Source organism: Flavobacterium sp. J372 (assembly GCF_024699965.1).
Lineage (GTDB): Bacteria > Bacteroidota > Bacteroidia > Flavobacteriales > Flavobacteriaceae > Flavobacterium.
Window position 1 is genome coordinate 1,968,453 of record NZ_JAJOMZ010000004.1, and the last position, 57,671, is coordinate 2,026,123.

The window sequence follows — 57,671 nt, forward strand, 5'->3', positions numbered from 1 at the left end:
AAGACGGAGCGCCTGTAATTGCTAAGGTTACGGTGCAGGAAACGCATATTGAAACTTCTGCCGTTACTATTGATGCGGTTGCTGTTTCGGTTGAACCGCAGGGCATTGCGCCATTGCCAACCACAGAACTTGAAGTCGACACTCCTGAAGAAGTTGTACCGCCTGCCCCGCCTAAGCCTGAGCCTGAAGGCACAGTTAAGGTCTCTGCATTGTCTTTATCGAGCATAAAGAAAATGCGCGAGCTTGCCGAAACCCAAAAGGCAAACCAAAAGCATGCTGATGAACTTCCAACAGAGCCGTTTACGGAAACCGACATGCTGCTGAACTGGAACAAATTCGCACAACGCCTAAGTGATAACGGGCAGAAGATTATGGCGACCTACATGCAGATGAATGACCCAATTCTTGAAGGTACAACCATTAAGCTGCAGTTGCCGAATGAAGGCTCAAAAGTTGATTTTGATAATAATAAGCTGGAATTGCTGGGTTACCTGCGCGGCAAACTTCACAACCATGACATAGTTATTGAAACGTATGTGAATGAATCTACCGAGCGTAAATATGCTTTTACCCCCGAAGAAAAGTATGAGAAGCTCAAAGCCATAAACCCTGCCATGGAAACGCTCCGCAGGATGTTTGACCTGGATATATAATCAATTGCAAAAGTTTTTATAAAGCTTCTTCTTCTGTAAGAAATTCTCTCTACATTTAATTTATAAAAACTAGTAAATGCTTGTAGATAAGAGAGTCCCGATTCGGTATATATTTAAAATGGTGAAGTATGAAATGCTCATTGTCATCATCCTTGCCACAGTTATTTATTTCATAGCAGGCGTTGTAGACCCCTACATTCCTGAAATGCCGCTTACCATTGCAACGTTTTTGGGTACAGGGATATCGGTACTCTTGTCGTTCAAAATGAGCCAGAGCTATGACCGCTGGTGGGAAGCCCGCAAGATTTGGGGCGCCATCGTAAATGATTCACGAAGCTTTGTATTGCAGTTGCAGGCTTTCCTCAAAAAAGAAGAGTTGAAGCCGAATATCCGTACTATGGCTTACCGGCAGGTTGCATGGTGCTATTCGCTTGGGCAATCGCTCAGAGGTTTGCCGCCATTGCAAGATTGCGAACAATTTATTTCTGATGATGATATAAGGCGCATACACGACTTTAAAAACAAACCACTGGCATTGCTCCAGCTTAATGTGCTCGACCTGAAAAAATTGCGGATGGAGAATGAGCTAAGCGATTTTGAAAGCATCCAGCTCAATAGCACATCTGTCAGGTTTTCTGACAGTATGGGTGCGGCTGAGCGCATCAATAACACAGTATTCCCGACCATATACCGTATGTTCCTGCATTTTATCATATACCTGTTTGTAGCTATACTTGGCATCGCTATGAAAGATGTAGGGCTGGTGTATGAGATACCGCTTTTGCTGCTGATATCATTCGTATTCTTCACACTTGAAAAAGCAGCTTACTACCTGCAGGGACCCTTTCCGTAACAGGCCGAGCGATGTTTCGGTAACGGCTATAGCGCGTACCATTGAAATCAATATCAGGCAATTACTTGAAGAAGAAGACCTGCCTGATCCGGTTACAAAGGACGAGTTTTATATTATGTAATACGACACTGCCAAAAACAAAAATCCAGAAGCGAAAGCTTCGGGATTTTTTGTTAGATTCTTTGTAAAGATGATTCTTAATCTATCATTTTAGTGCTTTTGCCACCGTCTGACGATCTGAAAATTAATTCCCGATGGTCGTCAACGCTTTTGATGGCTACTGAAAATTTTGCATCTGTAAAATCTAAATCCGATTCATTAGCAAAAAAATCCGTCTTGTCTATTTTAATTTCAAGTGGTAAATATTTGAATTGCCTGTAGGTTTCAAATGTATATCTGGTATCATCCAATGTTGCAAATCCAAATGTATATCTTCGGCAACTGTAATGTTTGTTATTATTATTGAATTTGTAAACTTTATCAGCTTCATAATCTTGGGAAATTACAATGAACATAATTATACCTATCAGGCCAACCAGAAAATTAATAGACATTGTAATAGCACCAATAATACCTAATACCTTTAATACAACGTTGGCCTTTTTCACGAGGATTACAACGCTCATACATACATACAGATAAGCCAATGAGAATATTATATAATCAGCATAGTCTCCATAAATTGATATTCCAAAATAAAATAACGATATATATACAACGATAAACACCGTTATAAGGGCCACGCTTTTAGACGTAAACATCTTTGCGAAATACGGTGCGCATAAAAGTGAGACTATAGGAAAGCCTAAAAATGTCAGTAAAAACAAGTAGTAACTAAATTCCACTTCAAGCAGTATATTTATCAGTAAATGTATTATGCGGTATTAATCCGGATGGCACTGTTTTGCAATCCGTGTCTTATCTTAAGAATCTAAATGCAGATTACAAAATCACACTATCGTTCTAAGATACTACTCCAACAAATCAGGCCTTCTCGTCTTGGTATGCTCCAGCGCCATATCCTCGCGCCATTTATCAATGTTGGCGCTATGGCCGCTTAGCAGTACATCTGGCACTTTCCAGCCTTTGTATTCGGCGGGGCGGGTATATACCGGCGGGGCCAGCAGGTTATCCTGGAAACTGTCGGTAAGGGCAGAGGTCTCGTTGCTCAAAACTCCCGGTATCAGGCGTATGATGGAATCTGACAGTACCGCCGCAGCAAGCTCACCACCTGAAAGCACATAATCACCAATTGAAATCTCTTTAGTGATGAAATGATCGCGCACACGCTGGTCAACACCCTTGTAATGCCCGCAAAGTATGATGATATTCTGCAACAGCGACATGCGGTTGGCCATTCCCTGTGAAAGTGTCTCGCCGTCAGGAGTCATGTAGATCACCTCGTCATATTCGCGCTCGCTTTTCAGTTTTGATATACAGGCATCTATCGGCTCAATGCTCATCACCATGCCCGCACCGCCGCCAAACTGGTAGTCGTCAACGTTCTTATGCTTATTAGTGCTGTAATCGCGCAGGTTATGCAGGTGCACCTCAACCAGGCCTTTATCTATGGCGCGCTTCAGTATCGAAGCCTCAAAAGGGCTCCGAAGCAATTCGGGTAGTACAGTGATGATGTCGATGCGCATTCTGCGAGTTGTAAAGTTGAAAGTTATAAAGTTGAAAGTTGAGCTACACTCGAAAAGTCGAAAATCGAAAAATCGAGCAGTCGAACTATCGGAGCTGCGCTCCCGTTTCCTTCTCCAGATTGCTCCTTATCTTACCCATTATCTTGTCTATCTGCTCGTCAGTAAGCGTCTTTGTTGCGTCCTGCAGCGTAAAGCTCAGCGCGTATGATTTCTTGCCTTCAGGCAGGTTTGCGCCTTCGTACACGTCAAACAGGCTCACTTCCTTGAGTAATGACTTCTCCGATTGTTTCGCAATGGTGTACAGCTGCTCGAATGATACGCCTGTATCCACTAGTAATGCCAGGTCACGGCGCACTTCAGGGAACTTAGAAATCTCGGTATATTTTATTTTGCCTGATGTCAGCTTAATAATGGCATCCCAGTTGAAATCGGCAAAGAAAACTTCCTGCTTGATGTCGAAATGTTTGGCCACGGATTTTTTCACAACGCCCATTTCTACCACAGTTTCGTTACCTACGGTAAACGTCATACCTTCGCCAAAAACATCATTGGCAATGGGCTGTGTCTGTAGTTTATTTAGTCCCAAACGCGTAAGCACCACATTGATGTAACCCTTAAACATAAAGAAGTTCGCGGGGTTTTGTGCATATGCCCAGCTTTCCGGCAGGCGGTTGCCCGTCAGGGTCAGCGTGAGGTGTTTCTTTTCGATGTGGCCTTCTCCAGATTTATGGTAGGTTTTCCCGAACTCAAATAATTTAAGGTCAGAACGCTTGCGGTTGATGTTGAACGACACTGCCTCAAGTGCGCTGAACAGCATCGACTGCCTCATCGCGGCCAAATCAGAGCTTAGCGGATTCAGCATCATTACGTTATCTTCTTCCTTTAAATTATTAGTAAGCGATATGTAGTTTGGAGTCGTAAGCGAGTTCGCCATCATTTCGTTGAAGCCCAACGATGTAAGGCTTGCCGCAACAATATTTTGTAATTTATAATCTTCTGTACGTGAAGAATTTGATATTGATGCATTTAACTTTTGCGTGAAGTTAATATTGTTGTAACCGTATACACGCAGTATCTCCTCGATAACGTCAATTTCGCGGGTTACATCCACACGGTACGCCGGGATAATAAGGCCAAGGCCTGCATCGCTCATAGTGCCTATCTTGATGTCGAGCGCCGCCAATATTTTCTTGATGGTTTCTTTCGGAAGTTCCTGCCCGATGATACGCGCAGCATTATTGAAGTTAAGGAACACCGGGATGTCTTCCGCCTTTTTAGGGTGCAGGTCTATGATGTCACTCGTTATCTCCCCGCCTGCGGTTTCCTGGATAAGGAGGGCTGCACGTTTCAGGGCATATTCTGTAATACTTGGGTCAATGCCACGCTCAAATCGGAATGATGCGTCGGTACTCAGGCCGTGCCTTTTCGCTGTTTTGCGTATCGACACCGGATTGAAATAGGCACTTTCAAGAAATATCGATGACGTTGTATCCGTCACACCCGAATTTTTCCCACCGAAAACACCCGCAATACACATCGGGCCGCTTTCGTCACAAATCATCAGGTCATCTTCGTGCAGGGTGCGCTCCACATCATCAAGCGTAGTGAACTTTGTACCCGCCGGAAGCGTTTGTACTATCACTTTGTTGCCCTTTATCTTGGCAGCGTCAAAAGCATGAAGCGGCTGGCCCAGTTCGTGCAGTACGTAGTTTGTAACGTCAACAATATTATTTTTAGGGGTGAGCCCTATAGCCTTAAGCCTGTTTTGGAGCCATGCCGGTGACGCTTTTACCGATACGCCTGATATGGTAACTCCGCAGTATCGCGGCGCCAGCTTTGCATCAGCCACTTTTACGTCAATTTTCAGCGTACGCTTATCCACACGGAAGTTGCTCACCGATGGCGTTATCAGTTCTGTATTCACATTCTTCTGGGTAAGCCCCGCACGCAGGTCGCGCGCCACGCCCCAATGGCTCATTGCATCGGCACGGTTGGGGGTAAGGCCAATCTCAAAAACCTCGTCAGTCTCAATGCTGAAGAGCTTTGAAGCAGGGGTGCCCGGCTTTACATCGTCCTTCAGTATCATGATGCCGTCATGGCTGTCGCCGATGCCAAGCTCATCTTCCGCGCAAATCATGCCGTGGCTGTCTTCGCCGCGAATCTTGCCTTTTTTATCTGGAAGGCATTACCTTCTTTGTCATACAGTGTTGTCCCGATAGTCGCCACCGGAACCTTCTGGCCCACAGCAACGTTTGGCGCGCCGCACACAATCTGCACCGGCGGGTTACCGTCACCCAGGTCAACCGTTGTGATACGAAGCCTGTCGGCATTTGGGTGCTGCACGCAGGTAAGCACATGGCCGGCCACAACGCCTTCAAGCCCGCCCTTGAGCGATTCAAACTTGTCAACGCCCTCAACCTCAAGCCCCAGGTCGGTAAGCAGGGCAGCAGTTTCTTCAGATTTCCAGTCGAGTTTAATGAATTGTTTCAGCCAGTTGTATGATATACGCATTTCTCAGTAAAATTTTAAAAGCACGCAAAGATAATGATTGTCGGATAAATGTTTTTTCTAAATGATCTTAGTTACCGAAAATCTTACTGCAATTTTGTCATGTTTTGTTTTACAACATAATTTAAAAGATAAATATGGCAGGAAGAAAAACCCCACTGTTAAAGATGTGTTAATTACTGCACCCCACTAATGCACAGCGTACACCATATTTTCATACATTTGGTTTCCGACAAACTTTACCAATGAAAAAGATTTTTCTTACAATTATATTTTTTACTGCTATACTTAATGCACAGCTGAAAAGTCCGTCGCAATTTTTACCGGGCTATGGAAAACAGGTAAGCTATTATCATGAGCTTGAAAGCTACTTTTCGCACTTGACGCAAAACTCCCAATATATTAAACATCAGCCTTATGGACAGACGAATCAGGGGCGAAACCTTAATGCTTATGTTATATCAACGCCACAAAACCTTGCTAATCTTGATGTTATACGCAACGGGCACCTTGCTTCGATAGGTATGGGTGGCAGCGGTTCAGCGACAGATAAAGCTATTGTTTGGCTCAGTTTCAACGTACATGGCAATGAACCTGCGGCAGCCGAAAGTGCCATGACCGTAGCTTATGAGCTTTTGAACCCCGAAAATACTGAAACAAAAAAGTGGCTGGAGAATACTATCGTGATACTCGACCCATGCCTAAACCCTGATGGATACTCACGTTACGGCAATTGGCTGCGCGATGTTACCGGTAAAGAAACACACCCCGGACTCACCGACCGGGAACATATGGAACCCTGGCCGGGCGGGCGCCAAAACCACTACGCCTATGACCTGAACCGTGACTGGGCATGGCAAACGCAGATTGAGACGCAGCAGCGTATACGCCTGTATAACAGCTGGATGCCGATGGTTCATGTTGATGTACACGAAATGGGTTACAACGAGCCGTATTTTTTCCCACCGGCGGCTGAGCCTTTCCACGATTTTATCACGCCGGCACAGCGGGATTTCCACAATAAAATAGGCGAGGCCACATCAAAGAAGTTTGACACTAAAGGCTGGAATTACTATACACGAGAGCGTTTTGACCTTTTCTACCCAAGCTATGGCGATACCTACCCGAGTTTCAACGGGGCGGTTGGTATGACTTACGAGCAGGGCGGAATTGGCGCCGGGCGAGCTGTAACCATGAAAAATGGCAGTATCCTGACGCTTCGGGACCGCATCACGCACCACGCAACGGCAGTTTTGGCGGCGGTGGAGACGGCTTCTTGGCAAAAAGACAAGCTGGTGAAAAACTTCCGAAACTATTTTAAAGACAGCCGCGAAAACCCGAAAGGAAAGTACAGAACCTACATCGTTAAAAATAGCGCTAAGTCAGCACAACTGGCTGATCTGCTGAATACAAACAAAATTGAATTTTCTTATGCCGATGAGACAAAAAAACTAAACGGCTACCACTATCAAAGTGATGCTGTGAAAGATTTTACGCTAGAGCCAAATGACCTTATTATCAGGGCAAACCAGCCAAAAGCGATACTTGCGCAAGTACTGTTTGAGCCTGCTCAACACCTAACTGACAGCCTTTCTTATGACATTACAGCGTGGGCATTACCTCATGCCTACGGTACTGAAAGCTACGCACTTGCAAAAGATTTAAGCGCTAAAACGAAAAAAGAAATTTCGCAAAAAGGTAAGCTTGAATTTGAAAGAGCCTATGCTTTCTACATACCTTGGGGTGGGCGTGATGCCTTGAAATTGCTCGCACAACTGCATAAAAATGGAGTGAAAGTACGTTCTGCACGAAAGGCTGCTGCATTCAGGGGTATTAAGGTTAAGCCGGGTGACCTCATTGTGATGAAAGGTGATAACGCTTCGATGGCAAATTTTGAAGCGTCTATGGAAGTATTGCTGATGGATAAGCCTGATTATGAGGTTATCGAAAGTGGTTACTCGATAAACGGAGGTGACCTCGGCGGGGAATTTTATCCATTGCTAACTGCTCCTAAAGTACTGTTGCTTTCGGGCAGTGATGTAAGTGCGACAGATTTCGGACAGGTATGGTTTTTCATGGATGAAGTAGCCGAATACCCGGTAAGCATTGTAGATGTTGCTAATTTCGGAAGGATAAAATTTAATGAATATAATACACTGGTGCTTGCCAATGGCTGGTATAGCCTGAGTGATAGCCAGAAAAAAACCATTGACAGCTTTATTGAAAATGGTGGCAGAGTTATAGCGATAGGCTCGGCATTGGATATTTTTGACAGCAGGGAAGGGTATAGCCTGGCTAAATTTGCCAGTGATGACGATAAGGCTGCCGAAGCTAAAGAAGCTGAGGATGAGGCGATGAAAGCGCGCTTTCTGGATTACCAGAATGCTGAACGCAGGGCTATAAGCGGCGCTGTGCCGGGCGCAATTGTTGAGAACGTGCTTGACGCTTCACATCCTTTAAGTTATGGCTTAGGCAACCGCTATTTCAGCCTTAAGACCAGTGAGCAGCATTATCAATTAATTAAAGGAGCCTGGAATGTGGCATATGTGCCGAAAGGTTATAAAAATTTCGGCTTTATTGGCCGCAGCCTTAGGAAAAAGCTTGAAAACACTGTGACTTTTGCTGTTGAGCAAAAGGGTAGGGGACAAGTAATTTATATGGTTGATAATCCGCTTTTCAGGGGTTTCTGGGAAAATGGAAACATATTGTTTGGTAATGCGCTGTTTCTAGTCGATTGATATGAAGAAGGTTGTATTATATATTTCCTGTTACCTTCCGGTTTTAAGCTGGTTATTGCTCTTTGCTCCATTCCGTTATAGCGAAATTTATGAAGAAGCTTTCGGCAGGCCGGATTCTTCGGTTGTGGTAAGCGAAAATGGCTTCGGCTTTCTTTTTAATCCGTACACGGTACATCCAAGTATTGAAAAGCTTATGCAAGTTATCACAATTGTTATTATTTCTGGGCTGGTGTTGCAATTGGTAGCTTGGTTTTTCGGGAAAACCGCCATAATACGGTCTCTTGCCATAGCTGTTATGGTTGCATTACTTATCGGGATAAAAACTGAGATATTGCAGGTATTCAGGTGGTTTAGCCTTGTTCCTTTTGCTAAAACAGGCTGGGGATATTTTGCCCTTATTGTATGTCAAATTATAACGTTTTTGTTTGTTAGCAGTCACAATCGCTTTCGCTACAATAAGTATTAATTACGTCTTCAAGCATTTCTTTTGTAAGGGGCTTTGTCTTAAAATCTGAAAGCAAGCCATGAGTCCTGGCACGTACAATATCATCAGGATTGTCAGATGTTGTAAGCATTACAACAATCATGGCATTCTGCAGGCTATTGTCAAGCAGTTTATAATGCTCTATGAACTCCCAGCCATCCATACCCGGCATGTTGATATCAAGAAAAATAAGTTCCGGCTGAAGAAGTTTGTTTCCTGCTTTTATGTGGTCAATTGCTGCCTGTCCTGATTCCATGGCAATAACTTCTTTGGCAGCATTATTCTTTCGAATTACCCGCTCATGGAAAAAATTGTCAATCTTATTATCATCAATAAGCATTATACAGTTAAGCTGCTTCATTGTGTAGTGAAATTTAATATTGTAAATATAAATGCTGTTCCTTTCCCCGGTTCAGACTCCACCCATATCTTGCCACCGTGCATTTCAGCAATTTTTTTGCAGTTTGCAAGGCCAATTCCGTGGCCTTCATAATCTTCCTCACGGTTAAGCCGCTGGAAAATATTAAAAATCCTGTCAAAATATTTAGGATCTATGCCAATGCCGTTATCAGAAACCGTGAATTGGTAAAAGCCTTTTAATTTTTTACAGCTGATTTCTATTTCAGGGGAAATATCTGGTTTACGGAATTTAATAGCATTGCTTATCAGGTTCTGGAACAGCTGGCTGAGTTCGGTTTCATAAGTATAGGCTTCCGGCATTTTGCCGTGAACTGTGATGATTGCATCAGCCTCCTGAATCATGTTTTGAAGGTCTTCTTTTACATTTTCAATAAGCCGCCCTACATTGGTAAGCGTCATTTTTTTATTGCGCCCGAGCCTGCCAAAATCAAGCAGGGATTTCACAATCCTGCTCATACGTTTAACCGTGCTTTTCACCGATGCGAGATGCATCTGCACTTCAGGATTGATTTCAGGGTAATCTTCCTCAATCATGTCAATGTAGTTAAGCACTGTTCTCAACGGTTCCTGCATGTCGTGTGACGATATGTAATTGAAATGTTCAAGTTCCTGGTTTTTAGACTGAAGCTCAAGCAGCTGGTCTTTAATTATTTTTTCATTTTGTTTCCTGTGGCTTACATCTATTAGTGTAACGAGTGTTGCAGGCTCATCTTGTATTGTAAGCGGGCATACGATAACTTCAACAGGAAATTCTGTACCGTTTTTGTTATGTGAATATAACTCTTCATCTCTCCCGAAAGTCATTATTTCTTTACTTTCCTGCACAAGTTTCTGCCGTGTGTGGTAAATCTCGTGAAACCTTTGAGGTATTAAAATGGAAAGCTGTTCACCCACCAATATTTCACGGCTGTAGCCAAACATTCTTTCAGCCTGTTTATTTACAAGCATTATTTTACCTTTTCCGTTTGTTTTGATAATGCTGTAAGGCGCAGAGTCAAGTATTATCTCTATATTTTCCTGGGCAGCCCTGTTTTTTGCTTCGTATTTATTTAAGGTAGCGGTGGTAAGCCATACAGATACGAGACTTATAATACAAAACACTACAATAAGCAGGGCAGTGCCAAATTCTACTTCAAAAAAATGATGTTTATGCGCTAAAAGCCTGATGTAGCCCGCTACCAATGTGGCGAAAAGTATCAGGAAAAAAGTTTTCTTGCCATAAGATGGCCAATCTGGTCTCCTGTAAAAATACCGGTAATCCCTATGGTTGGGTTAATAAAAGATGCACCAACCGAAAGCAATAAAAAGCCTATAGCGGAATAAATTGCCATGGCAGGGAAATATGTAAGGTTATAAAAACCCGGAACCTGGTAAATATGTCCTAAGAACACAATAAATGCAAAGAGTGTAATAATATGCAGAAGGCTTTGCGTAAATACTTTACGCTTACGATTATGGGCATTGTAAAATGCAGTCCCCAAAACTATGAAACATGCAGCTGTTTGAGGTGACATCTCAAGGATAAGGTTATTAATTAGAGGAATATTGATTTGATATTCAAGTAATATATCCTGTAATACAGATAATGCACCGCAAGTAATGATTGCTAATGATAAGATCTTTATAACACGAGTGGTTAATGGCGACTGCACACGCCTGAATAGCATAAGTAAAGTGACAGCACTTAAAATAAAACAGACTGCGGCATCTACAGCCATTGGCAAGTGGCCAAAATCTTCAGGTAAGAGAACTTGAGTTTTTAGCAGATGGCTGTGTATTATTACCCAGATGCACCAGGTAAAAATTATTAAACCTGAAAATAATATGAATTTTCCGTATTTGTTTTCGATAGGCATGGTAAAGGTCTAAACATTTACTAAAATATGAAAAATTTAATGACTATTTGTGATAATGAAAGTAAATATTGAATTATTATTATATTTTTTCACATATTAATTTGATTATTGAATAATAATGTATTTTCTGCATAAGTGTCAGTTTGTCATAATATGATGTCATATTTTTATATGGCATAAAGATTGTCTTATACATGCCGAAGATTAAGAACAAAACTTACAAACATAAATTTTAAAAAATGAGTAAAATAATCGGAATTGACTTAGGTACCACCAACTCATGTGTAGCCGTTATGGAAGGTAATGAGCCAGTTGTAATACCTAATGCTGAAGGAAAAAGAACAACCCCGTCAGTAATTGCTTTTGTTGAAGGCGGGGAAATAAAAGTTGGTGACCCGGCCAAAAGGCAGGCAGTGACCAACCCGACTAAAACTATTGCATCGATAAAGCGTTTTATGGGTAACAAGTACTCTGAAAGCAGCAAAGAAGCAAGCAATGTACCTTACAGTGTTGTAAAAGGTGATAATGACACGCCGCGTGTAGATATCAACGGAAGGCTTTACACACCGCAGGAATTGTCTGCCATGACACTTCAGAAAATGAAGAAAACAGCTGAAGACTATCTGGGCACAACTGTAAGCGAAGCCGTTATTACTGTGCCCGCTTATTTTAACGATGCTCAGCGCCAGGCTACAAAAGAAGCCGGTGAGATTGCAGGCCTAAAAGTAAGGAGGATAATCAACGAGCCTACTGCGGCTGCATTGGCTTATGGCCTTGACAAAGCCGGTAAAGACCAGAAAATTGCAGTGTATGACCTTGGTGGCGGTACATTTGATATCTCTATCCTTGAATTGGGTGATGGCGTTTTTGAAGTACTTTCTACAAATGGTGATACCCACCTTGGGGGTGACGACTTTGACCAGGTGATCATTGACTGGCTTGCGAATGAGTTTAACAGTGAAGAAGGTGTTGACCTTAGGAAAGACCCTATGGCGCTGCAACGCTTGAAAGAAGCTGCTGAAAAAGCTAAAATTGAGCTTTCATCGTCAACACAAACTGAAGTTAACCTTCCATATGTAACAGCTACAGCTTCAGGCCCTAAGCACTTGGTAAAAACACTTACAAGGGCTAAGTTTGAGCAATTGGCTGATGAACTTGTAAAACGTTCTATGCTGCCATGCGAAAAAGCGCTTAAAGATGCGGGCCTTTCAAAATCAGACATCGATGAGGTTATCCTTGTAGGTGGTTCTACACGTATCCCAAGGATTCAGGAAGAGGTTGAGAAATTCTTCGGCAAAAAACCTTCAAAAGGTGTTAATCCTGATGAAGTTGTGGCGATAGGCGCTGCTATACAAGGTGGTGTACTTACAGGCGACGTTAAAGATGTACTGCTGCTTGACGTAACTCCGCTATCACTAGGTATTGAAACTATGGGTGGTGTTATGACAAAGCTTATCGAGGCTAACACAACTATCCCAACAAAAAAATCACAAGTGTTCTCTACAGCTGCAGATAACCAGCCGTCAGTTGAGATACACGTGCTTCAGGGAGAAAGGCCAATGGCTACCGACAACAAAACAATAGGACGTTTCCACCTTGACGGAATTCCGCCTGCACAGAGGGGTGTGCCACAAATTGAGGTAACGTTTGATATTGATGCCAACGGTATCATCAAAGTATCAGCTACAGATAAAGGTACAGGCAAATCACACGACATTCGTATCGAAGCTTCTTCAGGGCTTACCCAGGAAGAAATCGAAAGGATGCGTAAAGAAGCTGAGGCCAATGCTGATGCTGACAAAGCTGCAAAAGAAAGAGTGGAAAAGCTTAATGAGGCTGACTCTATGATTTTCCAAACCGAAAAGCAATTGAATGAGTTTGGCGATAAGCTAAGCGATGCCAACAAGCAGCCGATACAAACCGCGCTTGATGAGCTTAAGAAAGCTTATGAAACTAAAGATGTAGCGACTATACAGCCGGCGCTTGACAAGATAAACGAAGCTTGGAAAGCAGCATCTGAAGAAATATACAAAGCCCAGGCTGAAGGCCAGCAAGGCGGTGCACAACAGGCACAACCTGAAGGTAATGCTGAGCCACAAGGCGACAACGTACAAGATGTTGACTTTGAAGAAGTGAAGTAATCTTTAGATAAAGATGATAGATAAAAAACGCCCGGTGATTGCCGGGCGTTTTTTTTATTACTTTTCTTTAGGATAAGTCAGCTAAAATCTCCTTTTGGAGATTAAGGGGCTATCTTCAGCCCCAATACCTCAATATACCCTTTATTCTGGAAATTATTTTGATAGCGGGAGTTTTCAATAAACTGGTTTAAAGCATTCTGAACTTTTACCCTGTCCGGCATATTCTTGCGGATGTTCTCAAACGAACTACGGTCGCTTTCGGCATATTTAGTAATCAGCGGCCAGTCGGTAGGCTGGGCAAAATTCATGATGCCCTTGGTATTGTCCATCTTTTTATATGGCCAATAAGCCCAATGAATATTATTTTTCTCTAACAAAATCCTGAAATCACGCACCCATTCGTCTGTGTTTTCACCAGTCTCACCAATATATATAGGTACATTGTGCTTGTCGCGGAAATTTATATAATCCTGTACCGCACCCTGATTGATATCAAACCAGTATTTATGGAATTCATATACTATATTGTCATCAAGAATTTCTTCAAACACGCCAAAATCCCCTGCCCATATTGAACCGTTCAGGTATAGTGTATGCTTTTTGTCTACCGACCGTATATCCTTTACCATGCGTTTGTAAAGCAAGTGCAGCCTGTGGTTGTAATCAGGTATTTGTTCTTTAAAATAGTGCGCTAACGGCTCATTAATGATGTCGTAACCCAGAATAATAGGATCATCTTTGTATTTACCAGCAATCTTCATCCAGATGGCGCTCATTTCATCTTGTGCTGATTGGCTGAAGTAGAGCCAGGGGTAGCCATAGCTGTCGTCAATATTATCGCCTGTCTGCCCGCCGGGTGCACAATGCATATCGAGCAACACATACAGGTTTTCCTGCCGGCACCATTCAATAACACGGTCAAAATACTCAAAGCCGGCATTGCGCTTACCCATATACAAATCATTGGTAAAAAGCTTGTAATGAAAAGGCAGGCGAAGATGGTTACAGCCTATGCGCTTCAGGTACTTTATGTCATCATGAGTAATATAAGAGTCAAGGTATTTATGCCAGAATAAGGCCAGGCTGTCCGGACCGACCATCTCGTGGAGCAACTCATCAATCTTACGCGGTGAACTTACCTTACCCATCTTAAACATATAACCTTCAGGTACTAGCCAGTTGCCAAGGTTTGTACCTTTTAGCATTATAGGCTTTCCTTGGGGATTAAGAATGTTTTGTCCTTGTGTTTTAGAAATAGTGCCCGAGTATGAGGATTTTGTGGTGCTGCATGATGAGAATGCTATTAAAATTCCAAAGAACACATAGATGTAAAAGTTTTTCATAACCTGTATTAGTTGTATGACTCAATATTTTTATTTCGCAAAATTGTTCGTATCACACTAAACAACACATCAGTATTCCAATCTTCAAAATAATTATGTATACTGTTTATATCGCTCGGATTCTCTTTTGAATATATAGCGAAATATGTTGCATAACTATTCGTTCTCACACATTCCCAAGGGATGAATATTTCCTTTTGCCATACCGTACGATCAATTTTTATTATGATTCCGACATATGTAAAAACTACATTTCCAATGGAGAATTCAATCCCTGCAGAAAAAAGATTCAGGTAGCTGGAAACCATTTCTGAAAAATGATATTCCCATAGGTTTTCAAGGATATCAAGATAATTTTGATGTAGGCTTTTTACGTTTCTTCCGAAATACGATTTAAAATTTATTTTAAGGATTTCACCTTTAAAATTTTTAATCTCTATTATGTACTCACGCCCAAACGTAATGTGGTATTGCATCCAACTGATACCAAAACGATACTCGCTTATCTCTTCTTTAAAAAAAGTAGTGAAGGTTTCATTAATCCTATTCTTATTCTCAAAGGAAATCTCTTCACGGTTAATGATTAGCTTGCGGGGAATAGAATCGCTAATTCCTCGCTTTATGATAGCTTCAAAGGCAGACATGATGAACTACTCCTGCTCAGCCAGCAATTTCTTCGGGTCATACCCGAAAAGATGGTTTTGCTTGATAACTTCGGCAATACCTGCAGGGAGCATTTCTTCCCACCCTGATTTGCCTTTGCTAATCATTTTCAGCACTTCGCGCGAGAAGATGTCCAGGTTGTCTGCGTCAATATCTGTAAGGTCGATAACCTTTCCGTTGAATTTAAAGAACTTATACAATTCTTTCATACGCGGGTGCACCTTCAGGTTTTCAGAATCTATTACACTGCCGTCTTCATCTTTCATTGGGTAAAGGTAAACCTTAAGGTCGCGGTAAAACAGCTTACCAAAAGCTTCAAGTATGCCTCCGCTCAGGTGTCGGTAGTACTTCTCGTCAAAAATATCAATAAGATTGCTTACGCCCATAGCTAGGCCCATACGCGCCTTTGTGTAGCTTGAAAAGTATTCAACCACCTTGTAGTATTCCTGGAAGTTGGATATCATAACCGTTTGGCCAAGAGAACAAAGCAGTTCAGCTCTGTCCATAAAATCACGCTCATCAATTTCACCTTCAGAGCGAAGATTTGAAAGGGTAATTTCAAAAACTACAAGAGTCTTATCCTTATCAACCCGGTTTTCTTCAAGAAACATGGCAAGTGATTTCTCATACATATCCATGTTCACTTTTGTTACAGGCCTAAAGCTCCCACGCAGGGCAAGTATATTCTTTTTATAAAGCACGGCAGCCGGCAATACATTATGCCCGCTTGGGTCAAACATCACCGCATCGGTCATGCCGTTCTTTACAAGCTGAAGGCTCATGAGGCGGTTATCAACATCGGCAAATCGCGGCCCGGAAAAGTTAATGGTATCTATCTCAAGCTGGTCTTTGTCGAGATTGTCATATAAGTAGCGCAGTAGCTTTTTTGGGTCGTTGTATTTATAGAATGCACCATAAATAAGATTTACGCCAAGTATACCCAGTGTTTCCTGCTGCAGTTTCGCATCATTCTCACGGAAGCGGATGTGAAGCGTTATTTCATTATAGTCTTCATCAGGTTCTACCTGGTATTTTATGCCTACCCAACCGTGGCCTTTAAATTGTTTTGCAAAATCTATAGTAGCAACCGTATTGGCATAACTAAAGAAAACTTTGTGCGGGTGCTTGTCGCGCTTCAGTCTGCTTTCTATAAGCCTCACTTCGTGCGACAGCATCTTTTTCAGCCTGCTTTCAGTAACATAGCGGCCGTCTTCCTCCACACCATAAATAGCATCGCTGAAATCTTTATCGTAAGCCGACATTGCCTTGGCGATGGTTCCGCTTGAGCCGCCCGCCCTGAAGAAATGCCTAACAGTTTCCTGCCCGGCGCCAATCTCGGCAAAGGTGCCGTAGATATTCTCATTCAGATTTATTCGCAGCGCTTTATCTTTAATAGACGGTATGTGCTCAATTATTCTGTCGCCTTTGAGGGTAATATCAGTGTCTTTTAATTTCATAGCAGCAATGTGGTTATATGCAAAGTTAACAAAACAGGCCGTTTGGTGAAACATAATTATTCTATTTTTGTAAAAAAAGCGGCTGTGTTTAAAGTATGGTTTTTAGGAACGGGAACATCCCAGGGTATCCCGGTAATCGGGAGCAATCACCCTGTTTGCCTTAGTGCCGACCCCCGCGATAAACGCCTGCGCGTGTCGGTATGGATGCAATGGGAGGGAGGCAGTTATGTGATTGACTGTGGGCCCGATTTCCGCCAGCAGATGCTTGCCTCTGGCTGTGACAGGCTTGACGGAATACTATTCACCCATGAGCATAGTGACCATACAGCAGGATTAGACGATATACGCCCTTTTTTCTTTCGCCAGGGTGATATACCTGTTTATGCGGCTGAGCGTGTACTACAAAGCCTTAAAAAGCGTTTTGACTATATCTTTAATGATGAAGATAAGTATCCCGGCGCACCATCGGTTGATGTGTGCGAGGTTGAAAAACAATAAGCCATTCAGTATTGCAGGAAAAACCGTAATACCAATACTTGCATGGCACGGTACATTGCCAGTGCTGGCTTACAGGATTGAAGATTTTGCATACATGACCGATGTAAAATTTATTGATGATAATGAGGTTGAAAAACTTAAAGGGGTAAAGGTGCTGGTTGTGAGCGCGCTGCGTATAGAACCGCATGAAAGCCATTTTAACCTTGCTGAAGCCCTGGAACTGATTGATAAAGTAAGGCCTGAAAGAGCATATCTTACCCATATAAGCCATATGATGGGATTTCATGCTGAAGTTGCAGATAAACTGCCGGAAAATGTATATTTGGCCTACGATAATTTAGAAATAACCATATAAGATGAAAAAGAACCTATACCTGTACCTTTTCATATTTTCGCTGCTGCTAAACGTATTTACATATATGTACTTTACAAACAAGCAAAAGGCTGAAGACGCGCGTATTGCAAAAATGCAGCTATCTGTAAAGAAAGCCCAGGACAGCCTGGCCGCCGTAGCCCAAAATGCCGGGGAAGCAGGTCTGTTTTCACTGAAAGGCAACGACAATGCGATGGATTATTTTTATGAATATAATATCGACAGCCTTTCAACCAAGATAATTGATGGGGTGAAAGAGGGTAATGCTGTAAAGACAGGCAACAAACTTGTAGGTTACGAGCCCATAAATGATAAACCATGGCTAATAAGCAATGTACAGGTGCTTAATAACCGATGGATTATTGCAGACTACAGCAACGGCACAGCCTGGGGAGATGTACTGATACGCTATTTTGTTGATGATAAAGGCAAAATAAGTTATGAAACAATACAGACAAACCTGTATGCCGAAACTGTACGATAATAAATATTTTGTAACTTTAGGCTCCTTAAAAAATCCATCTATGAAGAAGCTATACCTGCTGGCAGTATTGGCTGTAGGCTTTGTATCATGCGATTATATCCTGAAAGACAGGGATGACAGTAACGGGGAGGTAAGGACCGATACCGTTGTAGCTGTTGGCAATGATAAAGATGCACAAGGCTGTGTAACATCAGCCGGGTATAGGTGGAGCGACCTTAAGCGCGAGTGTGTGCGTGTTTATGATGTTGGCTATAGGCTAAATTCTATTGATGAGCTTGAAGAAGACGGCAGCATGTACAGCGCTTTTGTATTGTTTGAAGATGAAGGTGACAGGGCCGAACTTTTCCTGCCGGATGGCTCTAAATCAATAATGCTGAAGCGTGAGGGCAAAGATAAGCCTTATGTAAACAACCGCTGGCAGCTTACCCCGGGCAAAGGCTACCGCCTGAGCAAAAGCGGAACTGTATTATACGCCGGCGCACCTACCGTTGAAAAGCTTGTAACAGGTAGCGATAACCCGGAGAATTAGATTCAATATATAAAAAGCCGCTTATCGCGGCTTTTTTTAATTCACACTCTTGAAGAATGCCGGGGCATTGCCGTAAATCGGTGTTTTACCGTCCCACTTTTCAATAAACTGCTGTTGGATAAGCAAGGGGTTTAGCGACATCTTTCGCAGTTCATTTGCTTTGGCTTCCGCTTCAGCCTGTACAATAAGCTTTCGGGCTTCCGCCTGGGCTATCTTTAGCTCATTTTCCACACGCATAGCCTGTTGTACAGCAGCGTTTTTAGCGTTAATTGCCTGCGTAATTGTTTCGGGGTATTGTATACCGCTGGTCATTTGTTCAAGTAAAAAGCCCTCTTTATCAAGCAGATTACCCATATTGCTCTGTATCGCAAATTCAAATTTCTCGCGATTACTAATGATGCTGTCGGTGGTATATTTATTAAACTCAATCCGGAATGCGTCTTTAATGTAATTGAACAAAGTGGTTTCTGTAATCTCTTTAATATCCTTACGATACTTCTTAAATATTATTGGGCTGTGGCCGTCTTTTACCTTAAATGAGAGCGTAGGGTCAACCGTAAAAACCGAACCGTCTTTTGCATTTACGGTAAAAGCCTGGTAGTTTATTGTCTGCACATAGGTTGGGAACTCGTGCACATCTTCGGTAAGCGGGTTATACCATACGCGGCCGGTTACAAGGCTTACGTCCTGCACACCTTTGTCTGACCCATAGAGTTTTACCAGTATACCCTCATAACCTGCATCAATACGCTCATTACAAGAATTGAACATTACCAGCATAATGATAAAAATAAAAAATGCACTTACGGCATAAACAATTTTTGATTTCATTGGTTAAAATAGTTTTTTAAAAGCGTATACAATCAATTTAAACACAACAAGTATGGCAGCGCAAAGCAGGAGTACCCCTAAAAGCACAGAAATATCTGAAGGTGCGCTGATAAGATGAAAAGCTTCGGTGAAAATAAAGAAGAAAATGGCTGCAGCAAGCAGCAATGCACCAATAGCGGTAAGTTTGTCATTCCTCATAGTCCCTTCGTTTTTGGCTAAAATATAAAAAGGAAATTATACACACAAACTGTCGTGCTGTATTTCTTACAGCAGAGTGATTTATAAGAATTTATGTATCTTGCGGGCTCAATGAACATGAAATATGAAGCTGATACTCATTCCTCTCCTGATATTATCTTTTGCATGCGCGAAAGAAAATCCTAAACCTGTAGCTAAGCCTGCTAAAACATATGCAACAGTAGATAAACATTCTGCACTGCGTAATGATATTATAACTTATGCAAAGCAGCATATGGGTGTGCCGTATTGTTATGCATCGGCAAATCCGGATAAGGGATTTGACTGCTCAGGTTTTGTAAACTATGTTTTTAAACATTTTGATATTGAGCTTCCGCGTAGTTCAGCAGGGTTTGAAACTATTGGGAAAACGGTAAGGCCGGAAGATTTTAAAGTAGGCGATGTTGTTGTTTTTACAGGATATCGCGATAAAAATACTGTAGGGCATGTAGGTATAATATGTGAAGCCAATGGTATGGATTCAAAATTTATTCATGCATCATCAGGCAAAGAAATGGCAGTGACCATAAGCAGCCTAAATTCAGACCAATACAAGCGGCGGTTTATTAAAGCGGTAGATGTGGTTACGGGAAATTCCAAATAAAAAAATTCCAAATCCCAAATCACAAGGACCAAACACAAAAAAATTCCAAAATGCAAATCTCAGTGAGACTTCATTTTGGAATTTGCGATTTAGATCTATTCACTTTTGTGATTTGGAAATTGCGATCTGGAATTTCCCTGATTAAGATTTATACAGCATTTGTGCAAGCCTTTGGTCGCGTGAGTATATATCATCAAAGAACGCAACGTTACCATTTTCATCTGCCCAGGCTGTAAAGTAAGCGATGTAAACCGGAATTTTCTGCTTAAGTGCATAACTATTTTCAGTTCCTTTGTTCATTGCCGCATCAACTTTGGCTGCATCCCATCCTCCGTCTTTTTAGTAATGGCTATGGCCAGGTCGCGCGCTTTCTGTACCCTTACACATCCGTGGCTGAAGGCCCTTTCTTCTCTACTGAACAAGCTTTTTGCAGGGGTATCATGCAGGTAGATATTGTTTGAGTTCGGGAACATAAACTTAACAAGGCCAAGTGAATTATTTCCGCCCGGGCGCTGGCGTACACGGTCACCTTCCCATTCCATATTATGTTTTTCCAAATAATTAGGATCTTTTTCTATTCCCGGCTTTATTTCATTTTCAAGGATGCTTGGCGGCACGTTCCAGTAAGGACTGAAAACCAGGTAACTCATTTTACCGCTAAAGACGACTGTTTTATTAAGCTCTTTACCTACCACAACTCGTGATGACAATACCTCTTTACCATCACGTATATACTGCAGCCAGAACGATGGTATGTTTACAGCAATAAATTCCCGTGCAGTATTCATTTCAGGCGCAACCCAGCGGCAACGCTCCATATTTACTGAGAGTGTTTTTATCCTTTCGCTTACTGGTGTATTTAAGTCTTTTACAAGGGCAGGGGTGATGTTTTTTTCAGGTTCCAGGTTATGGCGCTTGGCATATGATGCCAAACCTGATGCAAGGTCATTATCAAATATTGCTTTGCCTGAATCGCTGCTTAAGTAGCCTTCCATAAACAGCCTTTTACGCACCTGTGCCACAGCGGGCGATGAGTCACCCGGTTCTATGGCCTTAACGCCCTCGCCGAGGTTTATTGTTCCCCAGCCTCCTTTTTTCTCAATAGCACGATATTTCTGCAATGCTTTACGCAGGTTATAATACTGTGCAAACATTTCAGACGTATCACCTTTAATTTTTTCAGGGTCGCGCATAAGTGTATCAAGATAAGATACGTATGACACACGTTCGCGTGGCAGGTACCAGCCGGTTTCCTTGCTGTCTTTAATATCAAGACCTTTATATACTTTATGTACCCAATAAAAATACATCGAACTTACGAGCAGCTCATCTTTCAGCTCAGGCTTACTGCTGCCTTTCCCGTGGAATATTTCAGCAAGCTGCCCCGCGTAAGGCAGTTTTGCCGGGAGGCCTTCAGCAGAAAGAGCATTGGCGCGGTCATATAATACTTCGGCAAATTCTATAAGGCCGTGCTTATCATGCCATATGTAATGGTAATCATGTTTTTTATACAACTCTTTTACTTCAGGCTGAAACTCTTTAAAGTCTTTGTGTTGAGCAAAAAATGCATCAATCTTAGTGCTGTCAAGCGGAATTGTGTTTTCTTCGGTATGCACTTCAGCATTAGAAATGTCTCCTTTATCCTTTTTACAGGCTGTAAATGCAAGCATGCCCGCCAGCGCCAGCATTGCTAAATTTATTTTCCTCATGGCTTGTAGTTTTTTTTTAAAAGTACATAATACCTTAAACACATATACCCACTTTGTAATTTTTTTAGCATTCTGTAATGTGAGAAATTTCTTTGATAGCAAAAAAATAATTACAAGCTAAAAGTCAACTGTATAAATGTTGTTGTTACCAATACTTTATAAAATAAGTACATGAATTTTTAGTATGCAGGTATAAATTAGGCTGAAACAACTCTTAACAAAAATATAAACCTTTAAAAAACACGATAAATAACATCTAAAAACCGATGAACTGCCCAAACCGGATGTACGAATTTACGTAGGTTATATATAACTTGTAGTAGTGTCAGAAAAAGATTGTGACACCCACATCCAACCAAAAAAATGCGAAATGCCAAAAGCACGTAGCAGCACATTTAATTAAAAATTAGATAAGAGCTATGAACTTCTCAACCAGAAAAATACAAAACAACAAGATGTTGTTTGTATACAGCAACGGCCAGACAAGGGAAACTGAATTTACAGAAGTTGAATATCATGGTGATAACTATGTACTTGCCAGGGAAAAAGGAAGTATGTTTTATACGCTGCTAGACCTTAATGGCAATGAGGGTGAAAAGAAAGTGTATGTTGTGCACAGGTTTAAAAACGGTAAGCTGCTTACTTACAGTACTTTTGAAAAGCGATATGTGCCAAGTGACGGACAGCCGTATGTTATAAATTATAATGTATACAAAATGTATGATGCAGACACGCGCAAATCATACACCATAAATGTTGTGCAGAGTGACAGCTTGCTTTCAGTTGATGGCGATAGTGCTGAAGCATGCAAAGTTGTACAATTAGGAGATAAGTATCTTAATAAAGAGATGTTCAGGTTTAATGAACTTATATTCTCTGAAATGATTGAGGATAAATTTGTTCTGAACGCGGGATTAACAGCATCACCGGGTAAAAACAATGATAGCTTTGACTTTAACAGGTATATTGACAGAAGAGTATGGAGTGTTGCAGATGTTACAAGCCTTGTGGCTTTTAATGGTGAAAATGACATAACTGTTTCAAGAAGAGGTGTAACTTTCAATGAAGCACAGGCAGGGCTTTTTGCTGTAATTGATAATGATGCGCAATTTAAATTCCATGAAAATTATTCTGATAAAGATGCGCTTGCCCAGTCGGCATATACTGCACGGGCACGTAAATCAAGATGGAATAACCTGCTAAACAGGCTAATAGACTATAATGATAATTAGTTGTTTTTGCAAATAATTGAAAATTAGATTATTATGATTGAAAAATATCTATAATATTAAATAAATTATTTAATAATTAGAAATTCTTATGGTCAAATAGATATTAACAATGTAAGTATTTTACTGGTTCTTAAAATTGTGTTAATTTTACCCCCGGATATCAGAAGCCCCCCGAAGATAACCGAGTCCCCAACTAACAAAATTAATGCTATTTTATGTTCTACATTTTAGATTACATTGAGCACTACTGGATATCCATTAGCTCATTTCCGTTTGTCATCCAGGTGGCAATCTTTTTTATCATGTTCAGTTGCGCCATGACGGCAACACTCATGATTAATGTATTTACTGTTAGGCGTGCTAAGCAATTAAAGGAAATTATTGTAAAAGACCACAGGCCTAAAATCTTCTCATTCCTGCGAAATATCCTTATTTCTCCTGAAGATTACACTGATGCAGAAGTAGCTTCCTTGTGGCAAGAGCAGTTCGGGCCCCTTAACAAAAAGGCCTATATTTCTCTTATCCCAACCCTTGAAGATGTTGCTAAACAGGAAAAGCAGCTTATCGGGTCTACAAATTACAACGCTATAATTGCAGGCCTAAAAGTTGACAGCTATCTTGAAAAAAGGCTTGATTTTTCAAGTACGCGTGTTCGTTTAAGGGCATTCCAGTCGCTTTCAAGGCTTGAGCTGACAATTTCAGATTCAAAGATACTTCCGCACACTTATGCCCGCAATACGTCATTACGTAAAGAATCGCGTGCATCTTACGTAGGTGTAAGTAACAACGACCCATTTAAGTTCTTCGAGCTTGATAATGAGATGAATCAGTGGGACCACATAAGCCTGATGCAGCAATTTGAACTACACCACAGCGATAAATTGCCCAACTTCAGCAAATGGATTAAATATTCAAAAGATAAAGCGCAGATACTGTTCTTTGTAAAGCTTGTTGCACATTTCAGGCAGGAGCAGTCTATAAGCACAGTAATTGAACTTTTAAATCATGAAGACCACGCAATACGCAGGGAAGCGATACTTGCGGTAGGTAAAATGCAGGTAAGGGATATTGAAAACCATTTGGTGAAAATGTACTTTACACAAACATTGCTTTGCCAAAATGCCATAATTGAAGCAGTTTCATATATAAATTCAGGCAAGTCACTCGGCTTTCTAAAGATGGCATATGAACTGGCAAACAATAATGATTCTAAAAAGCTTATTGCCGAAGTAATATATCTGTATGGTAAGCAGGGGCAGCAATTATTTAAAGAGCTTGTTGCCAAAGCGGAAGGATTTGACCAGCTTATACTAAAGCATGTGGAGAATCCGTTGATTCCGTCGGCGCTTAAAACTTATCATGCCAACTTCAAAAATTACAGGGTACGCGCATCAGGCAGTGTAGTTCACATACCGGGCGATTCTGCAATTTCTTAATAAACCCACACCTTAAATTTCGGCAATATAATGGGAACTACGGATAATTTTTTTCGAGTACTTTGTATTTTTCTATGCCTCATCAATGTTCCTGGTTTATATGGTGCTTGCTGTTATGTCTTTCATAAACATATCGCGCTACCGCACCTATAACTCACGTACAGATGACCAGTTTCTTCTTGACTCACCGCTTACGCCGGGCATCTCTGTAGTAGCGCCTGCTTACAATGAAGAGAAGACGATAATCGTTAATGTAAAATCGCTGCTAACGCTTAATTACCCTCTTTTTGAGGTGATTATTGTAAACGACGGAAGTAAAGACAGGACTCTGGAATTTTTAATAGAAGAATTTGAACTGGTTGAAACGCCTTACGCTTATGTTGAGCGGATTAAAACCAAGCCCTTTAAAAGGATTTTTAAATCTACTAACCCCCAATACTCTAAGCTTACAGTTGTAGATAAAGCAAATGGAGGTACAAAAGCCGACGCATCAAATGCAGGTATAAACGCGGCACAATACCCTTACTTTCTCTGCACTGATGTAGACTGTATATTGGAAAGGAACACCCTGCTAAGAATGATAAAACCGGTACTTAACTCTAATACCAGGGTAGTTTCGGTAGGAGCAACACTTAGGATGTCTAACAGCTGTGATGTTGTTGACGGTGTTATAGAGCGTGTGAAGCCGCCTGAAAAATGGATACCACGTTTCCAGGAAATGGAATACCTGCGTGCTTACCTTTTTGGGAAAATGGGGTGGAGCCTGATAAACTGTGTACCAAATGTATCAGGTGGTCTGGGTCTTTTTGATAAAGAAGTTGCAGTAAACGCAGGTGGTTATGACGGTGGGTCTCACGCTGAAGACATGGATATAATGGTGAAGATGGCTGCATATATGATAAACAACCATCAAAAATACAGGATTGATTACATACCTGTTTCATGCTGCTGGACAGAAGGGCCGCCAAACGTGAAGATTCTTGGCCGCCAGCGTACACGCTGGGCAACCGGGCTGGCACAAATTTTCTTTGTACACCGTAAAATATTATTTAATCCCAGATATAAAAAACTTGGGCTTGTAACATTTCCCTTCCAGCTTATATATGAGTTTCTTGCTCCGGTTATTGAGTTTGCGGGCATATTGTATTTTATATACTTGATATTAAAGAATGATGTAAACTGGGATATGGCGGGTTATATTTTTCTGTATTCTTACTCGCTTGCCATCATGTTCGGTACGCTGGTAATACTTATGGATAATTTTGTGAAGCGCCAGTACCAGACATCTCGCGAAACATTAAAGCTGTGGCTTATGGTATTTTTAGAACCATTTATATATCACCCGCTTTTAATTTATTTCTCGCTAAAAGGGTATTTCAACTTTTATACTTCACGCCAGATGGAGTGGGGAACCATGACCCGACAGGGCTTTGACAATGACAAAAAGGAGCTAAACCACTTAATACCACTAATGCAAATGTTTAAGATTATAAGCAATAAAAAGGTATTTGTGCTGGCAGCCTTTATAATTATACTTGTGTCAGGCAATGCATATGCGCAGGATTATTCGTCAGATGACTACTATGCCATGGCAAAGAAAGAGGGTAATGAAAAGCGCAATTTTAAAAAAGCGGCTGAATACTGCGAAAAAGCAAGTGAGCTGGCACCGCTTGATATGGATATACGCGAATATCTGGGGAAATGTTATATGGAGCTTGGCCAGCTTGACAAGGCCCGCATCATTTTACTTGAAGTATTGCAACGCAGCCCAAAAAGGGTTGATTCACGGCATTATCTTTTAAATATTGATATTCAGCAGAAGCGTTATGCCAGCGCTGTATGTTATGCAAATGAATTGCTAGAGATAACGCCATATAGCAAGACATTATGGTTCAGAAAAATAGAGCTTTACCATTTAATGGATAACAGTATTGAGGCCAACAGGGAAACACGCCGCTTGTACCAGATTTTTCCTGAGGATGAAGAGATAAAACAGATGTACAACAATGTACTTAAAGAAGATGGCCGCAAAATGAATAAAACGGGAGACATCACCAGTGCTGTAAAGCAGTACGAAGATGCCCTCCGCATTAATAAACGTGACCAGGAATCTTATCTTAATCTTATAAATCTGTATATACGGTCCGGTAATTACCCGGCGGCGCTTTCAACAGCCGACAGGGGATTATATGAGCTGCCGGGCAACCGCGCCATACTTGACAAGAAAATTGGCATACTTGAAGAAATGCATGAATACCCTCGTGCAATGGATATTGTTCAGGAGCAGATACGCAAGGGTGATTCCGGTTACTACAGGCAAATGATGAAGTATCTTACCGCTGAAGCAGCCAGGCACTATAAAAACTCTGACCCGTATGAACTTTACGGAAAGCTGTATGATCAGGACAAATCAAACAAGGAGGCCCGCGAATATTTACTTAATACTGCTATAAGCCGCGGTTATTTTGCCGATGCACAGGAAATGCTTACACCTGCACTTAAAGCCGATCCTACAAATAAGGAGCTGCTTTCAAAACAACTGTATGTATATGAAAGCAGGCAGGACAAGCAGGGCCAGAGAAAGACAGTAGAGCAGCTTTATCGCCTGTATCCCGGTGATAGTGATGTACGTGATAAATATGATGCGATAACCTTTGAAGACGCCAAGGCAGAATATGCCGGCGGTAATTATAAAGGAGCGCTGCCGGTATTCATACGGTTATCATCACATCCTGTTTATGGCAGGCCCGCAGGGAATTACCTGTATGCCACATATCTTGCGCAGAAGTCTTACCCGCGCGCATTAGATCAAATAAACAGGCTTATCGATTCTTATCCGGGCGAGCAGGAATACATCCTGAAAAAGATCGATTTGCTGGCAGACATGGGTAATTATGAAGAGGCCTATTTTATGGCCAGTACATTTGCAAAGCAAAACCCGGGTAATGATGAGTACAGGTATATGCTTAATGATATTGGTACAGAGTATATAAAGCAGCTTATTGAAAAGGAAGATTATGGCACTATGAAGCTCGTGGCAGATAATATTCTTGCATCGGGCAGTAAAGACCTTCAGGCCTATAATTACGCTATAAGTGCAAGGCTGTTGGTGTCAGACTATATAGGCGCACAAGAACTTATACAGAAAGCCTTACTGCAATATCCCGGCAATAAAGAGCTAAGGCTTAAAGAAGCAGGCGTATACTCGCAATCAGGAAATCACGCCAAAGCTGTGGAAGTTTTACAGGCCTTAGTGGCAGACTATCCGTACAACAGTACTTTCAAAAGTTCGCTCGTGGAAGAAATGCTGCTGGAAGGCAAACAAAAAGAGCAGAATGAACAGTATCTTGAGGCGATCAGGATATATAACGAGATATTGCTTATAAAACCGAATGATACTGTTGCGCCAATAAGGCTTGCAAATATGTATATAAAAAGGCAGGAGTATGCCGATGCTATGCTGGTGGTTGACAAAGCCCTGACATACAATGCAGAGAACCAGGACCTGATTTACCTTAAAGGAGTTATTTATGAGCTACAGGGTGATTATAAAAATGCACGCCTTTGGCAGGGTAAATATATTCCGCCGGCACATAAACTCAAAGAACACGAGGAGCATCTTGACTACCTTGATGCTTTGATGCTGAAAAACCAGGCAATAATATCATATCTAAAGGCTACCAATGATTCTGTAAGCTTCACTACATCAGTGGCTACATTTGAGTATATGCGCTTTGAAAGAAACAACGTTTATGTAGGCCGTATTAACTATGCTGCAAGGGCAGATGGTACAGGTGTACAGGGCGAAGTAGACTGGTACCACACTTTTAAAGACAAGTCATACATCCTCGCAAATGCCGGTATAGCCAGCAAATATTTTTCTGAATATAAACTGGGGCTGTCATTTTACATGCCGTTCAGGAAAACATGGGAAGGTGAGGTAGGCTTACGCTATGCCAAACTTCCGGATGAACGTAATCTTGTAACCGGAATTTTGGGTATTGCCAAAACGTATGATAATGTATGGCTAAATGCGCGTGTATCATTGCTTAATGATGGTGAAGATATGTACCATACCATTTTAGGCCAGGCAAGGTTTTATATGCGCAATCAAAAAGATTATGCACAGGTAATGGCATCTGTAGGTACAGCACCTGAAGACCAGAAACTTGATTTCCAGACCAACACACTGCTGTCTTATGTTAACACAATGGTGGGTGCAGGTTATTTTCATTACCTGAGCAATCGTACCAGCGTTGGCGTTTTGGGCAATTGGTATAATTTCAAAGTGCAGGAAAACAGCTATCTCAACCAGTACAACCTGTTTATAACCCTAAGGACAAAATTTTAAACAGCAATAATGAAAAGATTTGTAATCTTATTGCTTTACGCCATTTCTTGCGGTTGTAATTCACAACCCGCAGACTTCCGTTTGTTTTCCAAAGGCATTTTAGTACCTGAAGTGGTTTTTGTAAATAGTGAACTTAAAGGTGCAGCCGAAAATTTCTGCAGGTTTTTTGAAGAAGCTACAGGCCAGCGCCTGGTGCCATCAGTAAAAGCAACACAGGTTGCAGGAGCAATAATAACTATTGCCTTAAACAGAGATATTGAGCCAGCAGGACATTTCCGGATAATACAACAGGATAATAAAATCAGTATAGAAGGCGAATCCCGTGATGATATCGATTCAGGCATACGGTATTTTTTCAGCCATTTTGTACATGTTGAGCCGGTAAGTGAAGGTGTCAAGAGTACGCGTCAGGTAAATGAAATAGTGATTCCTTCCGGGTTGCAATATGTACAGCAGTATGCTTTTGAATATCGCGAACCCTATTTCCCTGATAACTTTTTACCGGAATTCAGGCAATGGAACAATACCCATACCCTTGAAGAAAACTGGGGGCTTTGGGGACATAATATAGGCAAAGCAATTAAAATTACACACCCAATGTATGCCACAGTTGATGGTGTTAAAAATGATGAACAGCTTTGTTTTTCCAGTCCTGAGCTTGAAGATGCACTTATAGCTTTTATTGAACAAAAGCAAGCTGAAAACCCGTCACAGGATAAATTTATGGTGATGCCGAATGACAATGGTATGGTATGCTTGTGTGATAAATGCAAAGCGGCAGGCAATACTAAAAGTAACGCAAGCCCTGCAGTTTTTACTTTATTAAACAGCCTGGCAGAGAACTTCCCTTCAAAAGAATTTTTTAGTACGGCATACATAACAACACAATCGTCTCCAAATTTCAAACTTGCAGCAAATACGAGTGTTATGATCAGCACAATGCAGTTCCCCAAAGGTGTTGTGATTGAAAAAAGCAACAGAAGAGCTGGTATTGAAAGAACTTTTGCTGATTGGAGAGCTGTTACAAAAAAGATATACCTGTGGGACTACGCTGTAAATTTTGATAATTATTTTGATGCATACCCAACCGTTAAAATCGCGCAGCAAAACCTTAAATTTTACAAAAAGCAGGGTGTTACCGGTGTTTTTATGCATGGTAGCGAAGAGAACTATAGTTCTTTCAGTAGTGTGAAGTGCTACCTGTATGCTCAGCTTTTACAGGATCTTGATGCAGATATTGATAAGCTTACAAAGGATTTTTATATAAGACGATATCCTGCTGCGGCAGACCTCCTGAGTTCTTATTATCTTAGTCTTGAAACAAGCGCCCTCCAATCTCCAAGACAGCTTGATATTTACGGAGGCATTGTGCAATCTGAGAAAAAATATCTTGATGCGGATAGTTTTACAGATTTTTATAATAAGCTTACAGATCGCTTAAAATTACTGAGCCAAAGTGAGGCTGTTTCAATTAAACCGCTTTTGGCATCCTTTACTTTTCAGAGGCTTGAACTGATGCGCACCAAAGGCTTAGGTGAAGGTGGCTACGGGACTTTGAACGGGAATACGCTCAAGGTTACCCCACAGGCTGATATATTGCTCGACAGGCTTGCAAATCTTAGTTCAGAAGCAGGGATTAAGGTTGTAAATGAAAGCGGCCTTACAATTACTGACTACATTCGTTCCTGGAGGCGGGACATTACCCCCGGAACGTACAGAAACCTTTATTATGGCAAAAAGCTGAAGTTTACAGGCACACCTGATGAAGAGTATGCCGATATTAGTATGCTTACAGACGGCGCCACTGGCTTTACAGATTATTATAATAACTGGCTTTTAAGTACAGCAAGTGAGTTGGCGGTTGAGGTAAATGCAGATGAAGTACGGAATTTAAATTACATTGAAATGGGCTTTTTGAATGACCCGCGACATAATATATATTTTCCTGAAAAGGTTATTGTAACTATAAATGACAGGAAATATGAGGCCGTTATAGCTGCAGATGGTAACAAGAAACCTGCAAAAAAATCAGTCAAAATTCCGGTTACACTATTACCGGCAGATAAAACTATAACTATCCAGACCGTAAAACAGCAGAATTTCGCGCGAAAATCTGTCGCTTGTGATGAGGTTTGTTTCAAATAATTGTTATGAAGATATTCAAAAATACAAGACAAGTTATCGCGCTGTTACTGATAAGCGTAATCAGCCTGTTAATGTCAGGCTGCAAGAATACCGATACTGAAAACCAGTTTCTTGCAAAAACCAGCATGAAAATTGAAGACCCTGTTAGGCATTACTATCCAATACTGCAGGGACTTAAACAAAATATTATAGTGAAAGTGACCAATACCGGTAATGAGCCGCTTAAGATTTACAAGGTGCTCCCGTCATGTGGCTGTACCATTGCTAAATTTAGCACCAGCGCAATTGCTCCCGGTAATGATGCTTTTATTGAAATGGAGTATGACAGCAATAAAAACATTGGTTATGTGGGCATTTATACTACCATTATTGCTAATACTGAAAAGCACCACCATACCATGTTTTTTGACCTGAATGTGGTGCCTGAATCGCTTCATACCAAAGATTATGAAGAGCTTTATCATATTGAGCAGGAAAAAAAGGTGGCCTTCAGGAACTTGTTGAAGGCAAAACAAATGAACGCGGCTACCTAGTAGATTCAACCGAAGTGCGCAAGTTTATGTAAGCTATCGCGGCAATGACATTATTTCGCTGAAGTGCTTAAGTTAGAAAGTATAGATTTTACAAATAAAAAAGCCGTCTGTTAAATACGGACGGCTTTAATTCCCCTAAAAATTAATACGTAAACTTAAGCTTTAGCAGCTCTAAGTGCTTCTATTGCCAACGTTGCGTTTGAACGCTCAGCATATTTCATAGCTGTTTGGCCTTTATCGTCAGTATGTTTAACGTTGGCACCGTTTTCAATAAGCAGCTTGATAATATCTGCCTGGTTATAGCGTGCGGCCAGCATAAGCGGCGTCATACCGTTTGACCTTTCGTTAACATCGCAGCCGTAGTCAATGAATTTTTTTACAGCTTCGACGTCACCTTTAATAATTGCATTTGCCAATGGAGTAGTACCCCTGTAATTTTCTACAAGTGATGTTTTTGCACCTGTTACAGCTGTTGTTGAAGCCATTGCTACATTACCGAATGCTACAAGAGCGATTGCCAAAGTGAAGATTGATTTTTTCATGATGATTGATTTTTGATGATGATTTATTAAGTTTAAAAAAGTTACGTTTGTTGATTTGATGATTGAAACTCAGCTTTCTAATTTCGATTGCCCCGTTTAAAATAATAGACGCCTACAACCCACAAATGGTTACTGTTAAACTTGACTTTAACAAATATTTAACATTTTTAATCAGGTGTTAAATTTGAAGCTAAAATAAAAACCGCTGTATTTACAGCGGTTTCAAATATTTTTTAGTTTGATTATTTACTCAGGAAATTTTTTACATTTTTATCAATCCTCGAGTGAATGTCATTAGCATCCGCTTTTCCAAATTTCTCACCAATTATATTTTCATACAGCTCAATATATCTTTCGCTAACACTTTCGATATACTCATCTGTCATTTCTGGTATCTGCTGTCCTTCTTTTCCCTGAAAGCCGTTTGCAATAAGCCACTGGCGTACAAACTCTTTTGAAAGTTGTTTTTGCTGCTCACCGCTGTTTTGGCGCTGTTCATAACCATCAGCATAAAAATAGCGTGAAGAGTCGGGCGTGTGAATTTCGTCAATCAAAACAATTTTGCCGTCTTTAGTTTTGCCGAATTCATACTTTGTATCAACTAATATCAATCCGCGTGAGGCAGCAATTTCAGTCCCTTTTTCAAATAGTGCCCGGGTGTACTTTTCAAGAATGGTATATTCTTCTTCAGAAACTATACCTTTGGTAATAATATCTGCTCTTGAAATGTCAGCATCATGTTCACCATTGTCAGCTTTTGTGGTAGGTGTAATAATAGGTGAAGTGAACCTGTCATTTTCTTTCATTCCTTCCGGCAGTTCCACACCACAAAGAACTCGTTTTCCGGCAGCATATTCACGGGCTGCATGGCCGGAGAGGTAACCGCGTATCACCATCTCAACCTTAAAAGGCTCACACAAGTGGCCCACGGCAACGTTAGGGTCAGGGGTGTCAATAAGCCAGTTGGGAACAATATCTTCGGTAAGGCGCATAAACTTTGTCGCAATCTGGTTAAGTATCTGCCCTTTGTATGGTATGCCTTTTGGCAGCACTACGTCAAAAGCCGATAGTCTGTCGGTTGCTACCATTACCAAAAGTTCGTCGTTAATATTATAAACATCGCGCACTTTGCCGCGGTAAACAGATTTCTGGCCAGGAAAATTAAAATCAGTAGTTGTGATGGTGTTCATCATTTTGTGTTGTTATTTGTTGTAGTTGTGTGCGAAGATACGAAGTATGGCAATATTATTTATGCCCTGAGTTTATTGTATGTAGATAGTACAGTATTTAAAAAGCATATCATTATTATCAACGCACACCCGTAAACTGTTGCAACAAACCAAATACCGTCTTCTAAAAAATAGGTTGCCGTGGTCACCACTAATAATACTCCGTTAATTATTGAAAATATCCTGTTTGGCTTGTATTGTAATACCAGAAGGATAACATATGAAGCAAAGCAAAACAGTAGTGCAATTATGAAAGGCAGATGTATATTTATATCCCAAGCCCAGCCAATAGTCCTGTTGATGCCCCACATACCGATATTTAGTCCAATAGTAGAATAGAGAAAGTATATAAGAAGTGCTGCAGGTAGCAGTACCAAAACGTATTTTAGTTTTTTTACCATTAATTTACTTATAAGAACCTAAGAAGCTCAAAACTTAATATATGAAATTTACGTTACTGCTTAGTATATTCTGTTACAGGTAAATTTGGTTGCGAAAAATGTACCCTAAGCTGAAGCTTGGTAGCACTTAGCGACAAAATCTTGTACTGCAATGGTACTCCTCCCGGCGAATCTAAAGTAATAATATCGTTGTTTACAGTATATGTACCTTCATATGTACTACTTGTACAAGGTGTATACCCAGTGACTACCGTATGATAAAATTTACCGCTTAGCCTGAACTTTAATTTCTCACTTGATAAACAATCAGGCAAATTTGTTTGCCCTATTATATCTGTGGCAACCCATTCGCCTACAATTGCAGGGTCAATAGACAGCGGTGCGCCGCCTGTATCATTATTGTCATCATCACTGCAGCCTAAAAATGCAACAGAGATTATAAGTAAAAATAATCTTTTCATCAAGTATCTGAATTTAGTTAAGAATCTTAGGAGCTAAGCAGCTTTTAATCATGATTCTCAATACTCTTGTACGCTTCAATAATCTTCTTCACAAGGCGGTGGCGCACAATGTCTTTATCGTCAAGATAAATAATGCCTACGCCTTCAACATTTTTCAGGATGAGCAACGCCTCTTTAAGCCCGGAAGTAGTACGGCGCGGAAGGTCAACCTGCCCTGGGTCGCCCGTTATCATAAATTTGGCATTCTTGCCCATACGGGTAAGGAACATTTTCATCTGTGAGTGAGTGGTGTTCTGCGCTTCGTCGAGAATTACAAAAGCATTATCAAGCGTACGCCCGCGCATAAAGGCAAGCGGTGCAATCTGTATAATGCCTTTCAATATATAATCTTCAAGCGACTGCGGCGGAATCATATCGCGCAGTGCGTCATAAAGCGGCTGCATATACGGGTCAAGCTTTTCCTTCATGTCACCCGGTAGGAACCCCAGGTTTTCACCGGCTTCAACAGCGGGGCGGGTAAGTATGATACGGCGCACCTGTTTTTCTTTAAGCGCTTTTACGGCAAGGGCAACTCCTGTATAGGTTTTACCGGTACCTGCAGGGCCAACGGCAAACACCATATCATTCTTCGCCATATAATCCACAAGCTTTTGCTGGTTGGGCGTCATGGCCTTTATGAGCTTTCCGCCAACGCCGTGCACCAGTATCTTGTCGCTCGGATCCATCTGCTCAACCTGGCTGTCGCTTTGTATCACGCGCTCAATAACATTATCATCAATATTATTGTAGCGCGAAAAATGCAGCATCAGGCGTTTGAAGCGTTTCTCAAACTCATCAAGAATCTCTGCTTCGCCGAAAGCTTTCAGTGTGGTTCCGCGGGCAACAATTTTAAGTTTTGGGTAATATTTTTTTATGGTTTCAAGGTGGGCATCCTGTGCACCCCAGAAATCTTTTGGCGCAATGCCGTCAAGTTCGATAGTTCTTTCGTTCAAAAGAGGTAGTGTTTTAATTAAAGAATGTAGCCATTAAATTAGTAGCTTTGCATTCAAATTTAGTGATTTTTCATAACCACTTTTTAAAAGTTTTACACAATTTTATGTCAGTTATCACCCTTACAACCGACTTCGGGCTGCGCGACCATTTTGTGGGTGCGCTGAAGGGTAAGATAATTTCTGAGTATCAGGAGGCTACTATAATTGACATATCCCATCATGTAGATTTATTTAACGTGCCTGAGGCCAGCTACATAGTTGGGGCGGCATATAGCAGTTTCCCGAAGGGTACTGTGCATCTTATAGGAGTGGATTGCGAACTTACGCCTGAAACCCGCCATGTGGCAATGCAATGGAATGACCACTATTTTATTTGTGCTGATAACGGTATACTGAGCATACTCACCCAAAAGATTCTTCCGCAGAAGATAGTAGAGATAAACATACACGACCGCCTGCCTGACGGCTGCGTGGCGATGGATGTATTTGTTACCGTGGCCTGCCATCTGGCCAAGGGTGGTGCGCTAAGTGTAATTGGCCGTGAAATAATAGCACTGAAAGAGACAGCCGACCTGAACGCGGCGCCTGCATCAGATAATAGCTTTATTAAAGGGTATATCATCTATATAGACCACTTTGGCAACTGCGTGACCAACATCACCAAAAAAATGGTGAAAGAAGTGGGTAAGGGCCGTGATTTTGAAATCACCTTCAGCAACAAGAGTATTAAGTCGGTTAAGCAGCGCTACTCAGATTTTAAGGTGAATGACCGTTACTCACTAAAAGATTACGAAGGGGAGAAGCTCGCGCTGTTTAATGAAGCCGGTTTCCTTGAGATTGCTATTTATAAGAGCAATCCGCTCACGGTAGGCACGGCAAAAACCTTGTTGGGGCTCAAGTACCGGGATGCGGTGCAGGTGGTGTTTAAGTAAGTTACGGGTTGTGTGTTACGGTTGTGAGTTCGAGCGCAGTCGAGGACAAAAACAGCATCCTGACTGCGCTCAAAGTGACAATAGAAAAATAGTCAAATAGACAATATAAAATAATAAATCAGAATGTTTGTACGTATTGTAAAAATGGATTTTCATGAAGATAAGATTGAGCCGTTTCTTGCTAATTTTGAGCAGGTGAAGCAGCATATACGAAACTTCCCCGGAAACCGTTTCTTAGAACTGTACCGTGACAGGAACAATCCGTGCATATTCTTCACCTACAGCTATTGGGAGAGGGAAGAAGACCTTGAAAATTACCGGAAGTCCGACCTGTTTTGTGAAGTTTGGTCGTACACAAAGCCATTCTTCAAAAATAAAGCGGAAGCCTGGAGCGTTGACAAATTAGTCACCCTTGAATAATTGCGGTTGCGCGTTCGTACTGAACTTTATAACTTTGGACATTTAAACTTAAAAACTAAAATAGTTTGAAAGCATTACTCTTACGCGAGATAAAATCCTTCTTCGGTTCGCCGATAGGGTATCTTGTCATCGCTATATTTTTACTGCTCAATGGGCTTTTCCTTTGGGTTTTCCCGGGAGAATTTAACCTTCTTGACAGTGGCTTTGCCGACCTTAGCCCGTTCTTTACCATTTCGCCATGGATATTGATTTTCCTAATCCCGGCAGTAACCATGCGCAGCTTTGCCGACGAAAAAAACAGGGTACAATTGAGCTGCTTTTCACAAAGCCATTGACTGTCTGGGAAATCGTAAATGGCAAATTTTTCGGTGCTTTTATACTTATTTTGCTGGCACTGTTGCCAACTTTGATTTATGTATTTGTTCTTTCAGGTTTGGGCAATCCTCCGGGCAATATTGACCTTGGCAGTACGCTTGGCTCGTACTTTGGGCTTATGTTCCTTATTGCAGGCTATACGGCTATTGGCATATTTACATCAAGCCTTAGCGATAACCAGATTGTGGCGTTCATCGCATCGGTGTTCCTTTGCTTTTTGTTTTATTTCGGGTTTGAGGGCGCAGCGGGTTTAATGGGAGGTTCGGGTAGTATCATTGCCATGTTCGGGATGGATTACCATTTTAAGAGCATGAGTCGGGGAGTGCTTGATACGCGTGACATCATCTACTTTATCAGTATTGCCGTGCTGTTCCTGTCGTTCACTGTGTACAAACTTAAAACACTGAAAGGATAATGGAAACAGCAAAAAATAATAACCTGAAACAGCTGGGCATCATTATCATCGCGATATTGGCGCTTAACTTTGCTGCACAGTATTTCTTTAAGCGTTTTGACCTTACACATGATAAACGCTATACATTATCTGAAACTACAGTAAATATTATTGACGGTGTACAGGAGCCGTTGTACATAGACGTTTTTCTTGAAGGGCAGTTCCCCGGAGAGTTTAAAAGGCTGCAGGACGAGACACGCCAGCTGCTGGAAGAATTCCATTCGCAAAACCCCAATATCATTTTCCAGTTTGTAAATCCTCTTGAAGAAGAGCAGGGCAGAGAAGAAGTGATGCGCCAGTTCTATGAGCGTGGCCTGACCCCAATAAGCGTAACAGTTGATGACAAGGGCAAGCAAAGCCAGGAAATGGTTTTCCCGTGGGCAATTGCAACGTACAATGATAAAAGCACCAAGATACAGCTGCTGAAAAACATGATGGGTGCCAGTACCGCCGAGAAGGTGGTAAGCTCGGTACAGCACCTTGAGTATGCCGTGGTTGATGCCATAAATAAAGTGACAAAAGAAAAGCAGAAAAAGGTTGCAGTGCTTAAAGGTAACGGCGAACTGCACGACATCTTTATGGCCGACTTTATAAAGCAGGTACGTGAGAGTTATTTCATTGGGACATTCACCATGGACTCTGTGGCAAAAGAACCCGCAGGAGGCTTTAAAATACCTCAATAGGTATGACCTGGTTGTGGTAGCTAAGCCAACGGTACCTTTTAGTGAAGAAGAAAAGCAGGTGCTTGACCAGTATATTGTAAATGGCGGCAAAACGCTGTGGCTTACTGAAGCTGTGAATATTGAGATGGACAGCCTTTACAATGAAGCCGGGGCTACATTGGCGTACCCTCGTGATTTGGAACTGAATGATATGTTCTTTAAGTACGGCTTCAGGATAACTCCGGATATTATTAAAGATGAACAGGGCACGCCAATTAAGCTTGCAACGGGTGATCAGGGCAGCGGCACGCAATACCAGGACTATATGTGGAAGTATTCCCCGTTCATTTATCCTGAAAGTGATAACCCGATTGTGAAGAACATGAGTGGGATAAAGTTTGAGTTTGCCAACCCTATTGATACGCTTAAGAACAACATCAAAAAGACAGTACTCCTGCGTTCTTCGCAATACTCTAAGAAGGTTGGGGCTCCTACCCAGGTGAATCTTGAAATGGTCACCGAAGAAACCAGTCCGAAAGATTACCCTAACACAGGGAACATTCCGGTAGCGGTGCTGCTTGAGGGCAAATTCCATTCGGTATTTGAGAACAGGGTATTGCCATTTAAAGACCCGGCTTTTAAAACTACAGGTAAGTCAGGAAAGATGATAGTGATATCGGATGGTGATGTTATAAAGAATCAGCTCGACAAAAATAACCAGCCATTGGAGCTGGGCTATGATCGATGGACTAACAATCTGTATGATAACAAAGAGTTCCTGATGAATTGCGTGAACTATTTGCTTGACGATACAGGCCTGATAAATATACGCGGTAAAGAAGTAGACCTGCCAATGCTCGATAAGCAGAAAGTATATGAAGAATACACAATGTCACAGTTCATAACTGTAGGTGCGCCATTGGCGGTATTGCTTGTTTTCGGGCTGCTTTTCACGTACTTGCGCAAACGTAAATACAGCAAATAGTGTTAATAAATTATTTGCCAAAATTAATTTGATTACGATATATTTGTGAAACGGAAAGCTGTATAGTTTTACCATTAAATACAAAAACATAGATGAAATTTATAGTATCAAGCTCATACCTGCTTAAGCAGCTACAGGTTTTAGGAAGCGTTATCAACAGTAACAACACCCTGCCTATACTTGACAACTTTTTATTTGAGCTGAACAACAATGCGCTGACTGTTTCGGCGTCAGATTTGGAGACTACCATGTCGGCTACGTTAGAGATCGACTCTGACAGTGTTGGCAGCGTGGCAGTACCTGCCAAACTTTTACTTGAAACACTTAAGACATTTCCTGAACAGCCGCTTACTTTCACGGTAGAAGACAACAATACTATCGAGATAAGCTCAAACTCAGGTAAATATGCGCTGGCATATGCTTCAGGTGATGAGTTCCCGAAGGCTGTAACGCTTGAAGACCCGTCGGTTACCGTTGTGCCTGCTGAGGTATTGGCAACCGCTGTGAGCAAGACTATCTTCGCTGCCGGTAATGATGACTTGAGGCCGGTAATGTCGGGCGTATTCTTCCAGTTTTCTCCTGAAGGGCTTACGTTTGTGGCTACTGATGCCCACAAGCTGGTAAAATACCAGAGAACAGACGTAACAGCGTCTCAGGTGGCAGATTTCATTATGCCTAAAAAGCCGCTTAATATCCTGAAAGGTATACTTTCAACAAGTGATGCTGAGGTTAAGATTGAATATAACGATTCTAATGCTACATTCTCTTTTGATAATTATGTGCTTACCTGCCGCTTAATTGATGGTAAGTATCCTAACTATGAGGCTGTTATTCCGAAAGAGAATCCTAATAAACTTCTTATAAGTCGCGGGCAGTTCCAGAGTTCCGTACGCCGTGTTGCTATCTTCTCAAACAAAACTACACACCAGATTCGCCTTAAGATTGCCGGCGCAGAGCTGAACATTTCGGCTGAAGACATTGACTACTCAAACAAAGCTGAAGAAAGACTGACGTGTGATTACCAGGGTGATGACATGCAGATTGGCTTCAACTCCCGTTTCCTTACCGAAATGCTGAGCAACCTGCAGAGCGATGAGATCATGCTGGAAATGTCTCTGCCAAACCGCGCGGGCATACTTACTCCGGTTGACGGCCTGGATGAAGGCGAAACCGTTACAATGCTGGTAATGCCGGTAATGCTGAATAATTAGTATATAGATTTTAGTATTGAGTATTGAGAGATTGAAATGGGTTTGAGTAAATCTCAATACTCAATTCTGATATCTCACATCCAATTAGCTATTTAACCAAGCCACTATATGTGAGAAAGCCGGTTCAGACTTCTGGACCGGCTTTTTGTTTGCTGCAAATTCTTAAACACCGACAAGTTAACGGGCAATTGCTTTGAGAACCATATCTTCTTTGATCATCACATCACGCATTAAAAGATTGTGTGGAAAAACTTTCAGTTTAGACTTTCTGAATCCTTCAAGTATTTTGTACAAAGATGATGCAGTAATAAGCGAAAGATTTAATTCATATTCCAATCCGCAATCCTTAATAAAATCATCTGAGAATTCAGGTGCAATCAATAATGATTTTATTACCCGGTAATCATTTTTACGTGCAATGGCATCATAAGATTTCAATTGTCTTGACACTGAACTGAACTTGTTGTAATTACTTTCTTTGATTGTTTTACATTCTACAATGATTAAATCATTATTTCCAAGATTAATCAGAATATCAATCTGGTCTTTTGAGGTATTAAGTTTTTTTCTGAGAGGTTCGTCAATATGGAAACCTAACTCAGTAAGAATACGTTTTGTAAGTTCTTCAAACTTTAGGCCCAAATCGGCTTCTTTTATAATAATTCCACCTTCTTTAAGAAGTAATAGGTTCCGGAATCCTATATGCTCATAATTTTCAAGAAAAAGATTCTCTGAATCCTTGTAAGCATCAAGGACATTGCTAATCAAATCACCACGGGTTTTAATGTCCATATTTTTGCAGAATTCAATAAGATCATTCTCAGCAATAAGCTCCAGTAAATCGCGTGGTTTAATATTATAGTCGAGCAGATAAACACTTTTTAAAACATTTTCGTCCTGCAGCTCGAATTTTTTACGTAAGCTGTTATTAAAGCCTGGCAGGCTGTCTGATATTTGAAGAAGTAGTTTATCAAACCCATCATGAGACATCCCAATTTTATCGTCATGTTCCAAATCTTCAAAATATTTTATAAGACTTTCCATTTTTTCATCAACAGTTGAACCTTTCAGTGAAGTTATTTGAAGGTTTTTGTCGCAAAAATCATTCAAGAACTTTTTCTTTTCGGTTAATGTTGTTCCGTCTTTATGCACATCTTCAACCAATACCTGCTTTATTGATATCCCTGCATTAATTATTTCATTTAGCTTATCTTCTAAAGGCAATTTTCTATCGATGTTGTGATTTTTACAAATGAGGTTGATTTGGGGTTCACGTAATTGTAGCAATACCCTTCGCATAAATTTATCGCTTACTTCCCGGCCCCTTGTTTTTCGCAACAGCCTGACAATCTCATCTGCAATATATATGGTATTATTTTTCTTAGAATAGAAAATGACTCCAATACTTTTCAATTCATTAATTACTGCATCAATCTCAAGCTTTTTTACAGGAAGAATTAAGTAATTAATTAATTTTATTTCTTCCTGAGAGAGTGATAATTCCTCCGCTAATGTTAGCAGTATTGAATGTTCGTCAGTAGTAATTTTTTTTTCCTGATTGTTATTTTCGTCATTATAATATGCTTTTCTGAGGCAAGCAAGATAAATTTTGTAATCACGCTTTCGGGCAATATCGATTTCCGATTTATCATCAATAAGCTGATTTTCAAAATTTTTAAGCTTTTGCTTCAACACGCTTAATTCTTTATCGTAAAGTCGGGAGAACCAATCCTGTCGGATTATACAGCAGCCGTCTCTGGAAATTATATCAATAAGAATATCGAGCTGTGATGATGTTTTAAGGAATTCACACCTGATATACTCTGTAAACTCGTCTTCAAGAAGATTAAAGACTTTTACAATATTAATGGTATCAACGCTTTTTAAATCCCTGTTTGAGTCTGATAACACAGCTTCAATCTCTTTTAAATTTTTAGGCTTACCTGCTATAAGGTTGTCAATAATTTTCAAAAACGAATTCTTCTCGAAAGAATTAATGTTGTTTAATATTTTTTCAAGTTTCATATCTAAGTAAGGTTTCTACGAATATATAAAATTTTAACATTTATTTTTAGAAATAAAAAAAGCCGATTCAAAAACGAATCGGCTTGACACTTATAATAATTAATTTTATCAAGAATTCACAAAGCTCACTAAATCTTCGTTGAATTTATTTTTATGGGTGTAGTATAATCCATGCGGTGCGTCATCATAAACAAAATATTGAGCATGGGGAATATACTTCACCGTTTCATCTGATGACGAAGCAATTGGTACTGTAGCATCCTCTTTACCGTGAATGATCAGGGTTGGTATGCGCACTGATCTCAAGTCTTCACGGAAATCGGTAGTTGACCATGACTGCATACATTTTATGGTAGAGTAGCCGGAAGCCTGCATGGCCAGGTTATGGTCGTGCAATAGGATTTCATTGCTTACCGGGTGGCTCAGCAGGTTTACACCGTAAAACATTTTCCCAAAGCTTGCCAGGAACTTCGCCCTGTCATCTTCAATCTGCTCCTGCATGGTTTCAAACTGTTCTTTTGGCAGTCCTGTTTCATTATCATCAGTCTGCAGCAGGTACGGTGTTACTGAACCTACAAATACAGCTTTTGTCACGCGGCCTTCATTGTTATATTTTGAAAGAAATCGCGCTACTTCGCCACCGCCCATTGAGAAACCAACAAGTGTAACATCGGTCAGATCAAGTTCTTCAAGCAGAAGTTTCAGGTCGCCGGCAAGAGTGTCATAATCATAGCCGTCCCATGGGCGTGATGATAGCCCGAAACCGCGGCGGTCATACGCAATCACGCGGATATTGTGTTTTGGCAGTTCATTAAGCTGGTATTCCCATTGTTGGTAGTTGAGCGGCCAGCCATGTATAAGTACTACGGGTTTGCCGCGGCCTATATCCTGGTAAAAAATGTTTACTTCTTCTGAATTGCCCGAAAGGCTAACTGAGTTGGTGGTGATAAATGGCATAATGTTACTTTTTTAAAATTGGAAGCTTGAAATTACAACTTCAAAAAATGTAAGCCATTTCAATTAAGAAAGCCTTGTGTGTTAAAGAAATCTTAAATGCTAAACAACAGCTTTACTGGTTGTCATTAAAAACCATAAGCGGCACTTTGGTATGGTATGCCAGTTTTTTTGTAAGGCTGCTATGGAATAATCCTTCAAAGAAACCGCGCTTATGCCTGCGCATTACCAGCATCTGTATATTATTATCTTCGGTAAAATCGTGTAATGCCTGCTCTAAATCAGTATCTTGCACGGTATGGAAAGTAACTGGGTTTGCCCTGAAATGCAATTTCCATTCGGTTACACGCTCTTCAGGATTATCAGTACCATCCTGATTGTCAACATATATACAATGAATTTCTGCCCCAAGCCGCTCTGCTATAGAAACTGTAACAGTCATTGCATCATTATCTTTATCCCGATATTGCGTTGCAAAACCAATATTTTTAATCTTTTGATATTCAGCTTCTTCAGGAATTGCCAGCACCGGTACTTTAGCATTGCTCATCATTGATGAAGCTGTTGAACCTATGAATGTTTCTTTCAAGCCCGTAGCGCCCTTTGTTCCCATAATGATGAGGTCGCAATTTTCCTCACTGCAAACTTTATTAATATTGTACACTAAGTCGCCGTACAGCAATATGTTACGCATTTTTACATGGCCCATATTACGCCTCTCTGCAATCTCATGCATTTGCGGCAGCTGGTCTTTAAAGTTTTCAAACTGGTTCAGTTCCACAATGTCATATATCTCGGCTGCTGTTTCAGGCATTGGCGGTGTCTCAACGATAGGAAGGTCGTAAACGTGGAGTATAACCAGCTCAGCGTCAAATCTATCCGCAAAATCCAGTGCATAGGCAAATGCCGCTCCGGAGGCATCTGAAAAATCGGTAGGGAACAAAATGGTTTTCATAATCAGTGTGTTTGCTTAGTTAAAATTACAAAAAACAGTTGGACTTTTCTTACTTTTTATGCCGGTATTAACAAACATGTTTTAGTTTCAGGAAAGCGTATCTTTGCAGAAATTATTTTGAAAATGATCCATCAGGATACCATAGTGGCGCTTGCAACACCATCAGGAGCAGGGGCAATAGCCTTAATTCGCATATCAGGCAGTGATGCCATCACAATAGCTTCCACCGTTTTTAAATCGATTTCAGGTAAAGACATTACGCGGCAGAAATCACATACGCTGCACCTTGGTACCATTGAAGATGAGGGTAGGGTGTATGACCAGGTATTGCTTTCAATTTTTAAAGGAACTAACTCTTACACAGGTGAAAACACCGTTGAAATTTCATGCCACGGCTCGGTTTTTATCCAACAGCAGATTATACAGTTATTGTTACGCAAAGGCTGCCGCATGGCTAATGCGGGTGAATTTACCCTTCGTGCATTTTTGAACGGAAAGCTTGACCTGAGTCAGGCTGAAGCGGTTGCCGACCTTATTGCCAGCGATAACGAGGCTAGCCACCAAATAGCCATGCAGCAAATGCGCGGTGGTTTCAGTAGTGAGATTGCAAAATTGAGAGAAGAACTGTTGAATTTTGCATCGCTGATTGAGCTTGAACTTGATTTTGCCGAGGAAGATGTGGAGTTTGCCGACCGTACTCAATTTTATGATTTGCTGAACCGTATTGAGTTTGTCCTGAAGCGGTTAATTGATTCTTTTGCAGTAGGTAATGTGATTAAGAACGGGATACCCGTAGCAATTGTGGGCGAACCGAATGTGGGTAAGTCAACATTGCTGAATGCACTTTTGAATGAAGAGCGTGCCATTGTAAGCGACATTGCAGGTACAACACGCGACACTATTGAAGATGAGATTGTTATAGATGGCATAGGCTTCCGGTTTATTGATACCGCAGGTATTCGTGATACGCAGGATGTGGTGGAAAGCATCGGCATCAAAAAGACTTTTGAAAAGATGGAGCAGGCTCAGGTAGTTATCTATTTGATAAGCAGCGAGCAGTTTGCAGTTGCCAATTCACTTGATAACCTTAAGCTTGAAATTGAGAAGATTAAGAACCAGTACCCGCAAAAAGCGCTTGTGGTTATCGGTAACAAAAAGGATTTATATACTGATGAGCAGATTGAAGGCATAAAGTCTGAAATTCCGGAGACATTGCTGATATCTGCTAAAAATAAAGAAGGTATCGAGGAATTAAAAGCCAAACTGCTTTCATTTGTAAACACAGGCGCATTGCGCAATAATGAAACGATTGTAACTAACGCCAGGCATTATGACTCGCTCATTAAAGCTCTTGAAGAAATACAAAAAGTACAGGATGGTATGCAAACAGGCCTTTCGGCAGATCTTGTGGCAATTGATATTCGTCAGGCATTATACTATTTCGGAGAGATAACCGGACAGGTTACTAATGACGAGCTTCTTGGGAACATCTTTGCAAACTTCTGCATAGGGAAATAAAAAAACCGCCATGAAAATGGCGGTTTATTTTTGAAGTTACAAATTATTGCTTCTTAACAATCTTCAGCGTTTTAACGCTTTCACCTGATGTAACATTAACTATATAAGTTCCGTCAGCAAGGGCCGACATATCTACACTTGCTTCAGTAGCATTAACCGTTCTAGCCAGTACCTGCTGGCCAACCAGGTTGTACACAGTAACACTTGTAATGTCAGTTGTGTATGAAATTTTAAGCACATCTTTCACCGGGTTAGGGAAGTACCTGAACGAAGACGAATCAAACGAGCCGGAGCTCAATACAGCATCTACCGCTATATCATCAAGGTAAAGCAGGTTCTGCCCCAATGCCGAGTAAGCTTGGAAGCCGATGTAGTAAATACCTGTGGTAGCAGGAGTAAACTCTACAGAGCCATTATTAGGCGTGTTTCCGGTGATTGAAGGGTGATCACTTAGTTGTGTCATACTTGCAGCTGTTGCCTCTGTACCATAACCAACTTTCATCTTTTCAACATAAGTACCAGTTGTATTCGCCCCATATTTGTAAGTAAGCTTATACGTTTGTCCTGCTGTAAGGTTAATACCGCGGGTAAAGAACCAAGTGTCCGCTGCACCTGCATAAGTGTAGTTGTAGCTAAGGCCTTTGTTTGTAAACCCGCCACCGTTAAGTGCAGCGGTTTTCCATGTGTTGCCTGATCCGTTGTTGATCACCGTTGAGCATACAGGTACAGCCGGTACTACAGAAGATTCAAAATTTTCAGTAAAAGGCACGCTTGATGCTTCACAGTCTGTTGTAAATGTTGCGAATGCTGACCATTGGCTTAAATCACCATCGCCGCAATTTCCTCTTACCCATACATAGTACATTGTGCTTGATGCCAGGTCTGAAATGTTTGCAGAACTGGCACCCGCTGCTGCTGTACCTTGTGGTGTTACGTTGGCAGCCGGAGGTGTACTTACAGTATTGTAATAGTATTCAAAACCGCTAGCCGGTGTTCCTGTTGCAGTCCATGATACGGTTGCTGTATGAAGGCCGGTACCTACTGCGCTCACACCTGTAGGCGCGAAGCATGTTGGTGATACAGTTACAGAGATATCATCTACATAAAGATAGTTTTGCCCCGAAGCTGAGTACGCTTTGAACCCGATGTAGTATACACCCGTGGTTGATGGTGTAAAGTCTACATATGTTGTAGTTGGTGTTGAGCCTGTAATAGCAGGATGGTCTGCAAGCTGCATCATTGCTAAAGATGAAGTTGCATCACCATAAGCAACTTCAAGTTTTTCGGTATAAGTAGCTGACGATGCACCGTACTTGTACGTTAGCCTGTAACTTGTACCTGCCGTAAGGTTTAATCCTTGTGTATAAAACCAGGTATTGGCCGGTCCTGCATAGGTATAGTTATAACGAAGCGCTTTGTTGTTAAAGCCACCTGCAGCAGGAGTTGAAGTAATCCATTTGTTACCTGTCCCTTCATTTACCACAATAGTACATGCCGGTAGGGCAGGGGTTGTTACCGATTCAAAATCCTGTACGTAAGGTACATTTGTAGCTTCGCACATAGTTGTAAACATAGCGCTTTGAGACCATGCACTCAAGTCATCGTTTCCGCAATTGTTGCGTATCCAGATGTAATATGTTGTGTTAGGCGTAAGGTCAGATATTGTGGTCGAAACATCGGCAGCACCAGCTGTACCAAGCGCTGTTGTAGCTGCTGTTGGCGCAGTGCCTGTTGTATTGTAGTAATATTGATAGCCTGCTGAAACACCATCAGGAGTCCACATAATATCAGCAGAGTTTACCCCTGTACCCATCGCCGTCAGGCCAGTAGGCGTGTTACAAGTTGGCGCAACAATCACAGAGATATCATCTACATAAAGTGAGTTTTGGCCTGCTGCAGAGTAAGCGTGGAAGCCAATATAGTAAACCCCTGTTGTAGACGGCGTGAAATCTACATATGTAATAGTCGCTGCCGAACCTGTTATAGACGGGTGATCATTCAGCTGTATCATTGCAGATGATTGTGTATCCATCCCGTAGCTCACTTCCATTTTTTCAGTATAGCCAGATCCTCCGTATTTGTAAGTAAGCCTGTAGCTGGTACCTGCAGTAAGGTTAAGGCCCTGGGTATAAAACCATGCGTCAGCAGGGTTCGCGAAGCTGTATGGGTAGCGAAGCACCTTAGTATTAAATGCTGCGGTAGCTGGGCTTGTTGTATTCCAGGTATTGCCTGTACCCTCATTTACCGCAATTGTACATGCAGGCAGGGCAGGAGTTGTTACCGACTCAAAGTTTTGGGTATAAGGTACGTTCGTAGCCTCACAAAGTGTTGTAAAGCTTCCGCTTTGAGACCAAACACTAAGGTCATTGTTTCCGCAGTTGTTGCGTACCCAAACATAGTAAGTGGTATTTGGCGAAAGGTCAGAAATATTCGCAGATGTCTCTGCTGCACCTACACTCCCTAGCGCTGTTGTTGCTGCAGTAGGTGCAGTGTTGGTTGTGTTGTAATAGTATTGATACCCTCCTGAAACACCGTCAGGTGTCCATGATATTACACCGCTGCCTGGCCCTGAAGCCACGGCGCTTACACCTGTAGGAGTATTACAAGTTGGAGCAACCGTTACAGAAATATCATCAACCAATAGGTAGTTTTGGCCTGATGCAGAGTAAGCGTGGAAACCAATAAAATAAACTCCTGTAGTTGCAGGGGTAAAATCAACATATGTAACTGTTGGTGTACTTCCTGTAATTTCAGGGTAATCTACAATCTGGATCATAGAAGCTCCGTCAGTAGCCATACCGTAACCTACCTCCATTTTCTCTGTGTAGCCGGAACCGCCGTATTTGTAAGCAACGCGGTAACTAACGCCCGCTATAAGATTTAGGCCGCGTGTAAAGAACCACGTATCTGCAGCGCCGGCGAATGAATAAGAGTAACGCAGCGCCTTATTTGTAAAGCCGTAAGCAGCCGGTGATGCGGTTGTCCAGATATTCGCAGGGCCGGTTTTGATGGCAGTAGTACACGCCGGCAAAGCCGGTACCGTTGCAGATTCAAAATTTTCAGTATAAGGTAGATCGGTTGGTTCACATAGCGTTGTGAATGACGTGCCCGGTACCCAGTTGCCAAAGGTATCACCGCAAACACTCCTTATCCAGGTATAATAGAGCGTATTTGGCAGAAGTGTGCCTGCTGATACGCTTGTACCCTGGGCTGGAATACCCTGTACAGCGGCAGTTGGTGCTGTATTGACACTTGATACATATACCTGGTAACCATTTGCAGGAACCACCTGTGGAGGTGTCCAGGTAAGATTTGCGGTATTTGTCGCAACCACATCTGCATGAAGGTTTGATGCAGGAAGGCATGATGCCAATGTAGCATTAAACTCCAGCCTTGCCAATGTAGTATACCTTGTTCCTGCAGGAGGTGTAGCCGGGTTAATGTTGGTAGCCGCCCCTGCCCTCAAACCTGTGTTTGCTAAACTAACATATGTACCAAAAGTTGTGGCAGAGAAGCCATTTGTTTTGCCGTCAGAATTTTCATCTACAGCTACAATAAGGTTGCTGGTGCCATCATATATAAATGGCGCTGAAAAAGTAATTTCAAGCCACTGGCCGTTAACCGATGTTATATTACCTGAAAACACCTGTGTAAGGTTTGCTACAGGTTCCCAGTCGGTTGTTGAAGCAAATGAACTTTTTGTAGTGTGTCCTACATAAACGGTCCAGCTTTCCCAGTTGGCAAACGGCTCAAGGCCACTTGCAATGTAAAAGCGTACTGCCGTAATCTGCCCCGCGCTTCCGCCGGCGCCTATTATCTCAGAGGCTCTCACAATTTGCTGTGAATAGTTGTAGAAGCTGTAGGTATCCATAGGCATACCATAAGCAGAAGTAGTGCCACTGCCGACAGCTACCGTGCCTAAAGTCTGTCCTGAGGCAGACAAGCACGTAAATAAAGAGCATAAGGCAATAAAGCCTATGCGCCAGTAATTAAATTTCCGATAAACGGGACTGGTAATTTTATTCATGAAATAAATTGATTTAAATTGCGCTAAATATATCAAAATTATTCTTAAAAATTTAAAATAGCAGTTTTCGTTTACCTACCCTTTTATTCACAAAAAAAGCGCCTTAAAGACGCTTTAGTTTTATTCGAAATATGTGAATGTATCTCCATCCTTCATATTCAGTAATGTCTCGTAGATGAGGCGTATTACATTCTCCACATCATGCCGGTGAACCATCTCTACTGTAGTATGCATATAGCGCAGCGGCAATGAAATAAGCGCAGAAGCCACACCGCCATTGCTGTAAGCAAAAGCATCGGTATCAGTACCTGTAACCCTTGACGATGCCAGCCTTTGGAAGGGTATGCTGTTCTTCTCGGCAGTATCAAGTATGAGTTCGCGCAGGTTATTTTGCACGGCCGGTGCATAAGTTACAACCGGGCCTTTGCCAATTTGCGTTTCACCTTCAATACGCTTGTCAATCATGGGTGTAGTGCTGTCATGGCACACATCGGTCACAATAGCTACATTCGGGCGGATGGTTTTCGTGATCATCTCCGCCCCGCGAAGGCCAACCTCTTCCTGTACCGAGTTAGTTATATAAAGCCCAAACGGAAGTTTCTTTTTATTTACTTTTAGCAGCCTTGCTACCTCGGCAATCATAAAGCCGCCAATACGGTTGTCAATAGCGCGGCACACAAATTTGTTGCCGTTCATTATCATGAAGTCATCCGGGTACGTGATAACGCAGCCCACATGTACGCCAAGCTTTTCAACCTCTTCTTTAGTAGAACAGCCACAATCAATAAAAATAGTTTCAATTTTAGCAGGCTCTTCTTTGCCGCGATTGCGGGTATGTATTGCAGGCCAGCCGAATACACCTTTTACAATTCCGTTTTTGGTATGGATATTGACACGCTTTGACGGTGCAATCATATGGTCTGAGCCACCGTTGCGTATAACGTATATAAGTCCGTTTTCAGTAATATAATTTACGTACCATGATATTTCATCACTATGGCCTTCAATCACCACTTTGTAAGGCGCATCGGGGTTTATAACCCCAACAGCTGTACCGTAAGTATCGGTTATGAAAGTATCAACATACGGGCGCAGGTAATCCATCCATATTTTCTGGCCGGCGGCCTCATGCCCGGTAGGAGACGGGTTATTAAGATATTGCTCTAAAAATGCCAGTGAAGCATCATTAAGTATAGATTTTGATGACATAAATTTTATTTTCCGCTAAAATATAAATAACATATCACAGTTATATATAATTGTATAATTTTGGCTCAAATTTGCAAGATGAAAATGAAGGTAAAATATTGCCTTATTCTTTTAATATGCTGCTGCTTTGGTGCTTATGCTCAGGTAGAAGACACATTAACCACGGGCTTTGAAAACGATTCGATAGCTTACAGCGTTGAGATGCCTGAAGTATTGGTAGGCAACAACCCCAATGCTGTTTCTGCTGAGACTAAAAAGCAGCTGCTTTTACTGAAGCGCCGGACGCTAAAGGTATATCCGTATGCTAAAATTGCGGCCGACAGGCTTACGATGCTTAGCAACAACATGGCAAAGCTGAAAACTGACAAGGAGAAAAAGAAGTATTCTAAAATAGTAGAAAAATATCTTGAAACTGAGTTTGAAGGCCAACTGAAAAAGCTTACCCGTAAAGAGGGGCAGATACTTATAAAGCTAATACACAGGCAGACAGGCCAGTCGGCGTTTGATCTAATAAAAGAACACAAAAGCGGCTGGAAGGCATTTTGGTCGGCCCGGGTGGCGAAACTGTTTGACCTTAACCTTAAAACCAAATATGATCCTAACCAGGTTCTTGAAGATTTTTATATAGAAGGCTTCCTGATGCAGGCTTTTGACAGTGGTAAGCTGGTACGGCAGCAACCTGCATTTAAAATAGATTATGATGCACTCGCCGATAAATGGCTCAATAAAGAATAATGTGAAACCCTGCAGTTGCAGGGTTTTTTATTACAAATAAATTAAATGTTAAAATTTTGGTAGGGTAATTAATATCAATTTTGTTTCATGTAAAACCAAATCAATCACTTAGCTATGAAACAAAAACTACTCACCTTCGTTTTATTTATCATTTCAACAGTAGCTTTCGCGCAGCCTGTTGCCTACCCGGTACCGGATATTTCATTTTGTTTAATTCCGGGCGAATCAATAGCGGTCGATCTTACTGTACAAATACCGGGTGTGCTGGGCAACCAGAATCCTCAGACGAATATTGTCAGCTTTTATACCACAATGGCTGATGCGCAGAGCGGCATTCAGCCGATTACTAACCCTTCCGCACATGTTTCTAATAACGGGCAAGTTATTTATATAAGAGTAAGTGATATTACGAATACAGAGTATGCTGTAACATCTTTTACCATTAGCTTTACTAATGTTGGTATTCCGCTTGAACAAAACATTTATACCTGCGGCAGTTATATATTGCCTCCGCTCTCGCCCGGGCTTGGTTATCATACGGCGTCCTTTGGTACAGGTACTATGCTCCCCCCAGGTGTGGCGATAACACAAAGCGTTACCATATACATATACGGGACCCATAAATACATGTGAAGTGAATTCCACACTTTCCATACAAATTGCAACGATACCTGACGAAAATATTGCTCCTTACGTAATTTGTACACCAGACGGCGCTCCTGGCATATTTGACCTTACATCGCGAATAGCTGAACTCACCGGGCAGCATCCATGGGCATGGGTTGAGTTTTTCCCTACTGAAGCAGATGCAATGGCTGACACCAACGAGATTACAAACCCTGCAGCTTTTATGGCTACATCTGTACTTCAAACGGTATATGCCAGGGTATTTCTTGATGGTACACCCGTTTGTTATTGGTACAAGCCGGTAATTTTGGCTACAGAGACATGTACGTCAAATTCCATCTCAGGAATAGTACGTTACGATTCAGACGGCGGCGGGTGTTCAGCTTCAGATGTTCCTGCACAAAGTATCCCTGTGTTTAATTACGTGGGTAACAATATCTACCAGACATTTACTGATGTTAACGGCAGCTACAGCTTTACCGGCACTCCTGATGGCGGTAACACAGTACTAGTAACACAAATGCAGCAATCATCTGCAATAACACCAGTAGCACATCAGGTAACACTGCCAGGTATAGTTACAGACAAAGACTTTTGCATAACTGTGCCTAATCCCGTGCAGGATGTTTCAGTGGCGATATACCCAATTTCGCAGGCAAGGCCGGGTTTTAATGCAACTTATTCATTGGTTATAACCAATTCAGGGACAATTCCATTAAGCGGAACGGTAAATCTTTATTTCCCTGCTGCCAAAGTAACATTTGTGAGTTCTTACCCGTCAATGACAGTTTCCGGTAATTCACTTTCACTAAATTACGTTAACCTGCAGGCTTTCCAGTCAAGGTCTATATACATCACATTCCTTGTACAGCCGCCACAGGTTGTTCCTGCCGGCGATATTCTTACTTATGCTGCAACTGTTACGCCGGGAATGGATAATAATTCAGCTGATAATACAATGGTGCTGACCCAGGAAGTAGTAAACTCATATGACCCGAACGACATAAGCGTGCTTGAAGGCGCTACAATAACTGAAGCCCAGGCTGACGGTTACCTTCATTACACTATTAGATTCCAAAACATTGGTAACGCCGATGCATTAAGAGTGCGTATTGAAAGTATGCTTGACTCAAAGCTGGATTATAATACAATTCAGCCTGTAAGCGCCAGCCACGCCTACCATTTTGAGCGTAAGAATGATAAGCTGACTGTAAGGTTTGATGATATTTACCTTGCCGGCAGCCAGTATGACGAGCCTAACAGCCATGGCTACATAACCTACAGGATTAAGCCTAACGCAACCGTGACAATCGGAGACAGCATGAGCGCCAATGCAAGTATTTACTTTGATTTTAACGACCCTATAAATACCAATACGGTTACAACTACAGTACAGGCGGCGGCAGGCACAGCAGATTTTTCAGCAAACAGTTTTAAAATGTATCCTAACCCTGCAAACGGTATGGTTACGCTTAAACTTGCGGAAGCCGATAAAGCTGACGTCACGATTACCGATGTATTGGGTAAAACTGTGCTTTCGGCAAAAATGTCATCGCATGAGCAAAACATTAATATTACTGCTCTTACCAGCGGAATGTACTTTGTAAAAGTTACTGCTGAAGGCCAGTCAGCTACTAAAAAATTGATTGTGAAATAAGATTGTTTTTTAACAATGGTAAAAGGCTGTTCCGAATGGAACGGCCTTTTTTGTTAGCTGTAATCGTCAGGCTCAATATGTACAAGCACATGGCCCAGGTTGCCAAGTTTTTCGCGTAGTGCATCTTCAAGCTTATGCCCAAGTTCATGGCCTTTTTTAACTGAGATATTAGCATCAACTATTGCATGAAGCTCTATATGGTAGCGCATACCTGCTTTGCGTACAAAACACTTTTCAGTATCAATAATCCCGTCAACTTCTTTTGCCACACGACGTATATCTTCTACAACATCTTCATAAAGATGTTCATCCATTATCTCACCCAGTGCCGGACGGAAAATCAGGTAGCTGTTATAAAGAATGAAACCTGAGGCAAACAGCGCAGCCCAGTCGTCAGCGGCTTCATACCCCTGCCCGAAAAAAATAGCTATTGAAATACCCGTAAAAGCAGCAACAGAAGTTATAGCATCACTGCGGTGGTGCCAGGCATCGGCTGCGAGCGCACTGCTTCCTGTTTCCCGGCTTTTTTCATCACGAGGCGATAAGATATCTCTTTCCATAAAATAATGGCTCCCAGCACGAATAATGTCCATGTTGCAGGAAGTTCATGCGGCGTTTGTATATTCACAATGCTTTCGTATGCAATTACCGTAGCTGATGTGATGAGAAAACCAACTACTATAAATGTAATGAGCGCTTCGGCACGGCCATGGCCGTAGGGGTGATTGTCATCGGCCGGGCGGCTGGCATATTTAATCCCCAGTAATACAAGAAAAGACGAGAAGATGTCGGCTGTGCTTTCTATCGCATCGGCTATCAGCGCATATGAATTTCCGAAAAAGCCTGCAGCTCCTTTAATCAGGGCAAGTGCAAAGTTACCTGCAATGCTGAAATAGGTTGTTTTTACGGCTTTTTCTACGGAAGTGCTGTCCATAGTGACAAAGATAGGAAAGGAGGATTAAGTTACATCCAAAAAACTTTCAGGAATTAAAACCCTTCGAACACACCCAGCCCAAACAGGGCAAAATCATATTTTACAGGGTCATCTTTATCAAGAAGGCGTAATTGTGTGTCAAGCTCCGCTAACGCTTTGGCATCATTTTGCTTTCGGACAAGTATGCCCAGCTTGCGTGCCACATTGCCGCTGTGCACATCAAGAGGGCAGGATAGTGCAGAGGCCGGAATGCTCTTCCAGATGCCAAAATCTACACCTGCGTTATCATCACGCACCATCCATCGCAAAAACATATTAATGCGTTTTGCCGCGCTGCCTGCCAATGGGTCGCTTACATGCTTTTGGGTACGTTTTGCATGTTCAATTGAAAAGAAAACATTTTTAAATTCAGAGATTGATGGCTGTAACGAATTCTCCTGAATATTTTTACTAAAAACCTGCTCCAATCCCCCGTGATTTGTGTAGATGTTTTTCAGGGCTATAACAAAAGTTATAAAATCATCGCTGTTGAAGGTACGGTGTACAAAGCCGTCAAGCTTTGTAAGGCATCCGGGCGAGTGCGACATCACAAAATCGTAAGGTGAATCGCCCATCAGCGATATCATTCGCCTGGCATTACTGATTATCATTTTACGATTGCCCCAGGCTATAGTGGCAGAAAGAAAACCTGCAATTTCTATGTCTTCTTTTTGTGAAAACAGGTGCGGAATTTGTATCGGGTCGCTATCTATAAAATCGGGTTTGTTGTATAAAGCAACTTTCTCATCAAGGAAAGCTTTCAGTTCATCAGCATTCATCATTTCCATGCTGCAAAATTACAAATTATTCAGCAACGCGTTTTGAATAAAAACCATCGTTTAATGATTTACCTCGAAGTTGCGGAATATAGCCATATCTTTCTTTAATATACTCAAGCTGTTCTCGACTTACAGCAGGCAACGGTGCATTGCCGGTAATCCAGAAGATGGATGAATTATCCTGCGAATAGTAGATTAGGCTGCCTTGCTGTTCTTGAATGTATTTATTTTCAGTCTTTGAATTTTCAGCGGGGAAAATAACATTAGATAGGGATAGGGTGCTGTTTTCGACCATCAGCTTATTTTTGGAAAGAGGACTGAGATTTACCGGAATAAAAATAGTTACTGCGGTGAGCATCGTACTGAGGAAGAGCAGGGGGAAGATTAGTCTTTTATGATTGAAGACCAAAGCAGCAAACAGGAAACCAAACACCAGTATAAAGTTGAAAAAAAACCTGTACTGTGGTGATGTGGCATAGAGGCAAATCATTTGAAGGCACATGGCAGCATATACTATCCAGACGGATTTTTTATTGTAGAACCTATAGATAAATATTGGAGCAACAATTAAAAGCGCAATAGAAATTTTATTAAAAATTCCGTGCAGGCCCGGAAGCATAAGCCAATGAAAGAAGAGCTGCCATTCTGAAATATCACTGAATTCTGGAGAAGATAAATGGAAAGCATATCGTCGGGTCAAATCGACATAAAAATTGGCAAGTTCGGTCGGTAAAGTGTAGTCGGTATTGATGGCAAAACCTGTAAATGGGAATAGGGGATAGCCGCTAGTGAGGCAGTTTTTTATAATAAAAGTCAGTATAATTAAGCTTCCAAATGAAACTACATATAATATTTCATAGCGCAAAACCCTTATATGAATAATGAAATATATAAGTGGAAACAGTAGCAATAGTACTGATGTTGGTTTGATGTAAAAGCTGAATACCGCCAGCAAAGCTAAAACCTTAAATATACTTGCTGATGCGTTTTTAAAATTTTCAATAAAAATGAAAATTATGATAAGCGTAATGATATAAACGGGCAAATCAGGCGATGGAGCGTTTATGAACTGGAACAGAAACACATTTGCCACCGGCAATAAACCAACCGTAAGATAAAGCCTGTTTTTATTCTTAAAATAAGCATTAAGTTTAGTGATAGAGAAGACATTCCCAACCAAAAGGCAAAACCCGCTGAGGTCATTAAAAGGAATATTCAGGAACGAAAAGGTGAAGGCAGACTGGGCAATATGCCAACCGCTCATTTGCGCTAAAAACGGATGCAGATTTGCGAGACCTTTTACAAATCCATATTCATTTAACCATTTAATTGACTGTATGTAATATGTTTCATTATCAATAATATATGGTAAAGATGAACATTGTGATATAATCAGGATTGCTACAATACCTAACAGGATTTTAAAACTAAGATCCAACAATCTGACTTCCTGTAAAAACTGTTTGGAAGTTTCTAAAAGCCGGTCTTTTGAAAAAATCAAATTCGCAATATTTACAAATAGCAAGGCTAAATGAAACTCCCAATTCACACGAAAAAAATAGCCCAAATACTTGTGAACAGCGTAATCGCAAAAAGTCCTGATATTACAGTAATCGCAAAATCTTTTATATTAAGCTTCAAGATCTTATCTATTATCACTCCCAAATTGAAACAGGTGAAAGTGATGTAAATCCAGCTTAATAGTATCAGTAACATGTTGTTAGATGATATTGCCGTCGCTCATCACCAGCTTGCGGTCAGCCATATTGGCAAGTTCTGTGTTGTGAGTAACGATTACAAAGGTATGTCCCATCTCGTCACGAA

General features: G+C 41.4%; 46 protein-coding genes and 5 pseudogenes (2 of these 51 cut by a window edge). 24 read left to right on the plus strand and 27 right to left on the minus strand.

All coding sequences use genetic code 11. From position 1 onward, the window contains the following. The 3 genes from LRS05_RS09770 to LRS05_RS09780 form a co-directional block, all read left to right on the plus strand. Positions 1 to 653 carry the 3' end of a DNA polymerase III subunit gamma/tau gene (locus LRS05_RS09770; protein WP_257868159.1) on the plus strand. The gene continues 1,105 nt to the left of window position 1, outside the view, so only the last 653 of its 1,758 coding nucleotides appear in the window; the start codon falls outside the window, past its left edge; its stop codon occupies positions 651 to 653. 76 nt (positions 654 to 729) lie between these two features. Beyond that, entirely contained in the window at positions 730 to 1,506 is a 777-nt protein-coding gene (locus tag LRS05_RS09775) for a bestrophin family protein (RefSeq protein WP_257868160.1), read from the plus strand. After that, positions 1,466 to 1,627, plus strand: a complete 162-nt coding sequence (locus LRS05_RS09780; RefSeq protein WP_257868161.1) for a hypothetical protein — start codon at positions 1,466 to 1,468, stop codon at positions 1,625 to 1,627. The genes LRS05_RS09775 and LRS05_RS09780 overlap by 41 nt, the downstream gene beginning before the upstream one ends. A gap of 76 nt (positions 1,628 to 1,703) precedes the next feature. Here LRS05_RS09780 and LRS05_RS09785 read toward each other — a convergent pair whose 3' ends face one another. The 3 genes and pseudogenes from LRS05_RS09785 to pheT form a co-directional block, all read right to left on the minus strand. Next, positions 1,704 to 2,249 carry a hypothetical protein gene (locus LRS05_RS09785; protein ID WP_257868162.1) on the minus strand — a complete coding sequence of 182 codons (546 nt, stop codon included), beginning with the start codon at positions 2,247 to 2,249 and terminating at the stop codon, positions 1,704 to 1,706. Between the two features lie 228 nt (positions 2,250 to 2,477). Continuing rightward, entirely contained in the window at positions 2,478 to 3,152 is a 675-nt protein-coding gene (gene trmD / locus LRS05_RS09790) for a tRNA (guanosine(37)-N1)-methyltransferase TrmD (RefSeq protein WP_257868163.1), read from the minus strand. 85 nt (positions 3,153 to 3,237) lie between these two features. Then, a pseudogene (gene pheT, locus LRS05_RS09795) lies at positions 3,238 to 5,663 on the minus strand (phenylalanine--tRNA ligase subunit beta). A 242-nt stretch (positions 5,664 to 5,905) separates the two neighbouring features. Here pheT and LRS05_RS09800 point away from each other — a divergent pair. Both LRS05_RS09800 and LRS05_RS09805 read left to right on the plus strand, forming a co-directional pair. Then, positions 5,906 to 8,398, plus strand: coding sequence for a M14 family zinc carboxypeptidase (locus tag LRS05_RS09800; RefSeq protein ID WP_257868164.1), 2,493 nt, complete (start codon positions 5,906 to 5,908; stop codon positions 8,396 to 8,398). A 1-nt stretch (position 8,399) separates the two neighbouring features. After that, on the plus strand, positions 8,400 to 8,864 hold the full coding sequence (locus LRS05_RS09805) for a hypothetical protein (RefSeq protein ID WP_257868165.1): 465 nt from the start codon (positions 8,400 to 8,402) through the stop codon (positions 8,862 to 8,864). Here the strand turns inward: LRS05_RS09805 and LRS05_RS09810 are convergent. The 3 genes from LRS05_RS09810 to LRS05_RS09820 are packed head-to-tail and all read right to left on the minus strand — an operon-like array spanning position 8,827 to position 10,816. After that, complete coding sequence (locus LRS05_RS09810) at positions 8,827 to 9,243, minus strand: response regulator (RefSeq protein ID WP_257868166.1); 417 nt, start codon at positions 9,241 to 9,243, stop codon at positions 8,827 to 8,829. The two genes, LRS05_RS09805 and LRS05_RS09810, sit on opposite strands and share 38 nt — an antisense overlap. Further along, the gene (locus tag LRS05_RS09815; RefSeq protein ID WP_257868167.1) at positions 9,240 to 10,484 is read right to left on the minus strand and encodes an ATP-binding protein; all 1,245 of its coding nucleotides are present in this window, start codon (positions 10,482 to 10,484) and stop codon (positions 9,240 to 9,242) included. The genes LRS05_RS09810 and LRS05_RS09815 overlap by 4 nt, the downstream gene beginning before the upstream one ends. A gap of 14 nt (positions 10,485 to 10,498) precedes the next feature. Next, complete coding sequence (locus LRS05_RS09820; RefSeq protein WP_257868168.1) at positions 10,499 to 10,816, minus strand: hypothetical protein; 318 nt, start codon at positions 10,814 to 10,816, stop codon at positions 10,499 to 10,501. Between the two features lie 581 nt (positions 10,817 to 11,397). Here LRS05_RS09820 and dnaK point away from each other — a divergent pair. After that, on the plus strand, positions 11,398 to 13,299 hold the full coding sequence (gene dnaK, locus LRS05_RS09825; RefSeq protein WP_257868169.1) for a molecular chaperone DnaK: 1,902 nt from the start codon (positions 11,398 to 11,400) through the stop codon (positions 13,297 to 13,299). Positions 13,300 to 13,400: 101 nt separating this feature from the next. On the opposite strand, the gene LRS05_RS09830 is transcribed toward dnaK, so the two are convergent. The 3 genes from LRS05_RS09830 to LRS05_RS09840 are packed head-to-tail and all read right to left on the minus strand — an operon-like array spanning position 13,401 to position 16,762. After that, a complete protein-coding gene (locus tag LRS05_RS09830; protein WP_257868170.1) occupies positions 13,401 to 14,642 on the minus strand; it encodes a glycoside hydrolase family 5 protein in 1,242 nt (413 codons plus the stop codon). Positions 14,643 to 14,650: 8 nt separating this feature from the next. Further along, positions 14,651 to 15,286 carry a hypothetical protein gene (locus LRS05_RS09835; RefSeq protein ID WP_257868171.1) on the minus strand — a complete coding sequence of 212 codons (636 nt, stop codon included), beginning with the start codon at positions 15,284 to 15,286 and terminating at the stop codon, positions 14,651 to 14,653. A 6-nt stretch (positions 15,287 to 15,292) separates the two neighbouring features. Continuing rightward, positions 15,293 to 16,762, minus strand: coding sequence for a TonB-dependent receptor (locus LRS05_RS09840; protein ID WP_257868172.1), 1,470 nt, complete (start codon positions 16,760 to 16,762; stop codon positions 15,293 to 15,295). An 84-nt stretch (positions 16,763 to 16,846) separates the two neighbouring features. Between LRS05_RS09840 and LRS05_RS09845 the strand changes: the two are divergent. The 3 genes and pseudogenes from LRS05_RS09845 to LRS05_RS09855 all read left to right on the plus strand — a co-directional run bounded on the left by LRS05_RS09845 (position 16,847) and on the right by LRS05_RS09855 (position 18,646). Further along, a pseudogene (locus LRS05_RS09845) lies at positions 16,847 to 17,615 on the plus strand (MBL fold metallo-hydrolase). A 1-nt stretch (position 17,616) separates the two neighbouring features. Continuing rightward, a complete protein-coding gene (locus LRS05_RS09850; RefSeq protein WP_257868173.1) occupies positions 17,617 to 18,117 on the plus strand; it encodes a hypothetical protein in 501 nt (166 codons plus the stop codon). 40 nt (positions 18,118 to 18,157) lie between these two features. Continuing rightward, positions 18,158 to 18,646 carry a hypothetical protein gene (locus LRS05_RS09855; RefSeq protein WP_257868174.1) on the plus strand — a complete coding sequence of 163 codons (489 nt, stop codon included), beginning with the start codon at positions 18,158 to 18,160 and terminating at the stop codon, positions 18,644 to 18,646. 36 nt (positions 18,647 to 18,682) lie between these two features. Here LRS05_RS09855 and LRS05_RS09860 read toward each other — a convergent pair whose 3' ends face one another. Together LRS05_RS09860 and LRS05_RS09865 are read right to left on the minus strand one after the other, a co-directional pair. After that, a complete protein-coding gene (locus LRS05_RS09860; RefSeq protein WP_257868175.1) occupies positions 18,683 to 19,477 on the minus strand; it encodes a prohibitin family protein in 795 nt (264 codons plus the stop codon). A gap of 3 nt (positions 19,478 to 19,480) precedes the next feature. After that, positions 19,481 to 19,675, minus strand: a complete 195-nt coding sequence (locus LRS05_RS09865; protein WP_257868176.1) for a hypothetical protein — start codon at positions 19,673 to 19,675, stop codon at positions 19,481 to 19,483. A gap of 124 nt (positions 19,676 to 19,799) precedes the next feature. Between LRS05_RS09865 and LRS05_RS09870 the strand changes: the two genes are divergently transcribed. Next, complete coding sequence (locus LRS05_RS09870; RefSeq protein WP_257868177.1) at positions 19,800 to 20,318, plus strand: C40 family peptidase; 519 nt, start codon at positions 19,800 to 19,802, stop codon at positions 20,316 to 20,318. Positions 20,319 to 20,459: 141 nt separating this feature from the next. Here LRS05_RS09870 and LRS05_RS09875 read toward each other — a convergent pair whose 3' ends face one another. Both LRS05_RS09875 and LRS05_RS09880 read right to left on the minus strand, forming a co-directional pair. Continuing rightward, positions 20,460 to 20,618: a hypothetical protein gene (locus LRS05_RS09875; protein WP_257868178.1), complete on the minus strand. Its 159-nt coding sequence runs from the start codon at positions 20,616 to 20,618 to the stop codon at positions 20,460 to 20,462. Beyond that, positions 20,615 to 22,027 carry a murein L,D-transpeptidase gene (locus LRS05_RS09880; RefSeq protein WP_257868179.1) on the minus strand — a complete coding sequence of 471 codons (1,413 nt, stop codon included), beginning with the start codon at positions 22,025 to 22,027 and terminating at the stop codon, positions 20,615 to 20,617. The genes LRS05_RS09875 and LRS05_RS09880 overlap by 4 nt, the downstream gene beginning before the upstream one ends. A 419-nt stretch (positions 22,028 to 22,446) precedes the next feature. Between LRS05_RS09880 and LRS05_RS09885 the strand changes: the two genes are divergently transcribed. From LRS05_RS09885 to LRS05_RS09905, 5 genes are all read left to right on the plus strand, one after another. Next, the gene (locus LRS05_RS09885) at positions 22,447 to 23,259 is read left to right on the plus strand and encodes a hypothetical protein (protein WP_257868180.1); all 813 of its coding nucleotides are present in this window, start codon (positions 22,447 to 22,449) and stop codon (positions 23,257 to 23,259) included. A 215-nt stretch (positions 23,260 to 23,474) separates the two neighbouring features. After that, on the plus strand, positions 23,475 to 24,695 hold the full coding sequence (locus tag LRS05_RS09890; RefSeq protein ID WP_257868181.1) for a HEAT repeat domain-containing protein: 1,221 nt from the start codon (positions 23,475 to 23,477) through the stop codon (positions 24,693 to 24,695). Positions 24,696 to 24,780: 85 nt separating this feature from the next. Continuing rightward, the gene (locus LRS05_RS09895) at positions 24,781 to 29,046 is read left to right on the plus strand and encodes a tetratricopeptide repeat protein (RefSeq protein WP_257868182.1); all 4,266 of its coding nucleotides are present in this window, start codon (positions 24,781 to 24,783) and stop codon (positions 29,044 to 29,046) included. Positions 29,047 to 29,055: 9 nt separating this feature from the next. Then, the gene (locus tag LRS05_RS09900) at positions 29,056 to 31,191 is read left to right on the plus strand and encodes a DUF4838 domain-containing protein (protein ID WP_257868183.1); all 2,136 of its coding nucleotides are present in this window, start codon (positions 29,056 to 29,058) and stop codon (positions 31,189 to 31,191) included. Between the two features lie 5 nt (positions 31,192 to 31,196). Next, positions 31,197 to 31,724, plus strand: a complete 528-nt coding sequence (locus LRS05_RS09905) for a DUF1573 domain-containing protein (protein ID WP_257868184.1) — start codon at positions 31,197 to 31,199, stop codon at positions 31,722 to 31,724. Positions 31,725 to 31,879: 155 nt separating this feature from the next. Here the strand turns inward: LRS05_RS09905 and LRS05_RS09910 are convergent, their stop codons facing one another. From LRS05_RS09910 to LRS05_RS09930, 5 genes are all read right to left on the minus strand, one after another. Further along, positions 31,880 to 32,266 (minus strand): ankyrin repeat domain-containing protein, encoded by a 387-nt coding sequence (locus LRS05_RS09910; protein ID WP_257868185.1) that lies wholly within the window; start codon positions 32,264 to 32,266, stop codon positions 31,880 to 31,882. Positions 32,267 to 32,508: 242 nt separating this feature from the next. Then, a complete protein-coding gene (locus LRS05_RS09915; protein WP_257868186.1) occupies positions 32,509 to 33,459 on the minus strand; it encodes a phosphoribosylaminoimidazolesuccinocarboxamide synthase in 951 nt (316 codons plus the stop codon). Positions 33,460 to 33,515: 56 nt separating this feature from the next. Beyond that, on the minus strand, positions 33,516 to 33,896 hold the full coding sequence (locus tag LRS05_RS09920; RefSeq protein ID WP_257868187.1) for a hypothetical protein: 381 nt from the start codon (positions 33,894 to 33,896) through the stop codon (positions 33,516 to 33,518). 53 nt (positions 33,897 to 33,949) lie between these two features. Beyond that, on the minus strand, positions 33,950 to 34,357 hold the full coding sequence (locus LRS05_RS09925) for a lipocalin family protein (RefSeq protein ID WP_257868188.1): 408 nt from the start codon (positions 34,355 to 34,357) through the stop codon (positions 33,950 to 33,952). Between the two features lie 44 nt (positions 34,358 to 34,401). After that, the gene (locus LRS05_RS09930; RefSeq protein ID WP_257868189.1) at positions 34,402 to 35,349 is read right to left on the minus strand and encodes a PhoH family protein; all 948 of its coding nucleotides are present in this window, start codon (positions 35,347 to 35,349) and stop codon (positions 34,402 to 34,404) included. Positions 35,350 to 35,453: 104 nt separating this feature from the next. Between LRS05_RS09930 and LRS05_RS09935 the strand changes: the two genes are divergently transcribed. The 5 genes and pseudogenes from LRS05_RS09935 to dnaN all read left to right on the plus strand — a co-directional run bounded on the left by LRS05_RS09935 (position 35,454) and on the right by dnaN (position 40,388). Next, complete coding sequence (locus LRS05_RS09935) at positions 35,454 to 36,281, plus strand: S-adenosyl-l-methionine hydroxide adenosyltransferase family protein (protein WP_257868190.1); 828 nt, start codon at positions 35,454 to 35,456, stop codon at positions 36,279 to 36,281. 123 nt (positions 36,282 to 36,404) lie between these two features. Continuing rightward, entirely contained in the window at positions 36,405 to 36,701 is a 297-nt protein-coding gene (locus LRS05_RS09940) for a putative quinol monooxygenase (protein WP_257868191.1), read from the plus strand. A gap of 65 nt (positions 36,702 to 36,766) precedes the next feature. Continuing rightward, positions 36,767 to 37,491 (plus strand): annotated as a pseudogene (gldF, locus tag LRS05_RS09945) (gliding motility-associated ABC transporter permease subunit GldF). Beyond that, positions 37,491 to 39,177: pseudogene (gene gldG, locus LRS05_RS09950) on the plus strand (gliding motility-associated ABC transporter substrate-binding protein GldG). Before gldF ends, gldG begins: the two co-directional pseudogenes overlap by 1 nt. 92 nt (positions 39,178 to 39,269) lie before the next feature. After that, positions 39,270 to 40,388, plus strand: coding sequence for a DNA polymerase III subunit beta (gene dnaN, locus LRS05_RS09955; protein WP_257868192.1), 1,119 nt, complete (start codon positions 39,270 to 39,272; stop codon positions 40,386 to 40,388). Between the two features lie 177 nt (positions 40,389 to 40,565). Here dnaN and LRS05_RS09960 read toward each other — a convergent pair whose 3' ends face one another. From LRS05_RS09960 to LRS05_RS09970, 3 genes are all read right to left on the minus strand, one after another. Beyond that, positions 40,566 to 42,413: a hypothetical protein gene (locus LRS05_RS09960; RefSeq protein WP_257868193.1), complete on the minus strand. Its 1,848-nt coding sequence runs from the start codon at positions 42,411 to 42,413 to the stop codon at positions 40,566 to 40,568. 108 nt (positions 42,414 to 42,521) lie between these two features. Next, positions 42,522 to 43,370: an alpha/beta fold hydrolase gene (locus tag LRS05_RS09965; protein ID WP_257868194.1), complete on the minus strand. Its 849-nt coding sequence runs from the start codon at positions 43,368 to 43,370 to the stop codon at positions 42,522 to 42,524. Positions 43,371 to 43,482: 112 nt separating this feature from the next. Further along, complete coding sequence (locus tag LRS05_RS09970; RefSeq protein ID WP_257868195.1) at positions 43,483 to 44,322, minus strand: universal stress protein; 840 nt, start codon at positions 44,320 to 44,322, stop codon at positions 43,483 to 43,485. Positions 44,323 to 44,445: 123 nt separating this feature from the next. Here LRS05_RS09970 and mnmE point away from each other — a divergent pair, with 123 nt between their 5' ends. Then, positions 44,446 to 45,840: a tRNA uridine-5-carboxymethylaminomethyl(34) synthesis GTPase MnmE gene (mnmE, locus tag LRS05_RS09975; RefSeq protein WP_257868196.1), complete on the plus strand. Its 1,395-nt coding sequence runs from the start codon at positions 44,446 to 44,448 to the stop codon at positions 45,838 to 45,840. A gap of 43 nt (positions 45,841 to 45,883) precedes the next feature. On the opposite strand, the gene LRS05_RS09980 is transcribed toward mnmE, so the two are convergent. Both LRS05_RS09980 and LRS05_RS09985 read right to left on the minus strand, forming a co-directional pair. Further along, entirely contained in the window at positions 45,884 to 49,867 is a 3,984-nt protein-coding gene (locus LRS05_RS09980) for a fibronectin type III domain-containing protein (RefSeq protein WP_257868197.1), read from the minus strand. A 120-nt stretch (positions 49,868 to 49,987) separates the two neighbouring features. Beyond that, positions 49,988 to 51,076, minus strand: a complete 1,089-nt coding sequence (locus tag LRS05_RS09985; RefSeq protein ID WP_257868198.1) for a M42 family metallopeptidase — start codon at positions 51,074 to 51,076, stop codon at positions 49,988 to 49,990. Positions 51,077 to 51,154: 78 nt separating this feature from the next. Between LRS05_RS09985 and LRS05_RS09990 the strand changes: the two genes are divergently transcribed. From LRS05_RS09990 to LRS05_RS10000, 3 genes are all read left to right on the plus strand, one after another. Further along, positions 51,155 to 51,811, plus strand: coding sequence for a DUF4294 domain-containing protein (locus LRS05_RS09990; RefSeq protein WP_257868199.1), 657 nt, complete (start codon positions 51,155 to 51,157; stop codon positions 51,809 to 51,811). A 114-nt stretch (positions 51,812 to 51,925) separates the two neighbouring features. Continuing rightward, positions 51,926 to 52,444, plus strand: a complete 519-nt coding sequence (locus LRS05_RS09995) for a hypothetical protein (RefSeq protein ID WP_257868200.1) — start codon at positions 51,926 to 51,928, stop codon at positions 52,442 to 52,444. A 1-nt stretch (position 52,445) separates the two neighbouring features. Beyond that, positions 52,446 to 54,095 carry a T9SS type A sorting domain-containing protein gene (locus LRS05_RS10000; protein WP_257868201.1) on the plus strand — a complete coding sequence of 550 codons (1,650 nt, stop codon included), beginning with the start codon at positions 52,446 to 52,448 and terminating at the stop codon, positions 54,093 to 54,095. 53 nt (positions 54,096 to 54,148) lie between these two features. Here LRS05_RS10000 and LRS05_RS10005 read toward each other — a convergent pair. From LRS05_RS10005 to LRS05_RS10020, 4 genes and pseudogenes are all read right to left on the minus strand, one after another. Beyond that, a pseudogene (locus tag LRS05_RS10005) lies at positions 54,149 to 55,029 on the minus strand (cation diffusion facilitator family transporter). Positions 55,030 to 55,082: 53 nt separating this feature from the next. Then, complete coding sequence (locus LRS05_RS10010; protein ID WP_257869261.1) at positions 55,083 to 55,847, minus strand: TIGR02757 family protein; 765 nt, start codon at positions 55,845 to 55,847, stop codon at positions 55,083 to 55,085. A 25-nt stretch (positions 55,848 to 55,872) separates the two neighbouring features. Continuing rightward, a complete protein-coding gene (locus LRS05_RS10015) occupies positions 55,873 to 57,414 on the minus strand; it encodes a hypothetical protein (RefSeq protein WP_257868202.1) in 1,542 nt (513 codons plus the stop codon). Positions 57,415 to 57,567: 153 nt separating this feature from the next. Then, positions 57,568 to 57,671, minus strand: the final stretch of a protein-coding gene (locus LRS05_RS10020; protein WP_257868203.1) for an ABC transporter ATP-binding protein. Its footprint extends 556 nt past the window's final position; the window shows 104 of its 660 coding nt (coding positions 557-660); the start codon falls outside the window, past its right edge — the gene reads right to left on this strand; it ends in the stop codon at positions 57,568 to 57,570.

Bases quoted from the DNA above. Each gene is read 5' to 3' on its own strand.
- LRS05_RS09860 (WP_257868175.1), bottom strand. From the start codon at position 19,477: ATGAAATCAAAAATTGTTTATGCCGTAAGTGCATTTTTTATTTTTATC.
- LRS05_RS09835 (WP_257868171.1), bottom strand. From the start codon at position 15,286: ATGTCTGCCTTTGAAGCTATCATAAAGCGAGGAATTAGCGATTCTATT.
- LRS05_RS09915 (WP_257868186.1), bottom strand. From the start codon at position 33,459: ATGATGAACACCATCACAACTACTGATTTTAATTTTCCTGGCCAGAAA.
- LRS05_RS09995 (WP_257868200.1), top strand. From the start codon at position 51,926: ATGAAACAAAAACTACTCACCTTCGTTTTATTTATCATTTCAACAGTA.
- LRS05_RS09895 (WP_257868182.1), top strand. From the start codon at position 24,781: ATGTTCCTGGTTTATATGGTGCTTGCTGTTATGTCTTTCATAAACATA.
- trmD (WP_257868163.1), bottom strand. From the start codon at position 3,152: ATGCGCATCGACATCATCACTGTACTACCCGAATTGCTTCGGAGCCCT.
- LRS05_RS09935 (WP_257868190.1), top strand. From the start codon at position 35,454: ATGTCAGTTATCACCCTTACAACCGACTTCGGGCTGCGCGACCATTTT.
- LRS05_RS09865 (WP_257868176.1), bottom strand. From the start codon at position 19,675: ATGAGGAATGACAAACTTACCGCTATTGGTGCATTGCTGCTTGCTGCA.
- LRS05_RS09900 (WP_257868183.1), top strand. From the start codon at position 29,056: ATGAAAAGATTTGTAATCTTATTGCTTTACGCCATTTCTTGCGGTTGT.
- LRS05_RS09830 (WP_257868170.1), bottom strand. From the start codon at position 14,642: ATGAAAAACTTTTACATCTATGTGTTCTTTGGAATTTTAATAGCATTC.
- LRS05_RS09920 (WP_257868187.1), bottom strand. From the start codon at position 33,896: ATGGTAAAAAAACTAAAATACGTTTTGGTACTGCTACCTGCAGCACTT.
- LRS05_RS09775 (WP_257868160.1), top strand. From the start codon at position 730: ATGCTTGTAGATAAGAGAGTCCCGATTCGGTATATATTTAAAATGGTG.
- LRS05_RS09905 (WP_257868184.1), top strand. From the start codon at position 31,197: ATGAAGATATTCAAAAATACAAGACAAGTTATCGCGCTGTTACTGATA.
- LRS05_RS09850 (WP_257868173.1), top strand. From the start codon at position 17,617: ATGAAAAAGAACCTATACCTGTACCTTTTCATATTTTCGCTGCTGCTA.
- LRS05_RS09890 (WP_257868181.1), top strand. From the start codon at position 23,475: ATGTTCTACATTTTAGATTACATTGAGCACTACTGGATATCCATTAGC.
- LRS05_RS09970 (WP_257868195.1), bottom strand. From the start codon at position 44,322: ATGAAAACCATTTTGTTCCCTACCGATTTTTCAGATGCCTCCGGAGCG.
- mnmE (WP_257868196.1), top strand. From the start codon at position 44,446: ATGATCCATCAGGATACCATAGTGGCGCTTGCAACACCATCAGGAGCA.
- LRS05_RS09840 (WP_257868172.1), bottom strand. From the start codon at position 16,762: ATGAAATTAAAAGACACTGATATTACCCTCAAAGGCGACAGAATAATT.
- dnaK (WP_257868169.1), top strand. From the start codon at position 11,398: ATGAGTAAAATAATCGGAATTGACTTAGGTACCACCAACTCATGTGTA.
- LRS05_RS09925 (WP_257868188.1), bottom strand. From the start codon at position 34,357: ATGAAAAGATTATTTTTACTTATAATCTCTGTTGCATTTTTAGGCTGC.
- LRS05_RS09810 (WP_257868166.1), bottom strand. From the start codon at position 9,243: ATGAAGCAGCTTAACTGTATAATGCTTATTGATGATAATAAGATTGAC.
- LRS05_RS09855 (WP_257868174.1), top strand. From the start codon at position 18,158: ATGAAGAAGCTATACCTGCTGGCAGTATTGGCTGTAGGCTTTGTATCA.
- LRS05_RS09875 (WP_257868178.1), bottom strand. From the start codon at position 20,618: ATGAACAAAGGAACTGAAAATAGTTATGCACTTAAGCAGAAAATTCCG.
- LRS05_RS09805 (WP_257868165.1), top strand. From the start codon at position 8,400: ATGAAGAAGGTTGTATTATATATTTCCTGTTACCTTCCGGTTTTAAGC.
- LRS05_RS09940 (WP_257868191.1), top strand. From the start codon at position 36,405: ATGTTTGTACGTATTGTAAAAATGGATTTTCATGAAGATAAGATTGAG.
- LRS05_RS09980 (WP_257868197.1), bottom strand. From the start codon at position 49,867: ATGAATAAAATTACCAGTCCCGTTTATCGGAAATTTAATTACTGGCGC.
- LRS05_RS09960 (WP_257868193.1), bottom strand. From the start codon at position 42,413: ATGAAACTTGAAAAAATATTAAACAACATTAATTCTTTCGAGAAGAAT.
- LRS05_RS09870 (WP_257868177.1), top strand. From the start codon at position 19,800: ATGAAGCTGATACTCATTCCTCTCCTGATATTATCTTTTGCATGCGCG.
- LRS05_RS09990 (WP_257868199.1), top strand. From the start codon at position 51,155: ATGAAAATGAAGGTAAAATATTGCCTTATTCTTTTAATATGCTGCTGC.
- LRS05_RS09880 (WP_257868179.1), bottom strand. From the start codon at position 22,027: ATGAGGAAAATAAATTTAGCAATGCTGGCGCTGGCGGGCATGCTTGCA.
- LRS05_RS09965 (WP_257868194.1), bottom strand. From the start codon at position 43,370: ATGCCATTTATCACCACCAACTCAGTTAGCCTTTCGGGCAATTCAGAA.
- LRS05_RS09800 (WP_257868164.1), top strand. From the start codon at position 5,906: ATGAAAAAGATTTTTCTTACAATTATATTTTTTACTGCTATACTTAAT.
- dnaN (WP_257868192.1), top strand. From the start codon at position 39,270: ATGAAATTTATAGTATCAAGCTCATACCTGCTTAAGCAGCTACAGGTT.
- LRS05_RS09885 (WP_257868180.1), top strand. From the start codon at position 22,447: ATGAACTTCTCAACCAGAAAAATACAAAACAACAAGATGTTGTTTGTA.
- LRS05_RS09985 (WP_257868198.1), bottom strand. From the start codon at position 51,076: ATGTCATCAAAATCTATACTTAATGATGCTTCACTGGCATTTTTAGAG.
- LRS05_RS10010 (WP_257869261.1), bottom strand. From the start codon at position 55,847: ATGAATGCTGATGAACTGAAAGCTTTCCTTGATGAGAAAGTTGCTTTA.
- LRS05_RS09820 (WP_257868168.1), bottom strand. From the start codon at position 10,816: ATGTCACCTCAAACAGCTGCATGTTTCATAGTTTTGGGGACTGCATTT.
- LRS05_RS09910 (WP_257868185.1), bottom strand. From the start codon at position 32,266: ATGAAAAAATCAATCTTCACTTTGGCAATCGCTCTTGTAGCATTCGGT.